Here is a 57,425-nt window from a genome sequence, read left to right as displayed (position 1 = left end):
CCGCCAGTCGATCGCGACCGCCGATCCCGCTGCGCGCCAGCGGATCTTCGATGTGCTCGAACGGCGGTTTCGCGCCGACGTGCCCGCGATCATCCTCTACAACACCCACCGCGTCACCGCGCTGCGCGATCGGGTCACCGGCTATCGCAACTGGCCGGGGCAGACGCAGCGGCTGTGGAACGTTGCGCTGGAGGCGCGCTGATGCTGACCTATATCTTCAAGCGGCTGCTGCTCGCCATTCCGACCCTCTTCCTCGTCGCGCTCGCGGTGTTCCTTCTCGTCCGGCTCATTCCCGGCGATCCCGCGCAGGTGATGCTGGGCGAGGGCGCGTCGCCCGAGGCGATCACATCGCTGCGTACCGAGCTCGGGCTCGATCAGCCGGTTCCGGTGCAATTCGCGACATGGCTCGGCCGCAGCCTCGGCGGCGACCTCGGCAATTCGGCGATCACCGGGGAGCCGGTGGGCGCATTGATCCTGTCGCGCTTTCAGCTGACGGCGGTGGTCGTCCTGATCTCGGTCGGTCTTGCGACCCTGATCGCCGTGACCTTCGGCCTGCTCGCCGCGTGGCGCCAGAACAGTCGCCTCGATCTCGCCGTGCTCGGCGCGGCCAGCTTCGTGCTCGCGGTGCCCAGCTTCTGGCTCGGGCTTGTCCTGCTGCTCGTTTTCGGCGTGATGCTGCAGTGGCTCCCAGTGGTCGGCTATGTCCCCTTCTCGGAGGATGCGCTCGGCGCGGTTCTGTTCCTGATCCTGCCGATCGTGACGCTGACCATTTCCGAAACCGGGGTGCTGACGCGGATGATGCGGTCGAGCACGATCGACGTGTTGCGGCTCGACTATGTCACCCATGCCCGCGCCAAGGGGCTTTCCGAACGCACGGTGCTGATGCGCCACGTCTTTCCCAACGCCTTCGCGCCGACCCTGACGCTGGTCGGGCTGACCCTTGGACGGCTGTTCGGGGGCATCGCGGTGATCGAGACGGTGTTCACCCTGCCCGGGCTCGGGCGGCTGATGGTCGATTCGGTGCTCGCGCGCGATTATCCCGTGGTGCAGGGCTGCCTGCTGTTCACCGCGGCGCTCTATGTTCTCGTCAACCTGCTCGTCGATGTCCTCTATCCGCTCTTCGATCCGCGGGTGACCGTGTCGTGAGGGGGCGGGCGCACCAATATCTCGGCTTCGGGCTCGTCGGGCTGCTGCTGCTGGTCATCCTCACCGGCTTCGTCTGGCTACCCTACGACCCGCTTGCGATCGACCTCGACAATGTGCTCGCGCCGCCGTCGTGGGCGCATTGGCTCGGCACCGACCAGTTCGGCCGCGACGTCGCCGCGCGCGCGATGCTGGGCGCGCGGATCAGCGCCTTCATCGCGCTCCAGACGGTCGCGCTCACCGTGCTCGCCGGGCTCGTCGTCGGGCTCGCCTCGGGTTTCCTGCGCGGCTGGACCGACCGCATATTGATGACCTTCAGCGACGCCCTGCTCGCATTTCCCGGCATCCTGCTCGCGCTGTCGCTGATCGCGGTGCTCGGGCAGAGCCGGCACAGCATCGTCATCGCGCTGTCGATCGCCTACCTTCCCTCGGTCGTCCGCGTCGTGCGCGCCGCCGCGCTCTCGATCCGCGAGCGCGAATATGTCGAGGCATCGCGCGCCGCCGGCGACGGGCCGCTCTATACGGTCTGGCGCTATGTGCTGCCCAACGCGCTGCCGCCGGTGCTCATCATCGCGACCAGCCTGTTCGGCTGGGTCGTGCTGTCCGAAAGCGCGCTGAGCTTCCTCGGCGTCGGCGTGCCCGCGCCCGCGCCCACCTGGGGCAACATGCTGTCGTCGGCGCGCCCCTATATGGCGAGCGCAAGCTGGCTCAGCATCGCGCCCGGCCTGTGCATCGTCGCGACGCTGCTCGGCATCAACATGCTCGGCGACGCCCTGCGCGACCGCCTCGATCCAAGGAATTCGGCATGACCGACGCTCTGCTTCAGGTCTCCGGTCTGCGCATCGAAGCCGACCAGCCGGGCCTCGCGCCGCTGCTCGAAGGGCTCGACTTCGAGGTCGCAGCAGGCGAGCGGCTGGCGATCGTCGGCGAATCGGGCAGCGGCAAGACGATGGCAACGCGGGCGATTCCGGGCCTGCTCGCCGCCGGGGTCCACCGCGCGGGGGGCTCGATCCGCTTCGAGGGACAGGAACTGACCGCGCTGGGAGAGCGCGACCTGCGTGCGATCCGCGGCGCCGGCATCGGCATGGTGTTCCAGGAACCGATGACCTCGCTCAATCCGGCGCTGACGATCGGCAGGCAGCTCGCCGAGGGGTTGAAGCTCCACCGTCGGCTCGACGATGCCGAAATCCGGCGCCGCTGCATCGACATGCTCCAGCGGGTGCAGATCGCCGATCCCGAACGCTGCCTCGCCGCCTATCCCCACGAATTTTCGGGCGGGATGCGCCAGCGCATCATGCTCGCCTCGGTGCTGATGCTCGAACCGCGGCTGTTGATCGCGGACGAGCCGACGACCGCGCTCGACACGCTCAGCCAGCGCGAAGTGCTCGAACTCATGGTCGCATTGACGCGCGAGATGGGAACCGCGCTGCTCCTCATCACTCACGACCTCGGCCTCGTCGCGCAATATACCGACCGCGTGCTGGTGCTCGAAAAGGGTGCGCTGGTCGAAGCCGGCCGGACGCGCGAGGTTCTTAGGGCGCCCAAACATCCCTATACGGCGAAGCTCGTGGGCTCGCTGCCACGGCCCGGCGACGGCGGGGCCACCGGCGGCGGTGACGTGCTGTTGTCGATCGAGCAGGCGGTGGTCGAATATCCGGGCAAGCCCGGACTGTTCGGCGCGAGTGCGCCGAAGCGCGTCATCGACGGCGTCGACATCGTGGTGCGCAACGGAGAGATCGTCGCGCTCGTCGGCGCCAGCGGTTCGGGCAAGACGACGCTCGGCCGCGCCGCGCTCGGGCTCAAGGGGCTCGCCGGGGGCACCGTCCGCTTCGACGGCGTCGACATCGCGGCGATGAACCGGAGGCAGGAGCGCGATTTCCGGCGCGCCGCCCAGATCGTGTTCCAGGATCCTTTCTCGTCGCTCGCACCGCATTTGCGGATCGGCGAGATCGTCGGCGCCGCGCTGCGCCATGTTCCCGGCCTGACCGCGGCCGAGCGCGCCGAACGCGTGACCCGCACGCTCGAGGAAGTCGGGCTGGCAGGCTATGAGCGGCGGCGGCCGCACCAGATGTCGGGCGGCCAGCGCCAACGCGTGGCCATCGCCCGCGCGATCGTCTCGCGGCCGCGGCTCGTCGTGGCGGACGAGCCCGTCTCGGCGCTCGACCTGACGATCCAGAAGCAGGTGATCGAACTGCTGCAGGCGCTGCAGCGCGAGCGCGGCTTCGCCTGCCTGTTCGTCACCCACGACCTCGCCGTCGTCGAACAGGTCGCCGACCGCGTCGTGGTCCTCGAAAAGGGCCGGATCGTCGAGGAAGGCGCGACCGCTGCGGTCTTCGCGGACCCGCGCCACGACTATACCCGGCGCCTGCTGGCCGCGTCGCCGGCCCTCGCCCTCACGGAGGGTGCGGCAAGCTGATTGCCGAAAATGTATTTTTCACTTTACAAAATGCAATCTGACATTATCGTCAGCAACAATACATAAAATAGCGACTCCGCAGGGTGGAACGGACCAGCAAGAAGGGGATGAGAAAATGATTGCCAGACAATGCCGTAATCTATTGCTCGGCACGACCATGATGGGCGGCCTCCTGCTCGCCGCACCGGCCCTGGCCCAGCAATCGGCGCCGGACTCCGGCACCGCGGCCCAGACGGACGAGCAGGGCAATGGCGAAATCATCGTCACTGGCGACCGCGCCAACCGCTTCGGCACCGATACCGTCCAGTCGGGCAGCTTCCGCAACGCCAAGGTGATCGACGTGCCGCTCACCGTTTCGGTGATTCCGTCGGAGGTGCTGAAATCGCAGCAGGCTGTCGACCTGATCGACGCCGTGCGCAACACCGCCGGCGTGTCGACGACCGGCACCGGCCCGGTGGCCTACAACAATCTGACGATCCGTGGCATCGCGGTCGACACACGTTCGAATTTCCGCCTCGACGGCGCACTCAACATGCTGTCGGCTACAGCCTTTCCGCTCGAGAACAAGGATCGCGTCGAAGTGCTCAAGGGCGCATCCGCGCTCTACTACGGCTTTTCCTCGCCTGCGGGCATCGTCAACCTGACCATGAAGCGCCCGACGCCCGATTTCAGCTATTTCGCCAACGCGTTCGGCGACATCAATGGCGGCTATGGTGCGCATCTCGACGTCGCCGACACCACCGGGATATTCGGGTACCGCCTGAACGGGCTGGCCGCGCATCTCGATACCGGCATCGATTATTCGCAGGGCAGCCGCTACATGGCGTCGGGCACGTTCGACCTCAAGCCGACCGATCGGCTGACCATTACGGCGGATATCGAATATTTCGAAAAATCGATTGTCGAACCGGCGCTCTTCCTGCTGACCATCCCCTCGGGTGTGACGTCGGTCGATATTCCCGACGTCAAGCATATCGATCCGCGCGTGAACATTGCCGGCGCGGACTGGGACGCCAATCGGACGAACGAGCTCAACCTGCTCGCGAAGGCGGTCTACAAATTCTCGGACGACTGGGATTTCACGGCCTACTGGGGGCGGTCGCGCATGTCGCGCAAGCGCAACAACCCGCAGTTCCAGCCGGCCAATCTGACGAGTGCCATCGATCCGGCGAGCCCCGATTACGGGTCGGGCCGGGTCCGCTTTTCGGCGCAGCAGGCCGAGTTCGAGAATATCAACTATGCCGCAGAGCTGGCCGGGACCATCCATTTCGGGGGAAATATCAAGAACGAAGTCCTGCTCGGCGCTTCGCGCGCCATCCGGACACTCTCTTCCTCGCCGAACGTTCGCACGACCTTTACCCAGAATTTCGCCGACCCGGTATTCATTCCCGATCCGGGCCTGCAATACACTCCGCTGCCGCCTTCGTCCGAAATCGACGACAAGGGCCTGTATCTGTTCAATCGCCTGAATTTCGCTGATGTGGTGCAGGTGCTCGCCGGCATCCGCAAGAGCGACTATTCGAACGATGGTTCGATCAACAACGTCACGAAGACACCCTATTCGGCGAGCCCGACCTCCTATTCGGCCGGGCTGATGATCAAGCCGGTCGAATGGGTCAGCGTCTATGGCACCTATATCGAGGGGCTGGAGGAAACGCCGGCGGCGCCGTCGACCACCGACAATGCGACCGAAGTCTTTGCCCCGACGAACAGCAAGCAATATGAGGCGGGGATCAAGATCCAGCCGAAGCCCGATCTGCTGATTCAGGCCGCTTATTTCAAGATCGATCGCGGCGCCGCCTATGCCGCCAACATCCCCGGCACGAGCATATTGCACTTCTTCACCGACGGCCGGGAAGTCTATGAAGGCGGCGAGCTCAGCGTGACCGGCTATGTAATGCCCGATCTCGCGCTCTATGCCACGGCGACCATCCTGTCGGCGCATTACCGCGAGCAGCCCGATATCGCGGGTAACCGCGTCGACGGCACTCCGAACCGCACCTGGTCGCTCGCCGGCGAATATCGGCCGTCGTGGCTCGACCCCAATCTGAAGGTCACGGCGGGCGCCTATCATACCGGCACGCAGGCGCTCAATGCCGACAATCTGGCCTTCACGCGCGGCTACACGACGTTCGACCTCGGCGCCTCCTATACGTTCGAGGTCGCCGACCACACCGTCGTGGCGCGCGTCAATGGCCAGAATATCACGGGCAAGCGCTATTGGGCGTCGGTCGGTGGCAATTCGCTGGCTTCGGCGGTGCCGGGTTCGGTGAAATTCTCGTTGAGTGTCCAATACTGAGGGAAGGGCTCCGCGCACCGACCCATCCTGCGGTGGCGTGATACTCATGGGGGCACGGTCGGCACGCGCCGATCGTGCCCTTCCTTTTGGGAGCGATCCCGTCGCCATTGCATCATTGCTACGAAGAGTATAATCTCCTCAACAAGTCCCAAGAGGACGGATTTGTAAAACATATTCAGGAAACTACGACGTCCATGCCCATCGCCGCGGCGCATAAGATCGAGGAAGGCGACGCGCCGCGGGCCAGCCGCCTGCAGGCGGACCTCGCGTCGCGCATCGTCCGGATGCTCAAGGAGCAGGGCGCCGGGCCGGGGCATCATCTGGTCGAACTCGACCTGTGCCGTCAATTCGACGTTTCGCGCACACCGGTTCGCGGCGCGCTGCGTCTGCTGGCCGACCAGGGCGTCGTCGAATCGCGCGCCAATCGCGGCTATGTGCTGCGCGACACCATCAAGGCGCTGCCCGACCTCGATCTCGCCAATCCCGAGGAGGAAGAGGACAAGCGGCTGTTCATCGCGATCGCCGAGGCGCGCAACTCGGGCGCGCTTCCCGATCAGTGCAGCCAGCAGGAAATCCTGCGCATCTTCGATACCAAGCTGCCGACCGCGCTGCGCGTCCTGCGTCAGCTCGCCGACCTGGGCCTCGTTGAGCGAAAGCCCGGCAACGGCTGGTCCTTCGCGCAGCTCATCAACTCGGCCGACGCGCGGACCGACAGCTACGCCTTTCGCAGCATCGTCGAGCCGGCGGGCCTGCTCGAACCGGGCTTCGAGCTCGATCTGGACTGGCTCGATCGCAGCCGCGACGAGCATCTGGCCTTCCGCAAGCTGCGCTGGCGCGACACGATGGCGGTCGAGCTCTATGCGATAAACTCCGATTTCCACGAAGGACTCGCCCGCTGCTCGGGCAATCGCTATCTGCTCGACGCGGTGCAGCGCCAGAACCGTCTGCGCTCCTTCCTCAACATCCAGTGGGTCAACGGCGTGGAGCGGGTCGAGGCCTCGATCGACGAGCATCTCGAAATCATGGACGCGCTGGCCGAAGGCAAGAATTTGCGCGCCCACGCGCTGATGAAGCTTCATCTCGACAGCGCAAGGGACGTCGAGCCCACGATCAGCTGATCATTTTAATCTTGCATTTTTAAACTTAATAATACAATCTCTCTTCCTTGAGCGGACGGAGGGACAAAGCATGGCCGGTCGATCGATTTTGCTGTTCGGCGGCGGCCGTATGGGCTTCGCGATGGCGCGCGGCTGGGTGGCGGCCGGCTTCGATCCCGCAGCGATCGCCATCGTCGAGCCCGCGCCGGGCGCGGCGCTTCTATCCTTCGCGCATTCGTCGGGCTGCCGGCTCAATCCCCCGCTCGCGGCGCGCGAAGGGCAGGCGGTCGTCCTCGCGGTCAAGCCGCAGATGGCGGCCGATCTCGCGGCTTCCGTCGCGGCCGTGGCGCGCGCCGACACGCTCGTCCTGTCGATCATGGCGGGCAAGACGCTGCACGATCTCGGCCGGCTGTTTCGGGACGTTTCCGCTTTCGTTCGCGCCGCCCCCAATCTGCCAGCCGCAGTCGGGCGCGGCATGACCGTCGCCCTTGCCGGCACCGGCTGCTCTCCGACCGAGCGCGAATTCGCCGCCGACCTGCTCTCGGGCACCGGCGCGCTACTGTGGTTCGACGACGAAGCGCTGATGGACGTCGCGACGGCGCTGTCGGGCTCGGGGCCGGGCTATATCTTCTATATCGCCGACTGCCTGACCCAGGCCGGCGTCGCGGCTGGCCTGGCGCAGCCCGTGGCCGAAACGCTCGCGCGCATGACGATCGCAGGTGCGGGCGAGATGCTCCGCGTCAGCGACCGGAGCGCGGCCGATCTCCGCCGCGACGTCACCTCGCCCGCCGGGACGACCGAGGCGGGGCTGCGCGTGCTGATGGCCGACGGCGCGCTACAGGCGCGTCTGACCGCGACCGTCGCCGCCGCGCTCGCCCGCTCGCGCGAGCTGGCCGGCTGATGGCGGACCTGCCGCCGCCGCGGATGATCTCCGCCAGTCAGGTCCGCGCGGCGCTTCCCTTCGCCGCGCTCGTCCCCGCGCTTCGCGAGGCGTTCGCGCGCGGCGCGACGGTGCCGCTCCGCCATCATCACGCCATCGCGCAGCCCGGCGGGAGTGAGGCGACCCTGCTCCTGATGCCCGCATGGCAGGAGCAGGGCTATCTCGGCATCAAGGTGGCGACGATCCATCCGGGCAACGGCCGCCGCAGCCTGCCCGGCGTGTTCGCGACCTATATACTGTGCGACGCGGCGACCGGCCGGCCGCTCGCGGTCGTCGATGGCAGCGAGCTGACGGCGCGGCGCACCGCCGCCATTTCGGCGCTGGGCGCATCCTTCCTCGCGCGACCGGATGCCCGCACCCTGCTCGTCGTGGGAGCGGGGCGCATCGCGTGCCTGCTTCCTGCGGCCTTCGCGGCGGTGCGGCCGATCGCGCGCGTCGCGGTCTGGAGCCGGCGCGCCGACACGGCGGCCGCGCTCGCCGACAGGCTGCGCGGGCAAGGGTTCGACGCCCGGCCCGCGCCGTCGCTGAGTGCGGCGGTGGAGGCGGCGGATATCGTGAGCTGTGCGACCCTCGCCACCGAGCCGTTGATCGAAGGGGCGTGGCTGAGGCCCGGCACCCACCTCGATCTGGTCGGCAGCTTCACGCCCGCGATGCGCGAGGCCGACGACGCCTGCGCCCGGCGCGCCCGCATCCATGTCGACACCCTGGCGGCGCTGGAGGAATCGGGCGATCTTGCCGATCCACTCACCCGCGGCGTGATCCGCAGGGATGCGATCGCCGGAACGCTCGACGATCTGTGCTCAGACGCCATCGAAGGGCGCCGGGAGGCCGAAGAGATCACATTGTTCAAGGCCGTGGGAACCGCGCTCGCGGATCTCGGCGCGGCGGCGCTCGCCCATCGGGCGGTCTGCGAAGCGGAAGGAGATTGATCGGATGTCATCGACAGGAGAGGCGCCGCGGCTGCGCGTGGTGGACATGCACACGGCGGGCGAGCCCGTCCGCATCGTCGAGCAGGGCTATCCCGAACTGGCCGGCGCCACCATCCTCGCGCGGCGCCGCGACGCGCGCGACCGCTTCGATCACCTGCGCCGCATGACGATGCTCGAACCGCGCGGCCATGCCGGCATGTACGGGGTCATCCCGACCGCGCCCAGCCTGCCCGGCGCCGATCTCGCCGTATTGTTCACGCACCAGGAGGGCTACAGCACCATGTGCGGCCACGCGACGATCGCGATCGGACGCTGGGCGGTCGACAGCGGCCGGGTCGCGATGACGGCCGGCCGGGCTGCCTTCGGGCTCGAGACGCCGTGCGGCCTCGTCGCGGTCGAGGTCGAACGGGGCGGGGCGGACGCGCCGCTGGTCTCCTTCGTCAGCGTTCCTTCCTTCGCCAGCCACCTCGACCGGCGCATCGAAGTGCCCGGCTGGGGCGAGGTCGCCTTCGACATCGCGTTCGGCGGCGCCTATTACGCGATCCTGCCCGCCTCGCGGCTCGGCCTGTCGCTGATGGACACCCCGGTCGCGCGGTTGGTCGAGGCGGGGGTGGCGATCACCGACGCGGTTCGCGCCGCCGTGCCGATCGCGCACCCGGCCGAACCCGATCTCGGCTTCCTCTATGGCACGATCCTCACCGACGATGTCGCGCTCGGCGCCGGCGATGGCCGCGCCAGCTATAATCTCTGCATCTTCGCCGAGGGGCAGATCGACCGCTCGCCGACCGGCAGCGGGGTGACCGCCCGCTTCGCGCTCGCCGCGGCGCGGGGAGAGATCGGGCCGGGCGAGTCGTGCGAGATACGCGGGGTGTCGGGCGAGGGTTTCGTCGGGACGCTATGGGCGGCCGACGACGAGGGCGGCCAATGCGTATCGCGGGTGAAGGTCGTCGGCCGCGCTTATTATGTCGGCCGCGCCGAATTCGTCGCCGAGCCGGAAGACCCGTTCGGCCACGGCTTCGAGTTGCCCGCGCGCTTTCGCGACCTTCCGGCGCGTTAGGCGCGGACCGCGGTGAGCAGCGGCCAGGCGCGGTCGCCCGAATTGATGTTGACGAAACGCTCGATCGCCAGCTCGCCGCGCGCATAGCGGAAGCGGAACGTGTCGCGGAAGGCCGATTCGACGAGGTGCAGCACCAGCTCATATTCGTTCGCGGCGATCCAGCGGCCGCCCGCCACCGTCGGCGTGTCCGCCAGGCGATAGCCGTGGTGCAGCGATGCGCCGCGCAGGTCGGTCGTGGTTTCGACCCAGCGCTCGTGCCCTGCGGCGACGCCATGCTCGCCTTCGGCGTCGGTCAGCGACAACCGCATGGTGTCGCCGTCGAATTCCAGCCCGATGGCGGATATGCCCAGCCTGTTGTCGTACACCGACCAGTCGCCGGCCAGCGTCGCCGCGTCGCCGGCGGCGAGCGAGGGCAGGGGCGGCGTCGCCGGCCAGCCGGCGAAGCGGCGGACCAGTGCCTCGTCGTCCGCCGCGCTGCCGCCGCCGGCGAAGGCGGCCGGGAAATGCTTGCGCAGGTGCGGAAGCAGCACGCGGCTTTCGTCCATCGCGCTGTTGAGCGCGATCACCGCATTCGCTTCGGGGAACACGGCGACCATCTGCACGAACACACCGAGCGCTGCATAATAGCCGTCGCCGACCACCCAGTGATAGCCATAGTCGGGAACGCCGCGCGCGCGCGTTGCCGCCTCGACCCACGTGCGCGGTAGAATCTGCCGACCCTGCCAGACTCCCTTCTGGGCGTGCAATATGCCCAGCTTCAACGCGTCCGCGGTGCGCATGCTGATGCCGTTTCCGCCCGGATTGACCCCGTCCGGGCCGACGTCCCACCGCACCTCGGCCATGCCGAGCGGCTCGAACAGGCGCGGGGTCAGATAGGCCTCGATCGTTTCCCCGGTGATGCGGGTGACGATGGCGGAGAGCATATAGCTCGCCGCGCTTGAATAGACATGGCGCGTGCCGGGTTCGAAAACGACCGGAATGCGGAAAAATTCGCGGACCCAGCTCGTCTCGATGCCGCGCCAGATGGACCCCGACACCTCGCTGGCGTGGCCCGACCGCATCGTCAGCAGATCTTCGACCGTCATCCGTGCCTGACGCGTATCGGATGCGATCTCGGCCTCGGGGAAGAAATGCGCGACCCGGTCAGCGAGCGCCAGCCGCCCCTCGTCGACCAACAGCCCGATCGCGCAGGCGGTAAAGCTCTTCGTCATCGAATGGGTCATGCGCAGGCGGTCGGGGCCATAGGGCCAGCGCCATGCTTCGGCGACGACGGCGCCGTCGCGCCAGATCATCAGGTCGTGCAGCTCGAGGCCCGCCGCTTCGACGTCGTCGAGAAAGGCCAGGATTTCGGCTGCATCGACGCCCGCCGCCGACGGCGCGCTGCGGGTGAGGTCATCATCTTCGGCTGGCAAGGGGGCGGATATCGATCCGGACACGGCAAATCCCTGTTCAATGGGTCGTTCATCGTCGACCGCTGTCATGGGGTTCGCCTAGGCTCGCGGCATCGCAACGTCAATCTTTTTGTATTACTGTTGCGAAAAATTCAAAATTGCTCTAGGGCGCGATCGGGAAGGCCGATGGGGCCGGAGAGGGTGAGCCGATGAGCGCGAAGGGTGGGCGGATATGAAGAACAGGCAGGCGTTGCTCACGATTCACCGCTGGTTGGGCCTCGCGCTCGCGCTGTTGCTCGTCATCCAGGGCGGAACCGGTATCGCGATGGTGTTCCGCGACGAGATCGAACCGGTGGTTCACCCCGAACTTCGTGTCGCCTCCGCCTCCGAGCGGCTTTCGATGCAGCATATGTTCGACACGGTGCAGGCCGCGCATCCCGATGCCTCGATCACGCGCGCCGAAATTCCGCAATCCGCCGATCAGGCCGTGCTGTTCAAGCTCAAGCGGCGCGCCGACCAGGCGCCGATCCTGACCGCGATCGACCCCTACCGCGGCGGCATCGTCCGCGACGGCGACCTTTCCGCCTGGCCGGTCGAATGGCTGTTCGTGGTCCACGAACAACTGCTTGCCGGCCCGGTCGGTGAATATGTGATCGGCTTCGAGGGTATCGTCCTGTTCGTGATGTCGGCGACCGGCCTGTGGTTCTGGTGGCCCGGCCGAAAGCGCTTCAAGAGCGGATTCCGCGTGGCGTGGCGCGGAAATACCGATCTCCGGTGGCGGACGCTGCACCGCGCGGCGGGCGCGGCGGCCGGCCCGATCCTCCTCGTCACCGCGCTCACCGGGGTCCTGATGGTGTGGAAGGAGCCGCTGCGCGACCTGATCGGTGCCGCGGGCAAGCCCACCCCGGCGGTCGCCGAGCAGGCGGGGCGACCGCTCGCTCCGCTCGACGATCTCGTTGCGCGCGCGCGCGTCGATTTCGGGGGGACGCCGCTGCGCCAGATCCGCTTCTCGAGCGGCGGCCGCGTGGTCGCGGTCTATCTCGACAGCGATCGCAGCATCCGTCCCGACGGAACCGCCCAATATTATTTCAACGGCTATGACGGCGCCCTGCTCGCCACCTACATCGCCGGCGAGCAATCGACACCGAGCGAACTGATCGACTGGATCTACACCGTCCACACCGGCCTGTGGGGCGGCTGGTTCGGCCGGCTGCTTCTGCTTGCCGGCGGGGTCGTGCTCGTCGGACTGGCGCTGACGGGCCCATGGCTCTGGTACTCGCGGCGTTTGCGGCGGAAACCGTCGCGTGCAAGGCCGGCGCCAGCGCACAAAGCGCCATCGTGAATGAATTTCGTCAGATGATGCAGCGCCGGTACGCCGGAGCCGAAGCAGGACGATGCGAAACAAGATGAGGAACGGACGAAAATATGGCGGCTGAGATGATCGATATTCTGGTTCTCCCCGGCGACGGCATCGGCCCCGAAATTACCGCGGCGACCATCGACGTGCTCCGCGCGGCAGCAGGCGATCGTCTGGCGTTCACCGAGATGGCGATCGGCGAGGCGAGCCTGGCGGCGGAAGGGTCGACGCTGCCCGACGCCGTGATGGCGGCGATCCCGCGCGCCGACGGTGTCGTCCTCGGTCCCGTCTCGCACTACAGCTATCCCGCGGGTCAGCCCAACCCGTCGGCGGCGCTGCGTACCGGGTTCAACCTTTATGCCAATGTCCGCCCGTGCCGGTCGCGTCCGGGGCTCAGCCTGCTGCGCGATCCGATGGACCTCGTCATCGTGCGCGAGAATACCGAGGGTTTCTACGCCGACCGCAGCATGTACATGGGCCCCGGCGAGTTCATGCCCGACCCCGACAGCGCCTTTTCGATCCGCAAGATCACCGCGCCCGCGGTGCGCCGCGTCGCCCGCGCCGCCTGCGAGATCGCGATGACGCGCCGCAAGCGGCTGACCGCGGTGCACAAGGCGAATGTCCTCAAGCTGACCGACGGCCTCTTCCTGCGCGAGGTGCGCGCGGTCGCGGCCAGCTATCCCGATCTTGTCCTCGACGAGGTGATCGTCGATGCCGCCGCGGCGCTGCTGATCCGCGACCCCGGCCGCTTCGACGTGATGGTCACGACCAACATGTTCGGCGATATATTGTCCGACGAGGCGTCTGAACTCAGCGGCAGCCTCGGCCTCGGCGGATCGATCAACGCCGGCGACGACATCTGCGTCGCGCAGGCGCAGCACGGCTCGGCGCCCGACATCGCGGGGCGGGGCATCGCCAATCCGACCTCGCTGATCCTCTCGGCGGCGATGCTGCTCGACTGGCTCGGGCGGCGCCGCGCCGATGCGGCGCTCCGCGAGGCCGCGGCCCGGATCGAAGCGGCGGTGGAAACGATCCTCGCCGACCCGGCGCGGCGCACGCGCGATGTCGGCGGGCCGCTCGGGACGACCGATTTCGCCGCCGCGGTCGTGGGCGAACTCGCATGATCGTCTCGACCAATCCCGCGACGGGTGAGACCGTCGCGCGCTTCGACGCCCACGACGGTTCCGCCCTCGACGCGCGGCTGGCCGCCGCCGAGCGGGCCCAGAAGGATTGGCGCCGGACGCCGCTCGCCGCGCGCACCGATCTTCTCCGCCGTCTCGCCGCGCTGCTGCGAGAGCAGAGCGCGTCGCTCGCCGCGCTGATCACGCAGGAGATGGGCAAGCCCGTCGGCGAGGCGCTGGCCGAAGTCGATAAATGCGCCCGCAACTGCGACTATTATGCCGACGCCGCGCCTGCGATGCTCGCCGATGCACCGGTCGCCGGGGTGCCGGGCACCTTCCTCGCCTATGAGCCGATCGGGGTCGTCCTCGCGATCATGCCGTGGAACTATCCGCTGTGGCAGGTGGTGCGCTTCCTCGCCCCGACGCTCGCGGCGGGTAATGGCGCGATCCTCAAGCACGCCGCGAACGTCCCGCAATGCGCGCTCGCGATCGAGCGGCTCGTCGCCGAGGCGGGCGCGCCCGCGGGCCTTTTCGCCAATATCTTCGTCGAGCCCGACGCAGTGGCTGGCGTCATCGCCGATGCGCGCATCGCGGCGGTCACGCTGACCGGATCGACCCAGGTCGGGATGATCGTCGCCGCCCAGGCGGGCGCCGCGCTCAAGAAGCAGGTGCTCGAACTCGGCGGCTCGGACCCGTTCATCGTCCTCGCCGACGCCGATATCGAGGCGGCGGCGGCGATGGCGATCACCGCGCGCTTCACCAACGCCGGGCAAAGCTGCGTCAACGCCAAGCGCTTCATCGTCGAAGAAGCGGTCGCCGACCGGTTCGCCGCGGCGATGCTGACCGGGGCCGAAGCGCTGCACATGGGCGATCCCGCCGATCCCGCCACCACGCTGGGGCCGCTCGCGCGCGCGAACCTGCGCGCCGCGATCCACGATCAGGTCGAACGCAGCGTCGCGGGCGGCGCCCGCCTGCTGACGGGAGGGCGGCCGGAACCGGGGGCGGGATATTTCTATCCGCCGACATTGCTCGACCATGTCGAGCCGGGGATGGCGGCGTTCGACGAGGAAACCTTCGGTCCCGCCGCCGCGATCGTCCGCGCCGCGGATGCCGAAGCGGCGGTCGCGCTCGCCAACCGCACCACCTTCGGTCTCGGCGCGTCGATCTGGACGACCGATATCGCCCGTGGCACCGCGCTCGCGCGCCGCGTCGATGCCGGGGCGGTGTTCGTCAACGCTGTCGTCGCCTCCGACCCGCGCGTGCCGTTCGGCGGCATCAAGCATTCGGGCTACGGCCGCGAGCTCGGCGAGCTGGGGCTTAGAGAGTTCACCAACGCGAAGACGATCAAGGTCATCGCGCCCGAAGCGGAGAAAGCGGCATGAGCGGCGCCCTGTTCCGGCCCGAGGGGCTTCCCGTCAAGGATCGTGGCGGCGGCATCGTCACGACCCCGCTCGCCACCGCGGCGCGCGGTGCGCGCGCGATGCTCACCGGCATCACCACCATCGCGCCCGGATCGGCGGTGCCGCTCCACACCCATAATTGCGAGGAATCGGTCGTCGTCCTCTCGGGGCGGGGGATCGCGCATATCGACGGCGCCGATCACCCGGTCGCGCCACGCGATACGAGCTGGATTCCCGCCGGTGTTCCCCATTGCTTCCGCAACGAGGCGGGCGACGAACCGCTGGTGATTTTCTGGACCTATGCGTCTATCGACGCGACGCGCACGATCGTCGCCACCGGGGTGACGACGCGCATCGATGAGGAAAAGTGAATGGCGACCGAAATCGCGCGTATCGACGTCGCGCCGGGTGATGCACAGGCTTTCGTCGCGGCGGCCGGGCAGGCGGTGACGCTGTTCCGGGACGCTCCCGGCTGCTCAGCGATGCGATTGCAGCGTTCGCACGAAGTGGAAGGGCGTTTCTGGCTGATCGTCGAATGGCAGGACGTCGCCGCGCACGAAGCGTTCCGCGTGTCGCCCGCCTTCGCGCAGTGGCGTGGCCTCGTCGGCCCCTATTTCGCAGCGCCGCCGGCGGTCGAGCACGGCCTGCCGACGGGCGTGGGATTCTGACCTCTAAACCGAACTTAACAGCAGGCTCGTCTCGCTATTGAGAACGCCGTCGATGCTGCGCACCTCGCGCAGCACACGGTCGAAATCGGCAAGATTGGCGGCCTTGATCTCGGCGACCAGGTCCCAGCCGCCATTGGTCGTGTGCAGCCGCTCGAGCTCGGGCAGGCCCTTGAGCCCGCGGATGACCGCCGCAGTCGATCGTCCCGCCACTTCGATCAGCATCACCGCGCGCACCGTCGCGGGCGTGTCGTCGCGCGCGCGTACCGTGAAACCCAGGATCGTACCGCTGTCGATCATCCGCGCCAGGCGCTTTTCCGCCGTCGCGCGCGCGATGCCCAATTCGCTCGCCAACCGCGACACCGGCTTGCGCGCGTCGATGCGGAGCGCGGCGATGATCTGACGGTCGATCGCGTCGAGAGGCTGCATGGATCAATTTGCCTGGGCGGATGATGCACATTGTATGAATTTTCGCGTGTATAAATGCAATGATGGAATTTCGCGCGACAGGGCGAGGGCGCATCCTCTCCGGACAATCGAGGAGGATGATATGCGTCTGGTCGAAGTCGAACATGTCGTGGCGCTCGTCGCCGAACGCGGGCTCGAAACGGTGCTTGCGGATCTGGTCGGTCACATCGAGGCCGATTTCCGGCGCTGGGACGAATTCGACAAGTCGCCGCGTTTCGCCAGCCATTCGCCGGGCGGGGTGATCGAGCTGATGCCCGCCGCCGACGCCCGCGCTTTCGGCTTCAAATATGTCAACGGCCATCCCGGCAATCAGGCGGCGGGGCTGCAGACGGTTACCGGCTTCGGTGTGCTCGCCGATGTCGCGACCGGCTATCCCTATCTGATCGCCGAGATGACCCTGACGACCGCGATGCGCACCGCGGCGATGTCGGTGCTCGCGGCGCGGCATCTCGCACGGTCCGACTCGCGGTCGATGGCGCTGATCGGGCTCGGCGCCCAGTCCGAATTCCAGGCCGTCGCTTTCCACGCGCTGCTGGGGATCGAGGAACTGGTCGTCTACGACGTCGACCCCGTCGCGACCGACAAGTTCCGCCGCAACCTCGATGCGCGCGATATCCGGGTGCGCGTCGCCGCGTCGGCGCCCGAGGCGGCCGAGGGCGCCGACATCATCACCACCGCGACCGCCGACAAGCGCCACGCGACGATCGTCTCGGCGAACATGGTCGGGGCGGGAGTGCATCTGAACGCGATCGGCGGCGACTGCCCCGGCAAGACCGAACTGCAGCCGGCGATCCTCGACCGCGCGAGCGTCTTCGTCGAATATCTGCCGCAGACGCGGATCGAGGGCGAGATTCAGCAGATGCCCGCCGATTTTCCTGCGACCGAGCTGTGGCGCGTCATCGCGGGCGAGGCGCCCGGCCGCCGCCATCGCGACGAGGTGACCCTGTTCGATTCGGTCGGCTTCGCGATCGAGGATTTCTCGACGCTGCGCTATCTCGCCGAGGCGACCGCGGCGCCGCATCTGCACCGCGAGATCGATTTGCTCGCGCAGCCCGCCGACCCGCGCGACCTGTTCGGCGTCCTCGGCCGGCTGCCCGTCGCGAACCACGCCTGACCACTTCTCTGCGCGAAAAGGGGGTTGCCAAAGCGCGGTTTCAGATTGTACTATCAAAAGGAAATATACAAAATCGGCACCGCCCGGTCTTCCCGGTGCGAGCTCGCCGGTCGAGGGGAGAATCCTTTTGAGCAGCCGCAACGCCCAGCGTCTCGACCGTTCCGCCGGCGCGCGCGTTTTCGGCGCGGATATCGCCGGCTATGAGGCGGTGCGCATGGGCTATCCGCCCGCGCTCTACGACGCGATCCGCGCGCGTCTCGGCGGCGATGCGGGCGCGGTGCTCGAAGTCGGGCCGGGAACGGGTCTCGCGACGCGCGATATCCTGGCGCGCCTGCACCCGTCGCGCCTCGTCGCGGTCGAGGCCGACGCCCGGCTCGCCGCCCATCTCGAAACGCGGCTGGGCGATCCCCGCGTTGCGGTGATCGCCGACGGTTTCGTCGAGGCATCGCTCGCCGGCCCCTTCGACCTCGCCTGCTCGGCGGCGGCCTTCCACTGGCTCGATCCCGTCCCCGCCTTCGCGAAGCTGCGGTGCCTGCTGCGTCCTGGTGCGACGCTGGCGCTGTGGTGGAACAGCTATCGCCAGCCCGGCGAGGACGATCTCGCCGATGCGATCGTGCCGCTGCTCGCCGACGTGCCGCTCGCGCCGTCGGAGGGGGCGGCGGGGCATTATTCGCTCGACGTCGACCTCCACCGCGCGGCGATGACCGGGGCGGGCTTCGACCGGTTCGAGCCGTTCCGCTTCCGCCGCGAGCGGGAACTGGACGCGGCCGGCGCCCGCGCCCTCTACGCCAGCTATTCCTATGTGCGCGCGCTCCCCGCCGCGCGCCGCGCGCGTCTGCTCGACGTCGTCGCCGACCTCGTCGACACGCGCTTCGGCGGCCGCGCGCGCAACGTCGTGCTGACCGCCCTCTATCTCGCGACCGCGCCCGGCGCGGTGCAGGGCTGACGCCGCGATGCTGTCCTTCCTCGCCTTCGCCATGGTCGCGACCTTCATGACGCTGATCATGACCAAGCGGCTGTCGGCCATCGTCGCGCTGATCCTCGTCCCGCTGATCTTCGCGCTGATCGCCGGCGCGCTCGCGGGCGTCGACCTCGGCGATCTCGGCGGCATGATGATGCAGGGCGTCGCCGATCTCGCGCCGACGGGCGTCATGCTCGTCTTCGGCATCCTCTTTTTCGGGCTGATGATCGACGTCGGCCTGTTCGATCCGCTGATCGCCGCGATCGTGCGGCTGGTCCACGGCGACCCGGTGCGCATCCTCGTCGGCACGGCCGTGCTCGCGCTGACGGTGTCGCTCGATGGCGACGGGACCACGACCTACATGATCACCACCGCCGCGATGCTGCCGCTCTATCGCCGGATGAAGCTCGACATGCGGATGCTCGCCTGCATCGTCATCATGGCGGGGGCGGTGATGAACGTGCTGCCGTGGGGCGGCCCGACCGCGCGCGTGATGAGTTCGCTCAAGCTCGAGGCGCACGACGTCTTCGTGCCGCTGATCCCGGCGATGATCGTCACGGCGCTGTGGGTGATCCTGGTCGCCTGGTATTTCGGACTCAAGGAGCGCGCCCGGCTCGGCCGGCTCGCGGCCGAACGGATCGGCACGCCGCCGCCGGGCGACGATCCGCAGATCGAGGGCGCCGCCGATCCGGGGAAGCGCAAATATTTCTGGGTCAATCTCGCGATCACAGCCGCGCTGATGGCGGCCCTGCTGACCGCCTTGCTGCCGCTCGCGGTTCTCTTCATGCTCGCCTACGCCGTCGCCGCGACGATCAACTATCCGTCGATCCAGGCGCAGCGCAAGCAGCTCGCGGCGCATGCGGGCAACGCGCTATCGGTCGCCGGCCTTGTCTTCGCTGCGGGCATCTTCATGGGCATATTGTCGGGCACGAAGATGGTCGACGCCATGTCGGCGACGGTCATCGCCGCCATTCCGCCGGCCTGGGGCCCCTATATGGCGCCGATCACCGCAGTGATCAGCGCGCCCTTCACCTTCTTCATCTCGAATGACGCCTTCTATTTCGGCGTTCTGCCGATCCTCGCCGAGACCGGAGCCGCCTATGGGGTGAGCCCGGCAGAGATCGGGCGGGCGTCGCTCGTCGGTCAGCAGGTTCATCTGCTCAGCCCGCTCGTCGCCTCGACCTATCTGCTCGTCGGCTTCGTCGGCATCGAATTCGGCGAGCATCAGCGGTTCACTCTGAAATGGGCGCTCGGCTCCTTCCTGATCTTCTTCGCGGCGTCGCTCCTGTTCGGCATTTTTCCCTTTGCGGTATAAATGTACTATTGACTCCAAAAGAACTATCATGGCAGGGGAGCCTCGGGGGGACGGGAGCCTCCCGGCCGGGGGAGAGTGATCGATGACCCGCTTCGGAATCGGACTTCTATCGGTGGCGACCCTTCTGGGTTCCGCGGCGCCGGCGAGCGGATCGGAGGGTGGGGTCGTTCCGACCCGCGCACCCGTCCCGCCTTTCGAATGCAAGGCCTATGTCGCCTATGACCGCGACATGGAATTGCCGGGATACCGGATTGCGACATCGGCGGGCGACGGGACCTGCATCCCCTTCACCTCGGCGCTGAACCAGCCGCCGGAGGGGTATCGCGGCGACTATTATGTCGACGAATTCACCGATGCGAAACTGCGCGAGGACTGGGAGCGCTGCAAGCGTGACGCGGCGTGCCACGACCGCGTGTTCGACCAGGTTCTGAAGCGACGCCCGCCCAACCGCGAATATGGGCTGACCGACCCCCACGGGCGCTTCCTGCTCGGCAAGGTGGACGAGAAGGGGGCCGATACCGACCTGTCGACCGTTCGCCGCCCCGGCTTCTTCGCCCGCGCGCCCTATCGCGAACCGATCGCGGCGGCCGACAGCGACACGTTCGTCGTCGAATTTTCCGCCCCCGCGGAGGCTTATGAGCGGCTGCATGGCAAGGCGGACGGTCCGGTCCGAATCCGCGGCTGGTATATCCGCGGCGCCGGCATCGACGACGGCAAGGGCGGACGGAAGCGGGCGCTGGTCATCCATAGCGGCGGCGGCGGCGACCGGGTCGCGGCGATCGACGATCCGGTGGACGTGGCTTATGTGATCGACCCCGCGACCGGCGTGACCATTCCCAATGACGACTGGCCGAACGCCACGACGGGGGTGCAGGGCCAGCGCCGCTGGCGGCGGGTCTGGGCCGATCTCCATGCTGCCGGATTCGACGTGCTGGCGATCGACCGCCGGGGCGTCGGCATGTCCGGCGGCTTCAGCGATACCAATACGCTGCAGCAGGGCCGCGACCTGCTCGATATCGTCGCCAGCCTGCGAACGGGGGAGGGGATGCGCGCGCTCTCGCCCACGGGCGTGCTCTCGACCGGCGCCGATGCCGCGGCGGCCGTCCGCGGGCCCGGTGCCACGGCGGCGCTTCCGACGCTGCTCATGGGCAGTTCGCGCGGGTCGATGGCGACCGGCTGGGCGATGACGGCCAATTTCGACAAGGACTGCGACTACGATCTGGCGGAGATAGGGTGCGCGCCGCCGCGGCGCGATCCGGCAATCAAGGGCGCCCTGCTGGTGGCCGAATTTTCGAGCGGCGTCGGCTATCTGCCGGCGCAGACGACGCCCAAGGACGACGGCCGCGGGCCCGGGCGCGACCGCGGGCTCTTCATCGGCGGGATCGAGGCCGAGCATAATATCGTCTTCTTCCCCAGCTCGGCCATTCTGGCGGGCATGTCGAAATGGCCCGCCGCTTTCTTCGCGCGCGGCCTCTGGTGCTACGCCGACGCGCTCGAAGGCTCGATGGACGCCTATGGCCGCGTGCCCGGCGTCAAGGAGATGGTCGTCGTGCGCGGTCCGCATGCCTTCACCACCTGGCCGGATACCGAGCGAAAGCGCGTGGCGAACCGGATGATCGCCTTCGGCCGGGCGGCGGTGCTGGGCGTGCCGCTCGAGGGCGGCCGGCCCTGGTCGGACATGAAGCAACTCGTCGCGACGACCAGCGACGTCTGGGAACCGTCGACCCGGCCCACCGTGGGCGACTGATTGGGAAATCGTTGCGGGGCGCGGCTTGCCCCGCGGTGGAACGGTCGGGCGATTGCGGCCCGAACCGGATGCTTGAAGGGAGATTTGTCTTGAAACTGCGAATGCTGCTGCCGCTGTCGCTTGCCCTCGCCCCGCTTTGGGGCCTTGCGCCCGTCACCGATGCGATGGCGCAGGAAGAGCTGCAGCAAGGGCCGAACACGCTCGTCATCCACTATCGCGCCACACGCGGCGACCGGGCCGCGTTCCGCACCTATCTGCAAAAGGACTTCGCCGCGAAATTGCAGGCGATGAAGGCGAAGGGCGAACTCGCCGATTTCCGGATCTTCTACAGCTGGTATCGCCAGCCCGAGGTGTGGGACGGCATGGCGGTACTCCGCTTTCCCTCGCACGCCGCCGTGCTGCGTTGGAATGCGCTCGAACGCACCGCGCCGGGCGGGCTCGACGCCGCAGGCCTCGCCCTCGCCGATCCCTATGCGACCTATGCGGCCGACCTGTCCTGGTCGCGCAATCCCGACACGCTGAAGGTCGGCGAAGTCTATTATGTCATTCCCTATGAATATAAGGATGCGGGGCAGTATCGCGATTATGTGCAGGGCTATATCCTGCCGCAATTCGACGGCTGGATGAAGAATGGCGCGCTGGCGGGGTACGAAATGTACATGAACCGCTATCCCGTCGGGACGCCCTGGGACGCGCTGTTCATCCAGCATTACCGTGACATGGAGGCTTTCGGCCAGCGGCAGAAGGTGACCGAGGAGACCCGGGCCGGGCTCCGCAGCAATCCCGCATGGATGGCGTGGAGCGAAAAGAAGATGGGAATCCGCACCGAAACCGAAAACACGATCGCCGAACTGATCGCACACTGAAGGCGAAGAGGGGGCGGCGGTGGACGCGATTCCGGCCGCTGCCCTTTCCTTGCGGGTCCGTCGGCTCGGTCCTGCCGCCACTTTCCCCGATCGGGGGTTGTCATCGACTGTATGTTTTTATAAGATTGAAAATGCAATTCTTGGAGAGAAGGACGATCGCGCCTTGTCCCGTTACAGGTCTTTCCCATGGTCTTGGAGCCGCGCCCGGCCGCGGCGTCCCGTGCCATGCGCCGGCGGAAGCATCCGATGAGGCTGCTGCTTGTCGAGGATGATCCCGATCTGGGCGGCGACCTGTGTGACGCGCTGACCCGCGAAGGCTTCGTCGTCGATCTCGTGGCCGACGGGCTCGACGCCTGGTTCCTCGGCGGGACCGAGGATTTCGCGCTCGCGATCCTCGACCTCGGCCTGCCCCGGCTCGACGGGCTGAGCATTCTGAAACGCTGGCGCGAGGAAGGACGGAATTTCCCGGTCCTCGTCCTGACCGCGCGCGGCGACTGGACCGAAAAGGTCGAAGGCATCGAGGCGGGGGCGGACGACTATGTCGCCAAGCCCTTTGCGATGCGCGAACTTGTCGCCCGCATCCGCGCGCTGTTGCGCCGCGCCGCGGGATACAGCACGCCGGTCCTCCGGTCGGGACCGCTGCGGCTCGACACCGCCCGCATGCTCGCCACGGTGCATGATCGCCCGGTGCGGCTTTCGCCCCTCGAATATCGCCTGCTCGACATCTTGGCGCATCAGGGCGGGCGGGTGCTGTCCGCAGGTCAGATTTCCGAGCATCTCCACGGGACGTCCGATGCCGCCGATTCCAACGCGATCGAGGCGCTGGTGCTTCGCCTGCGGCGCAAGGTTGGCCCCGGAATCATCGAGAATCGGCGGGGTTTCGGCTATCGGCTCGCCGAAGCTTGAGGCGGCGGCGGCCCGTGTTCCGGCCGCCGCCCGCCTTTCCTGACATCTTCCTGACGCTTTCCGCACGGCGCGTGTCAGCCACCCTCCGCTAGGGCGTCCGGCATCGGCTCGCGCCGTACCGGAAACAGGAGGATTCATTGACTCATCGCGTCTCGATCATGCTGCGCTGCGCGCTTTCCCTGTCGGCTCTGGCTATGGCGTCGCCTCTCTATGCGCAGACCTCGGACGGCGCCGGGACTACCAGTTACGCCGCAGACTTCTTCAGCCGGTCACAGCCGACAACCGCCTATGACATGGTCGTGCTGCTCCCCGGCTTCCGCCTGCAGGAGGGCAATGCGGAAGTGCGCGGCTATTCGGGGTCGGGCGGCAATGTCCTGATCGACGGCACCCGCCCCGCGAGCAAGGAGGAAACGCTCGAAACCATCCTCAAGCGCATTCCGGCACGGCTGGTCGATCATATCGAACTCGTCCGCAACAGCGCCGCGGGCTATGACATGCAGGGCTATGCCCTGCTCGCCAATGTCGTGCGCAAGCAGGAGGCGCGGCTCTCGGGGCGGCTCGAGGGCGAATATGCGGTCTTCCGCCACGGCTATTCGTCGCCGCGCGTCGCCGGGACGCTCAGCTACCGGTCGGGCGACCGGCTGATCGAGCTTCAGGCCGCCCGCTATCGCGAGATCGACGACGAGCATGGCTTCGGCAGCCGCAACCGCTTCGCCCCCGACGGCTCCCCGCTGCGGCTCGTCGATTACGAGCAGCCCGAGGGAACCAGCTACACCGAATTGTCGGGCAGCTATCGCCAGCCGCTGTTCGGCGGCACCTTTCATGCCAACGGGCTGTTCAAGAGCAGCCAGATGTTCGCCGACGTGCGCCACGACATCTATTACCCCGCCCAGGCGCTCATCCTCGCGACCGAACGCAACAACACACGGGCGACCGAGGCGCAGGTGGAATATGATCACGGCATCGGCGCGAGCAGCCGGCTCGAATTGCTCGCGATCCGCCGCGACAACCGCCTGCACGGCGTCGACACTTCCAGCGAGGACGGGTTGAGCGAGGTCAACGCCACCGATACCACCGCCAGCGAGACGATCCTGCGCGGCGTGCTGCGCCGCAGCGGCAAGCTGCTCTCCATCGACCTTGGCGCAGAGGGCGCGCTCAACGTGCTCGACAGCCATGTCGCGCTGACCGAAAACGGCGTCGAGGTGCCGCTCCCCGCCGACGATGTGCGGGTCGAGGAGAATCGCGCCGAATTCTTCCTGACCGGAACCTGGCGTCCCGCCGCGGGTCTCTCGATCGAGACCGGGCTGCGCTACGAGATATCGCGCCTGTCGCAGACCGGCGACAGCGAACTCAGCAAGTCGCTTTCCTATTTCAAGCCGCGCCTGCTGGTTTCCTGGGCGGCCTCGCCGCGCGACCGGCTGCGGCTGCAGGTCGAGCGCGAGGTGGGGCAGCTTGATTTCGAGGATTTCGTGAGCTCGCCCTCGCTGACCAGCGGCACCGTGACCGCGGGCAACAAGGATCTCGAGCCCGACAGCCTTGTCCGCTACGAGGCGGCGTGGGAACGCCGGATCGGCGATGGGTCGCTGGTCGTCGCGGCACGGCACGAATCGATCAGCAACCTGGTCGACCGCGTCGTCGTGGTCTCCGACGATGGCGTCTTCGATTCGGCGGGCAATATCGGCCACGCCACCCGCGACGAGGTGGAAGCGAACCTCAATCTTCCGCTCGATCCCCTGGGCCTGCGCGGCCTGACGGTGAAGGGGAACGCGCTTTTCCGGCGCAGCCGCGTTCGCGACCCGCTGACCGGCGCCAGGCGCCGTATCTCGGGCGATGCGCCGGTGGAGGCCGATGTCTCCTTGACCTACGACATGCCCCACCACGGGCTGCGCATGGGGATCAACTATATCGTGAAGAAGACCGAAATCGAGTTCAAGGTCGACGAGATCGAACGCGACATCGTGTCCGACCGGGTCGATGCCTTCGTCGAATACAAGCCGTCCGCGCACTGGACGCTGCGCGCCTTCGCCAAGAATCTGACCGACAGCCCGACGATCCGCGACCGCGACGTCTATTCGGCGTTGCGGGGAACGAGCGGAGTCGATTTCCACGAAATCCGCACGCTGCGCAGCGGCCGTTATTTCGGAGTCAATGTGCAATGGGCCTTCGGCAGTTGAGGTCGAAGGCCGCGTGGCGCCTCATCAGAATTGTATTTTTAATTTAATAACTACAAAACGCCCGTAGAATACCCTTCCTTGTTGACTCTTTGAATTCAAAAATACAAAAATCCCTTGGCTCGAATACGAGCCGGGGATTGGCTTGAGTTGGGAGGATGCGATGAGGCAAGGCGTTTCGGGTCTGTCGATTCTGGTAGGGGCGACGATGCTGGCGGGGACGGCATCGGCGCAGGAAACGGGGACGGTGCCGCCGATCCCCCCCTTCGAATGCGAGGCGATGGTCCATTATGATCGCGAGATGAAGCTGCCCGGTTATATCCTGCCGACCTCCGCCGGCCCGCGGACCTGTATCCCCTTCACCTCCACTCTGCACCGGCCGCCCGAAGGCTATCAGGGCGATTATTATGTCGCCGAATTCACCGACGAGAAGGTGCGTGCACGCTGGACGGCCTGCGAACAGGACAAGGCGTGCCGCAAGCGCGTCTTCGACCAGGTGCACAAGCGGCGCCCTCCGAACCGGGAGTTCCGCAACAACGACCCCCGCGACCGTTTCCTGCTGGGCAAGGTGCAGGAGCGCGGCGCCTCCACCGACCTGACGCAGATCCGCCGTCCCGCCTTTTTCGCCCGTCAGCCCTATGCCGAGCCCTTCGCATTGGTCGACGGCGACACGTCGGTCGTCGAATTCACGGTGCCGGTCGAGGCCTATGAACGGCTCCATCTCGGGATGGACGGGACATGGCGGATCCGCGGCTGGTATATCCGCGGCAAGGGCATCGAGGGTCCCGATGGTACCCGGCGGCGGGCACTGGTCATTTCCAGCGGTGGCGGTGGCGACCGCATTGCCGCGATCGACGATCCGCGCGACATCCACTACACCGTTTCCAAGGACGGGACGACGCATCCCAACGACGACTGGCCGAGCGAGCACACGGGCTTCCAGGGCATGCGCCACTGGCGCGAGCTTTGGCGCGAGCTGCACGAGGCGGGCTATGACGTACTCGCGCTCGATCGCCGCGGCATCGGCATATCGGGCGGCTACAGCGACACCAACACGCTGCAGCAGGGACGCGACCTGCTGACGATCGTCGAAAGCCTGCGGACCGGCGAAGGGATGCGCGCCCTGGCCGCGGACGGCCGGTTGACGACGGGCTCGGCGGCCGCGGAATCGCTGCGGGGCGTCCCGACCGGCGAAGGTCTGCCGGTGCTTTTCCTGGGCAGCTCGCGCGGAACCATGGCGAGCGGCTGGGCGATGGCGATGAACTTCGACCGGTCATGCACCTATGACGAACCCGAGATCACCTGCCGGGAGGCGAAGGGCGACCCCTCGATCAAGGGAGCCATGCTGTTGGCCGAATATACGAGCGGCGCGGGCTATGTTCCCAAGGAAACCACGCCCAAGGACGATGGCCGCGGCCCCGGACGCGATCGCGACCTGTTCGTCGGCGGGATCGAGCAGGAGCATAATATCGTCTTCTTCCCCAGCTCGGCGATCCTCGCCAGCATGCCGCGCTGGCCGAGCGTGTTCCTAGCGCGCGGGCTCTGGTGCTATGCCGACTCGCTGGAAGGCTCGATGGCGTCCTACAGCCGCGTCGATGGCCCGAAGGAGCTGGTGGTAGTGCGTGGGCCGCACGCCTTTTCGGTCTGGCCCGAGGCGGAAAAGGATCGCGTGATCGAGCGCATGATCGCCTATGGCAAGGCGGCGGTGTTCGGATATCGCGACATCCCCGGCGCGCGGCGATGGTCCGACATGAAGGAACTGGTCGCCACCGCGAGCGATGTCTGGGAACCGTCGACCAAGCCGACGCAGGTCAAATAGCCCGAAAGGTCCGCGTCAGCTGCGGCTGTCTTCGGCCCCGGTCCAGCACAGCTCGGCGGCGAGTCCGCCGAGCGGCGAACGGCCGAGGTGGAAGCGCGTTTCGGTCGCTTCGGCCAGATCGCGCACGATGGCGAGGCCGAAGCCGTGGCCGCTGCCGGTCTCGTCGATTCGCACACCGCGCTGCGTTGCGCGGGCGATAGCCGCTTCGGTCATTCCCGGACCGTCGTCCTCGACGGTGAGGACGATGTCCTCCCCGCGTCGGCCGCCGGCGATGCGGACCTGGCGCCTGGCGTGGCGTCCCGCATTCTCGGCAAGGGCGCCGAGCATCTCGGCCAGATCGCTCTCCTCTACTGGCAGCCGAAGCGCGGGGTCGATGTCGACCGTGAAGATGATCCTCTCGCCATGCTCGGTTCGCTCGATTACCGCGACGAGCCCTTCGGCCACCTGCTGAGGGTTCGATTCGCCACTCGCGCCGCGCGCCGCCGCGGCGCGCGAGCGGGCAAGTTCGGCCTCCAACGCCGCGCCGGCGGCTTCGACGGCGCGGTCGATGCCGTCAGCTGCGGCGTCGGCGCCGGCGTCGCGCGCGCGGCGGCTCTGCGCCGCGACGACTGCGAGCGGCGTCTTCAGACTGTGGGCCAGGTCGGCGGCGCGGCGGCGCGCCCGTCCCAGATCGGCTTCGCGAGCGGCCGCCATTGCGTTGATCGCCTCGGTCAGAGGCAGGATTTCCTGCGGATGCCGGCCCGAAAGCCGCGCCGCGGGGCTGCGCCGCAGGCGATCGAGCTCGTGCCGCAGCCGGTCGAGCGGTCGCAGGCCCAGGCTGACCTGAGCATAGGCGGCAAGCGAGAGCACGAACCACAGCAGGCCGAGCGACAGCGCCAGCCTTGTGTCGAATTCGCGTAGGGCTTCGCGCATCTCCTCATCGTTCGCGCCGACGCGAACAATGGCATCGACCGCGCGCACGTCGGGCTGCACGCGGCGGCTGACGAGGGTGAGCTGCTTGCCGAACGGGCCGGCCACGGTGGCGTTCGACCACCCGCCGGTCTGTGCGGGCCTGTCGGGCAGGCTCTGATCCCAAAGCGACGGCGATTGCGCAGTGCCGCCGGGACCGGCCACCTGCCAATAGACGCCGCTGGCGAGCGACTGGAACGCAGGGTCTGCCGGCGCGGGCTCGACCGTCGGCCGGCCTGCGCTATCGATGGCCAGGCCTGCCACGACCTGCTCGGCCAATGCCGTGAGCTGGGCCACTTCGCGCCGCTCGATATAATCGTGAATCAGCAGCGAGATGCCCGCCCAAGCGAGCGCGAGGGCCGCGAAGATCGCCACAGCCGCGCCGAGCAGCAGGCGCAGCCGAAGCGAGGTTCGCGTCATTCCACCTGTCCAGTCAGCATATAGCCGAACCCGCGCTGCGTCTCGATGATCTGGTTGCCGAGCTTGCGCCGCAGGCGGGCGATGATCGCTTCGACCGCGTTGGCGTCGTGGCCGTCGCTCGCGCCATAGAGGTGTTCGGCGATCTCGCCGGCCGGAACGCGCCGGTTCTGATGGTGACCGAGGAAGTTGAGCAGGCGATATTCGAGCTGCGACAGCTGTACCTCGCGCCCTCCCAGCGCCGCCGTCATCCGCGCGGTGTCGATGGTCAGCTGACCCGCGACGACGAGCGGAGAGGAATGGCCCGCGGCGCGGCGCACGAGCGCCCGCGCGCGCGCGATCAATTCGCCGACCGCAAAGGGCTTGGCCATATAATCGTCGGCGCCTGCGTTGATCCCCTCGACCTTTTCGGCCCAGTCGCCGCGTGCGGTCAGGATCAGCACCGGCATCGTCCGCCCGGCGCCGCGCCAGCGCTTGAGGACGCTGAGCCCGTCGAGGCGCGGCAGGCCGAGGTCGAGGATCGCGAGTGCATAATCCTCGACATCGCCCTGGAACCAGGCGTCTTCGCCATTGCCGCAGCGATCGACGACGAAGCCCGCCGCGGTCAGCGCCCGCGCGACATCCTCCGCGAGGTCGGGATCATCCTCGACGAGCAGCGCGCGCATCAATCATCTTCGATCTTGATCACGCTGCCGGTGCGGGCGTTGATCTCGACCTCGCGGACCCGCCCCGATGGAGTCAGGATCTTGACCTCATATTTGATTCCCCAGCTTTCATATTCGAGCTCGACCTTGACCACCTCGCCGGGCACCTTGGCCTGCGCGATGGCCAGCACGCGCGGCAGCGGCAGCAGTTCGCCGCGCTGAACGGCCCGGCGGATGGCATCCTGTTCGGCGCGCTTGCGTTCGGCCTTGGTCGGCCCGCTTTCATGGGTCTTTTCGAAGCCCTGCGCGATCGAGGGAGCCGCGGCGTAGCCGAGCGGCAACGCGGCGGCGGCAAGCAGGGTGAGGGTGTGAGAGAAGCGCATCTTGGAGTCCTTTATCCATGTCCTGCCCCTTTTTACGAGTCGCTTGCTGATACGAGCCTGATAGAGAGTTTCGGGAGGCCGGCTTCAGAACCCCGCGAAACTGTGCGCCGCCTCGAAACGGAGGCCGAGGACGAAAGCGTCGGCCAGGGCGGGGTCGGCGGAAGGACGGCGGATATAATGCGCGCTGGGCTGGATCGACAGCCAGGGGGTCAGCCGGGCGCGATAGCTGGCTTCGACCGCGATCTCGGCTGCGCCGGCGCCGGTCGCGCGTCGCCAGCTGCCGGACGTGAAGGCGGCGGCGAGGGCGATGCCGAATTCATCCTCTTCGCGGCCCGGAACCCAACCGCCGAACTTGAGGCCGCCGCCCGCGAAGCGATCGAACATGTTAAAGCGGTCGCTCGCCGAGCCGAACCGCGCAAAGCCGTCGATGCGGCGATGGTCGCGGATGAGGAGAGGAGTCTCGGCGCGGACATAGGTGCCGGCGTTGCCCTGCGCGCGGCCGCTGCCGTCGTTGCGGTCGAATCTCGCGGTATACCGCCAATGGCCGAGGAGGAGCTTGCCCTTGCCGAGCGGCGCTTCGATCTCTCCGACGGCGAGCGCGCCATCGCCATGACCGAGCTTGATCGCGGTGCGCGCCGGATGGCCGGGATTGCCGGGGACGCCGTCGAGCAGCGCGGCGCGCACCGTCCATCCTTCGGCCGGCGCGATCGCAACGCGTGCGGCGAGCGATGTGGACGGGAAGATCGAGGGGCCGTTGTGCCCGCTTTGCGCGAAGTCGGTACCGATACCGTTCGGGCTGCTGACGAAGAAGCCCGCGGCGTCGAGGGCGTCGAATTCGGAGTTGAGGTCATAGAGCCCGAGCTTGATCGAGGCGGCATCGCCGATCTTCTGGTCGATCCACGCCTCGTAGAGCCGCAGCGCCCGAACGCCGGTCTCGATATTGCTGACCGCCTGCGTGTCGCCGGCAAGGTTGCTGATCGAGCGGCCATTGTTGTAGAGGCCATAGACGTGAAGCTGCGCGCCGGTCCAGCCGGCGATCCGCTCGAGATCGGCCTCGAACACGAGGTCGAGATTGTCGAGATAGCGCGCCCCGCGCCGCCGCCCGCCGGCGACATTGGCCATCACCTCACCGGTATAGGCGATCTGCAGCAGCAGCGGTCCGTGCGCCTCCTCGATCTCGCCCGGCGCATGGATGTGGCTGTGCGGCTGGTCGGCGGGGCCCGCGGGTTCGGCCGGCGCCGCGTCCGCCGGCGGGGCGGCGAGGCCGAGCGCCGCGGCGGCGAGCAGCATCAGAAACTCAGCATGAAGGCAAGCCGGACGCGGTCGAGCCATTCGGTGGGGGAGAGGCCTCCGGCATAAAGGGGATCGAGCGGCCGGTAGTGGTACCAGAGCAGGTCGAGTTGCAGGTTGCGCGCCGGAACGTGCGAGAGGCCGAGGCCGTGGAGGCGGTAGTTGGTCGACAGGTCGATATTGTCGTGGCTGAAGGCCGCGAGCACCGAATCGACCTCGACCTCCGAATAATTATAGGAAAGACGCCAGTCGCCGGGCTCGGTCGTACGCCCGGCCGCCAGCTCGAGGTTGAAAGCGGTGTCGCCGGGCACGGCGGCGCCGAGATTCTTCACATAGTCGGCGGTGAAGCTGACGGGCCAGCGCGGCGAAACGCCCGACCAGCCGAAGGTGCCGATGCCCTCGACCAGGTGGAAATCGGAAAGGTAGCGGCCGGCAGCGATCAGATTGCCGCGAAAATCGCCGGCGTCGGCGCCTGCGACCGACCCAAGCCGGTAGTGATAATAGCTGCCGGTCAGCCCTGCTTTGAAGTCGGATGAGAAGGGCGCAGAAAGGGCGATCTGGCCGCCGAGCATATCGCTGTCGCGCGCGACGGCCGCCTCGTCGATCACGAAATAGAGGCCGCGCGCATCGAGCTTCGCGCCGCCAAGATCGGCGCCATAGGACAGCGCGGCGCCCTGCGGCGAGACGTCGCCGTCCCACAGCATGTCGGTGCGCTGGAAGGGCTGGGGGAATTTGCCGGCATAGGCGGTGAAGCCGCCATTCTTGTAGCGCACCCATGCCTGGTCGAGCGACACTGCGAAATCATCGACGAAGCTGCCGAGAGTGACGTCGGTCGAATTGGGGTCGTCGGGGTCGCCGGTGGCGATCTGCGCGCCGGCCGAGAAATGATCGTCAATCGCATAGCTCGCGCGCAGCCGGGCGCGAACCGCCGAGCGCGACCGGTCGCGGCCCGGTACGAAATTCCACTCCTGCCGCACCCGCACGTCGCCGCTGACGTCGAGGCCGGGTATGCCGAAACTGCCATCCGCTGCCGACGACGCGCTGGCGAGCCGGGCGGGGGCAGAGATGGGGGCAGCCCCCGGCGCCGGGGGCGAGCCCGGTGCGGCCGTTGCGACGCTTGCCGAAGGGATTGGGGAGGGAGCCGGCGCTTTTTGCTGCACTTCCGATTGTTTCGCGACCATCGCTTCGAGCTGTTCGATCCGCACCTGCTGCTCGGCAATCCGGCGTTCGAGCGCATCGAGACGATCCTCCTGCGCATGACCCGCCGGCACGAAGCTCAGCGCCGTCGCTGCAAGAAGAAGAAAACGGATAGGCATAGGCTCGACCCCTGTTTGCGGGTGAGTGGCATCTGCGGAAACGTCCGGCCCCTCACCGTCGCGCTATCCTATCGGTCTTCGCTGACGAGATGCTGACGGCCGCCCGCCCGGGAGATTCTGGTGCCTGGCCATGCGCACCCGCATGGGGATCATTAGCAAAGTCCTTTCTTCCCATGTTCGCACGCGCTGCATCCATTGGCGCGCCTCGTGCCGTCCAGTCCATGATCGGCCTCTGCCGGTCCTGGCGGCGATTTCGCGCGGCGATATTTCCGGCACCCCGATAGGCCCGAATCGCTGCCTTGCCGGGAATCGCCGCCTGTGGTTTCACCATGCCGGTGTGGCATGAAGGAGAATGACGATGATGAGCCTGCTTGCCGCGACCGCCGCCACGGCGGCGCCTGCCGCCCCTCCCGCTGCCGCGCCGGTGGCGCTGCCGCCCCAGCCGGTCAGCGCCGCCGATGTCGCGGCCTATATCGACCCGCGCGACATCGCCGCCTATGTTCCGGCGCCGCCGCCGACCACCGAACTGGTCGCGGTCAGCGACGGCTTCTTCCGCCTGCTCGAGAACATCACCATGGTCGCGCTGTTCGTCGTCGGCTTCTTCCTGCTCGCGCGGCTGCTCCACGCGTGGATGCTCCATCGCTCGATCCGCCGCGCGATCGAGGCCAAGTCCGACGCGGTCGGCTCGATGATCGACAAGCTCAACAAGCCCTATGAGCATCTCGGGACGCGCGGCGACGCTCCCGGCGACGACCGCAACGGGCTGGTGCTGCTCGCGATCGGCCTTGCGATGGCGGGTTTCGGCCTGATCCAGGGGCATGAAGAGGTGATCCGCGTGTCGGCGGGCGCCGCGCTCTTCCCCGCCTTCGTCGGCATCGCCCTCCTCGTGCGCCGCCGCCTCGTGCGCGCCGAGGCTGTCGGGGAGCGCGCCGCTGCGTGACGATGGCCACGCCGATGAGGATTGGGTGCTCAACCGGCGCGTCGCGGATGGGGATCGCGCGGCCTTCCAGCTCCTCGTGCTGCGGCACGAGGGGCGGCTGCGCGCCTTCCTGGCGCGCGCGGCGGGGAGCGATGCCGACGATCTGGCGCAGGAAGCCTTCGTCCGCGCGTGGCAGCGCGCCGGCGATTATCGGGGGCAAGGAAGTTACGCGGCCTGGGTCATGGGGATCGGCTGGCGGCTGTTCCTCGACCAGCGGCGCACCGCACGGCGGCGCGAGGGGCTCGTGGCGCGGGACGAGGCGCCCGAAGCGAATGCGCCGCACGGCGCGAGCGATGCGGCGATCGACGCCGACCGGCTGCTCGCCGGCCTGTCGCCGCAGGAGCGTGCCGCGCTCACTCTGTGCTTCGGCCACGGCTGGTCGCACGGCGAGGCGGCGGAGATCATGGGCATCCCGCTCGGCACGCTCAAGTCGCTGGTCTTGCGCGGGCGCGCGAAAGCGCAGAAACTGATCGCCGAAGGAGCCGGGTCATGAACGGATCGCGCGAAACCGATGGGGATGCGATGCTGGCATCGCTGCTCGCTCCGCCCGCGCGCGGCGGCGACCGGGGCTTCGTGGCCGAGGTCGAGCGGGCGATCGACGCCGAAGCCGCTTATGCGGGCGCGCGGCGGCGCTTTTGGCGCAGCTTCGCCTTCGAGGCGCTGGCGGTGACGGCGCTGCTTGCGGCGCTGTGGCTGCTGTCCGCTACGCCGCTGCTCGCGCCTTTCGCCGGCCCCGCGCAATGGGGGGTCGCATCGCCGCTGCTGCTCGTGCTGCTGCTGTGGTTCGGGACACAGCGCTGGCGCCAGGCCTGATCGAACGGCGGATCAGGCGGGCTTGCCCGGCCCGTCCTCGACTTCCAGCCCCTCATATTTGAGCTGGAGATAGCGTTCGCGCGTCGCGAGCTTGTCGAGTTCGCCCGCGGCGAGATTGCGCGCCGCCTCGCCGATCTCGCGTTCGAGCATCCTGAGCCCGCCGACCAGCGTCTCGTCGGGGGTGCGCCCCGCGTGCGCCTCGCCGCGCAGCCCGGCGGGGATGCGCTGATAGCCCGCGACGAGTTCAGGCAGATCCTCGCCGACCAGCTTGCGGATGTTCGCCGCGGCGGGTTCGGCCGGATCGAGCGTCTGGAGCTGCGGCGCGAGCAGGTCGAGCTGGACGCCGATGCCGTCGACGAGCGTGCGCGCGGGCGCCGGCAGCGCCGGGCGCTGCGCCTCGAGCCAGATTTCGGTGCGCCCCGCGAGCTGCTTCAGATCGGCCTTGGGCAGGTCGCCCTGCCGCGGTTCGGGAAAGGGCGGCCATTTGCCGAACAGTATCGCGACGCCGATCAGCAGCAGCGTGACCGCCATCACCCCCGCGAAACCGAGCGGCTGGATCAGCATGCCGAACAGCGCCGCCGCGATCAGCACCGCACCGCCCGCCATGCAGATGCGGCCGATCTTCCTGAACAGATGCTGGCGGCGCAGCGCCAGGCTCTTGGTCCCGATCGGTCGGCGGCGCTCGCGTGACCGTTCGATCGCGGCGTTGCCGGCCAGGACGGTGCGATCGACCTCGCTCATCGTCATCGCGCCCTCACGCCTCCAGCGCGGCGAGGGGGCTGTCGGCGCCGCCGACGCTCGCCTGCGCCTGGCTCGCGCCCTCGGCGCGCGCGATATAGCCCTTCGACTTGGCGACCTCGCCCTCCAGCGCGGTCACGGTCGTCTTCATCGTGTCGAGCGCCTTGAGCTTGAAGGTGTCGATCGCGTCCATCGTGTCGTAGATGTTCTGGAAGGCGCGGCTGAGCGTTTCCATCGGGATCGTGCTCGACGCCGCTTGCTCGTGGATGCGCGCGGTATTGTCCTTCAGCATCTTCGACGTGCCGTCGATGATGTTCGCGGTCGTGGTGTTGAGCGCGGTGATCTGTTCGAGGACCAGCTTCTGGTTGGTCATCGCCTGCGCGACGGTGATCGCGGTCTTGAGCGCGCCGACCGTGGTGGTCGACGCGCGGTCGACGCCCTTCACCAGTTCGACATTGTTCTTCTTGACCAGATCGAGCGCGAGATAGCCCTGCACCGTCACCGCCATCTGCGTCAGCAGGTCCTGCGTGCGCTGGCGCGCATAGAAAAGCGCGTTCTCGCGGATGATCTTCGCCTTGGCGGGGTCGGTGCCGTCGAGTTCGGTCGCCTTCGCCTCGAGCCGCTGGTCGAGCGTGCCCGCGATGTGGATCATCTGCTCGAGCTTGCCCATCGATTCCCACATCTTGCGGCGCTCGACGTCGATCGCGGCATTGTCCATCAACAGCTCGTCCTTGCCGTTGGCGAGCGCGGTCAGGATGCCCGAGATATGCGTCTGGGCGCTGCGGTACTGCGCGAAATAATTGGTGATCTTGCTGCCGAAGATCTTGTCGAGGAAACCGCGCTTCGACAGCAATTTGCCGTTCGCCGACGGGTCGAGCCGCTCGACCGTGCTCCTCAGCTCGATCAGATTCTGGCCGATGTCGGTGTCGCGGTCCATCGCCTTGATCGGGCGATCGAGGAAGCGGTTCGAATGGTTCGCCGCCTCCAGCATCTCCTTGCGGCCCATATTGGTGATCTGGTCGATCCGCTTGCCGAATTCGGGCGAATTCTCGTCCTGCGCGACGAGATCGTCGATGAAGCCGTCGACGCGCTCCTCGAGCTTCGACTTCTGCTCGGTCGACAGCGGCACGAGCCCCGCCGCCTTTTCGGGCGCCAGCGGGGGCAGCGGTTCGGGCGGGGTCAGCTTCAGCTCGTCGGTCGCGGTCGCCGTTGCGGTGTTGTCGCTCATTCCTTTTCCTTCCACCCCGATGCCGCCCGCCTATATGGCATGCGGTCCTGTGTTATTCAAGCACTACACCGTTTCCGGGCGGTTGAGCCAGGGCGCAATCCACGCGGACAGGATCAGCTGCGCCATATGATAGACGAGGATCGGGACGAGCACCATGCCGGCGGTAGCGGGCGGGAACAGCGCCGCGGCGAGCGGCGCGCCGACCGCGATGCTCTTTTGCGCCCCGGCGAAGAGCAGGGTGACGCGGTCCGGTCTGCGCAGCCGCAGGAGACTGCCGAGCAGCCACGCGCCGGTGAAGGAAAGCGCGAGCATCGCCGCGACGGCGGCGAAGGCGATGCCGAGCTCGCGCCCGTCGAGCAGGCGCCAGATGCCGCCGACGACCGCGGCGGAGAAGGCGACATAGACCGCGATCGCGATCGAGGTGCGGTCCATGAAGGTCGCCGCGCCGCGATGCGCGAGCACCCACGGGCGCAGCCAGCGCTGCGCCACCTGGCCGGCGAGGAAGGGGAGGAGTAGGATCAGCGCGATGCGCAACGCCGCCGCGCCGTGAATCTCGCCCGCGCTGCCGGCGAGCGCGGCGAACAGCAGCGGCGAGGCGATCACCCCGACGAGGTTGAGCAGCGCCGCCGCGACGACGCTCGCGGCGACATTGCCGCCCGCCATGCTGCTCGCGGCGGTCGCCGACTGGACCGTCGAGGGCAGGACGCCGAGGAACAGGAAGCCGAGCGCGAGCGTCGCGGGCAGCAGCGGCGCGGTCGCGGCCTGCGCGGCGAGGCCGAGCAGCGGCATGAGGGCGAAGCAGAAGGCCAGATTTCCCCCCTGCAGCTTCCAGTTGCGGATGCCGTGCAGCACTTCGTCCCGCGGCAGCCGCACGCCGTTGAGGAAGAAGAGCAGCACGATCGCCGCGGTCGACACGCCCTCGGCGACGGGCACCGCGCCGCCGCGCACCGGCAGCAGGCTCGCGAGGCCGATCGTCGCGAGCAGCACGGGAACGAAGCGGTCGGGAAAGAGGCGGGATAGCATGGGCGCGAGCGATGGCCGACTGCGTCGAGCTTGGCAACCGTCCGGGACAGAGCCGTCGTAGAAGGAAAGCGAGGAGCATCGACGCGGCGCATCATGACGGGCCTGTCATGGCCGCATATGTGGGAAAGGGCGACGACGATAGGGTGGGGAGCCGACGTTGCGTTACCCTCACCTTCGTCATCCCGGACTTGATCCGGGATCCACCTACAGCGCCGAAGTCGTGGATCCCGGATCAAGTCCGGGATGACGATGAAAGAAGGGCCGCTTCCGGTCGTTTTCTGCCCTTCGCCATTCCGACCCCTTCGCGAAACCCTTCGCGTCCGGCGTGACGGTCGCTAAGAGAGCGCCATGGCTCGTCTATTGATCCTCGCCGCGCTTCCCGAAGAAAGCGATGCGCTGTTTCCCGGCCAAGGAATGGCCGCCGGCGGACTCTTCGGCGCGCGCCGCCTGGCCGCGCATGGGCATGAGCTCATCATCGCGACCTCGGGCCTCGGCAAGGTCCATGCGGCGCTTTGCGCCGGGATGCTCGGCGACGAGGCCGACGTGCTGCTGATGAGCGGAACGTGCGGCTCGCTCGGCGCTGCGCCGGGGGCCTATTGGCTCGCCGAGGCGGTGCAGCATGATTATGGCGCGACGCACCCGGGCCTTTTTCGCCGCTACCGCGCGGGCGAGTGGCCGATCGGCGAGGCGGTGGAGGCGCATTTCTCGGCGATGGCGGACCCCGGCCTCGGCCTTCCGCACGCGCGGATTGCGAGCGGCGACAGTTTCGTTGCCTGCGCGCAAGCCGCCGCTGATCTCAAGAACAATCTCGGCGCGACGCTCGTCGACATGGAGGTCGGCGCCGTCGCGCAGGTCGCGGCGCGGCTCGAAAAACCATGGGCCGCGATCAAGGCGGTCACCGATACCGCCGACGAGGGAAGCGGCCGCGATTTCCACGCGAACCTCCTTCGCGCCGCCCGCGTCGCGGCGGTTGAAATGGAGCGACTCGTCGCGCGGATTTCGTTATAAGCGCTCCGGCAATTTTGTTGCGCCGCAGCAGGAAATTCGCTACGCGCGCGGCCAAATCGCGGCACGGCGCCGCGCTGCTCCCATAAGGTATTTTTGATGTCCCTGCGCAATATCGCCATCATCGCGCACGTCGATCATGGCAAGACCACTCTCGTCGATCAGCTTTTCCGCCAGTCGGGGACGTTTCGCGACAATCAGCGCGTCGAGGAACGCGCGATGGACTCGAACGATCTCGAAAAGGAACGCGGGATCACCATCCTCGCCAAATGCACCTCGGTCGAATGGGGCGAGGGCGAGAATGCGACGCGGATCAACATCGTCGACACGCCGGGCCACGCCGACTTCGGCGGCGAGGTCGAGCGCATCCTCAGCATGGTCGACGGCGTCATCCTGCTCGTCGACGCGGCCGAGGGGCCGATGCCGCAGACCAAGTTCGTGACCGGCAAGGCGCTCGCATTGGGCCTCAAGCCCATCGTCGTCGTCAACAAGATCGACCGCAGCGACGCGCGCGCCGCCGAGGTGCTCGACGAGGTGTTCGAACTGTTCCTGACCCTCGAAGCCAATGACGAGCAGCTCGACTTCCCGATCCTCTACGCCTCGGGCCGCGGCGGCTTCGCCTCGGACAGCCCCGACGCGCGCGAGGGCACGCTCGAGCCCTTGTTCCAGACGATTGTGAGCCACGTCCCCGCGCCGGGGCTCGACGAGGACGGCCCCTTCACCTTCCTCGCGACGCTGCTCGACCGCGACAATTTCATCGGCCGCATCCTCACCGGCCGCGTCCAGTCGGGCACGGTCAAGGTCAACCAGCCGATCCACGCCCTGGACGCCGAGGGCAAGGTCATCGAGACCGGCCGCGCGTCGAAGCTGCTCGCCTTCCGCGGGCTCGACCGCGTGCCGGTCGACGAAGCGCGCGCGGGCGACATCGTCGCGATCGCAGGGCTGACCAATGCGACCGTCGCGAACACCATCGCCGACACCAGCGTCAGCGAACCGATCGCCGCGCAGCCGATCGACCCGCCGACGCTGTCGATGCGCTTCGCGGTCAACGATTCGCCGATGGCGGGCCGCGAGGGCAGCAAGGTGACGAGCCGCATGATCCGCGACCGCCTGTTTCGCGAAGCCGAAACCAATGTCGCGATCCGCATCACCGAAAGCGCCGACAAGGACAGTTTCGAGGTCGCGGGCCGCGGCGAGCTTCAGCTCGGCGTGCTGATCGAGACGATGCGCCGCGAAGGCTTCGAGCTCGGCATCAGCCGCCCGCGCGTCCTCTATCAGACCGACGAGAATGGCGCGCGCACCGAGCCCTATGAAAGCGTCGTGATCGACGTCGACGACGAACATAGCGGCACGGTCGTCGAGAAGATGCAGATCCGCAAGGCCGAACTTACCGACATGCGCCCCAGTGGCGGCGGCAAGACGCGCATCACCTTCAGCGGCCCGTCGCGCGGCCTGATCGGCTATCACGGCGAGTTCCTGTCCGACACCCGCGGCACCGGCATCATGAACCGGTTGTTCGAGAAATACGGCCCCTACAAGGGCGCGATCGCGGGCCGCCAGAACGGCGTCCTGATCTCGAACGGAAATGGCGAGGCGGTCGCTTACGCGCTTGGCCCGCTCGAAGAGCGCGGCATCCTGTTCGTCTCGCCCGGCGAGGCGCTCTACGAAGGGATGATCATCGGCGAGAACGCGAAGCCCGAGGACCTCGAGGTCAACCCGATGAAGTCGAAGCAGCTCACCAACTTCCGCTCGACGGGCAAGGACGACGCGATCCGCCTGACCCCGCCCAAGCGCATGACGCTCGAACAGGCGATCGCCTATATCGACGAGGACGAGATGGTCGAGGTGACCCCCGCGAACATCCGCCTGCGCAAGGCGCTGCTCGACCCGCACGAGCGCAAGAAAGCGTCGCGCAAGAAGGAAGCGGCGTAACCGCGGTGGCCGACGCGAAGCCGGACCTGCCCGACATCTATGCGCGGCACCGGCTTGCGGCGGCCAAGGGCTTCGGCGACCTGAAGGTCGGCGACCTCTATCCGCTGCCATCGCGGACGATCGGCGACGGCAATTTCGCGGCCTTTCAGGCGGTCAGCCTCGACAATCATCCGATCCATTACGACGCCGAATATTGCCGGGCTCTTGGATATCCGGGGCCGCTCGCGCACGGGTTGCAAGTCCTCTGCTTCACCGCGGCGGGTGCGGGAACCTTTCCGCATGAGATCGGCACCGCGCTGATCGGCATGATCGAGGTGCGCGCGCGCATCCTGAAGAGCGTCTTTCCCGGCGACACCCTCTATCCGCTCCTCGAAATCACCGCGCTCACGCCGCAGCGCACGACCGGAATCGTGACGATGCGCGCGAGCGTGACCAACCAGCACGGCGAGACGGTGCTCGACGGCGAGCACGTTTATCTGCTGCGGCTGGAAAAAGCGGACTAGCCGGCGAGCGTGGCGGGCAGAGGTTCGAGCGGACGGGTGATCCTGTTCAACAAACCCTATGGGGTGCTGTCGCAATTCACCGATCGCGGCACGCCCGAGGCGCGCGCGACGCTGTCCGACTATATCGACGTGCCGGGGGTCTATCCCGCCGGGCGGCTCGATCGCGACAGCGAGGGCCTGCTGATCCTGACCGACGACGGCGCGCTGCAGGCGCGGATTTCGTCGCCGAAGCACAAGATGCCCAAAACCTATCTGGCGCAGGTCGAGGGCGAGCCCGACGAAGCCTCGCTGGGCGCGCTCCGCCGCGGCGTCACGCTGAACGACGGCCCAACGCGTCCCGCGACCGTCCGTCGCATCGACCCGCCGACGCTCTGGGACCGCGATCCGCCGGTACGATACCGCAAGAGCGTCCCCGACTCATGGCTCGAACTGACGATCACCGAAGGCCGCAACCGCCAGGTGCGGCGGATGACGGCGGCGGTCGGGTTTCCGACGCTGCGGCTGGTACGGTGGCGGATCGGGGGGTGGGAGATTGGGGATTTGGCGTTGGGGGAGTGGCGCGAGTTGGAATGAACCTGCCTGGTGGATGGCCGGCAGCGGATCGGCGACTTTAGGCCGGGAACAGGGAAGTTGCGAACCTTCGATATCAATCGGGCCGCGATGACCCGAACTAGCGGCATCGTCCGAAACTTCGGCCTTGGGCACAAGAAGAGGACGCCACTTCACCCCGCATCGTCAACTTGAACCGGAACAATTCGCGCGTAATCGCGACTGGTTTTCGATTGTATTCGGGGTAATTTCTATCTAGCGACGACAGCGAGATGGGGGGCTGTCGTGAACGTTACTCTTTTGAAAAAAATACTTTTATCCGCCTCGATCACCGCAATGGTTTCGGGTTGCGGCGGTGGCGGAAGCTCGGGCGGTGGAAATACCGTGACCGTACCCCCTACGCCTACCCCTACACCCACGCCGACACCCACACCGCCCTCTCCGTCCTATGCGACCGCGTTCGATTTCAGCACCGACCGCTCCTTCAAGTCTCCGATGGCGAAGGTCTATTATGTTGAGCGCTACACGAGCGATGTTCCGCCATATTATAGTCTGGAATCTTCGGGTGGAGAAATTTTCGGGCGGGATTTTCAGCATTCAGACTTCAACTATACGAAAGCGTCTGAAACTTTTTCAGTATCCCACGAAGGGGTGACCTCTACATTCGAACCTTCCGATTTGTACCGTGAAGACGAAAAATCGATCAATTTTCTGCGGAGATCCGCCGATTCGCCAGAGAGCGACCAACTGTCCCTGTATGACCTTACGCCCATGAAATTTATTGCGCTGGGGATTCAGGAAACAAGAGCTACGGCCCGCGCTCCGGGACAAGCAAATGGCGTATTGCTGACGAGGCGCCATTTTCTGTTCGGGGCGCCGACCGTGGCCGGCGACATTCCGAAATCAGGCAATTTCACCTATCGGCCCCAACTTGTGACCTCCCTACCTTATGAAAGAGATGGTGGAGGAGTCTTTGAGTCCACCTCGGGGGATATCCAGGTCAGCCAGGGAATGGCGAGAATAACGGGAGCGCTCGACATCGCCCAAGTGTCATGGGTAACGGGCATGGAGCAGGAGAAGGGAAGGATCAGCTTTTCGGGCACGATCACAACCGATGCAAACGAGATTTCCGGAAGCATCTCCGGATCCACCTTGCTATACAGATTTACCGGCGAATTCGCCGGACATCTCTATGGGCCGCAGGGATCAGAACTTGGGCTGGTCTTCATTCTGAGGCGTGAACTCCTGCGGGATGGGAGCGTCGGGACGCCGATCATCGGTATCCTCTTGGGACAGCGATGATCATGAACATAACACGCCCGATCCCCTTACTCCATTTGTGCTAATCGGCGGCATCCAACCGGGGCGGCGAATCGCATCGAAGCAGCCCTTCTCCGGATCGCGCCAGAGGTCAAAAATGTCGAAACTCGGCGCTTTATTAGGCGATCATCGGCAAATCATCAGTTCCTCATCCTGTCGTCCGGGCGCCAATGGCGCGATCCTCCGGTGGTCGATGCGATCCCGCTTCGGCGACATGGGAAGGATTTTCGATGATCAGAACCGCTATCGCGGCTGCCGCGCTCGTCGGCATGACCGCTTCAACCACCACGTCAGCGCAAACAACCGAAGGCGCCCCGACCGTGCACGTTCGTTATACCGATCTCGATCTGTCGCAGCCCGACGGCATGAAGGTGCTGCGTCATCGAGTGGCGATGGCCGTGAATACCATTTGTCCTATGCCGGTGGGCGGCAGCATGGACGATATGCTGGTGAACATGCGCTGCCGAAAGCATGCAACCAAGGGCGCCAACCAGCAAATTGCCGCACTTGTCGCAACGCCAGCCTATGCTCAAGCGGACACGAGGCGCGCGAGCATCAAGCCGTGATTGCCGCCGCGGCGGAAGCATGGGCGGACTGCCAGCCGTAACCAGCGGCCAAGCGGACGGCCATCAATAGCGTCACGCCTACTGGAGCGGCGGGAATCGGTCGCGTTCCTGCCGCGAACCAGCACCCAATCCACACCGACAGCGTTCGCCCAACATTGCCGTTCCGGCAGGACGGCGGCGTTTCCGATCTGAGCGGCAGCTCTGCCCGGGGCCGGCTAGGAGATTGAACGTCTTGGTCTGGTGGATGTGCGGCGGCCGCCTCTCGCGGCGGGTTGGTGTTAACCGCGTCAATTCGGCAATTGTCGCCGAAAGAGGTCGACCGGGTAGGATGACGCCCGCTGACGAGATGAATGAGGGACGATTTTGGGCTGACGATACGACAATTACATCGATTCCCGGTCGTCGCGCGGCTATGGTAAGGCGGTGCCGAAGGGGGATCGCCGCATGGCGACGATGCGCATCGATCTGGGTCTGACCGCGCCGGTTCGGCTGGGCCGGCTCGTGCTCAACCCCGCGCTGCGCGAAATCCGGCGCGACGACGGTGCCGAGGAGATTATCGAGCCGCGCATGATGCAGGTGCTGCTCGCGCTGGCGGAAGCGCGAAGCGAGATCGTTCGCCGCGAAGACCTGACCGAACGCTGCTGGGAAGGGCGCATCGTCGGAGAAGATGCGATCAATCGCGTGCTTTCCCGCTTGCGCCGCATTGCGGAAGGCATCGGCGAAGATTCGTTCCGGATCGAGACGATCACCAAAATTGGCTATCGGCTCGTCGAACTGGGCGATCATGCCGGCGGGGTCCCGGGCCCGTCCTCTTCAAATTCGCCATCTCCCCAGGCCGGGCCGCTGCAACCCAAGTCTTCGGATGATTCGCGCCGCGCCAGGCTTTTGGCCGCAGCCGCGCTGCTTTTCCTTATGATCGGCACCTTGGGCTGGTGGTTCCTGCGGCCAACCCCCACTCACAGCATGATGGTGCGACTAGCCGGATTTCGGTCTTTGTCGGCAGGCCTGCCCCCAACCCTGCGCGAGGCCGTCGATGCTGAGATCACCGCTGCGTTCAACGCCGACGGCGTTATCGGCGTTTCCACTGCGTCCGCGCCGCCGCCCGGTAAGGCGCCGGCCTACGCTCTGGGCGGAACGATCTATCGCGTGGGAAACTCCGTCCGCGTCATTACGCGATTCACCAATGAGCACACCGGCGCGATTCTATGGTCCGACAGTGTCGACTACGCCGCCGATCAGGCCTCGAAAATTCCCCACAAAATCGCCGTCGACTCCGGTATCGTTATCCGCTGCGGATTGTTCGGCGCCTCGACCTATCACAAATCGCTGCCAGACCCCGTCCTCGCCAATTACTTACAATATTGCCAGGAATATTGGGACTATGGAGGGAGTAAAACCCTTCGATTCGCGCAACTGGTCGTCGCTTCGGTTCCCGACTTCTCCTGGGGATGGTCTGCCGTTGGGAACGGCTTCATGCAGGTAGCGCAGGTGGAACCCGATAGTCGGCGCGCTCAGGAACTGCGCGCGGCCGGGCGACGAGCGGAGGACAGGGCACTGGCCCTCGACCGCACCAACAGCGAGGCCTTGGGCCACAAGGCCTTTCTGATTGATCGGTACGATTGGGTCGGCCAGGAGGCGCTGTTCAAAAGCGCCATTGCGGCCAAGCCGCTCGATTGCGGCTGCGAACATTACGGTTACGGCTGGAAGCTGGTGAGCGTGGGACGTCTTGATGACGCAGTCCAACAATTTCTTGCCGCCACGGACATGCTTGCCCTTTGGTCGGACTCCCAGTTCGCCTTGGCTGACGCGCTTGTCGCAACGGGCCGGGTCGAAGAGGCGAAGCCGCACTTCGCTGCAGCTATAGATATCAGTAAAGATCCGAATTTCGACAAATGGATCGCCGTTACCGAGGGCACCGAAAGCGGCGACTACGCGGCTGCCATGTCCGCCCTTCGCAGCCCACAATTTCGGGTGCCCGAAGAGGCACGCGCCGGCCTGTTGTCGGGATATCAGGCTCTGGCATCGAGCAACGCCCAAGCGAAGGCAAAAGCTATTCAAACGCTGATCGCGCTGCCCAAGGATGAGCAGGGCGATCCGGTCGCGACGATGCTGGCAGCGCTGGGAGCAAACCGGGAGGCGTTGGAGGCCGCGAGCGAAAGACCGTGGCTGTTCTGGCGTCGAAGCATGCGCGGGGTGCTGAGCGAACCGGGCTTTCCAGCGATCGCGAACAAACTCGGTCTCATGGCCTATTGGAAAACAACACGAACCAAACCCGACATCTGCTCCACCGAAAGCCCGCCGCCCTTTTGCGGGATGATATAGTCGCGGTAGATTGCGGAGCCGCTTTCGAACCCTGATTTGTGAATCGTGAAGAGCTGAAGTCCGGAGCTGCCCGCAGCGGGCGTTTACACCCGTGGGACGAGGAGCGGAGCGATCCCCGGCGAAAGCCGGGATCCGTGCCATGCAGCGCGCGCCATCTGGACCCCGGCTTTCGCCGGGGATCGCTCGCCTGTCCGAAAGGGATAACCGCCCCCGCTCTGGGCCCCGCCTTCGCGGGAGTGCGGGTCTTTCAACCAGAGATGCACCCTCCAGCCCTGTGGCCGTCAGAACTTCACGCTCAATCCCGCGGTGATGCGGCGGTCGGTGAGACCCTGGAAGCAGAGCAGCGCCTTGTCGTTGACGCAATATTGGTTCTGGTCGCCGCGCAGCAGGTTGATCCCCTCGACCCCGACATTGATGTGGTCGTTGATGTCGTAGTTGATGCTGGCGTTGAGCTGGCCGCGGGCGCCGTTGATCAGCGGCAGCCCGAAGAAGAAGGGGTCGTTCGACACGTAGCTCGACCGCCACGTATAGCGCAGCCGCGCGTTGAGCCCGTATTTGTCGTAGAACAATGTCGTATTGTACGAATATTTCGACAGGTTCGCGAGGGTGATCAGATCCTGCGAACCGGGGTGGCCGAGCTGGGTGAAGACGGTGCGCGGTCCGTCGGCGGCGCGATATTCGTGCGCCGAGCCGCCGGTCTTCTGATAGGTGAAATTGCCGATGAAGCCGAAGCCCGAGGCGAAGCCGAGCACGTCCTCCCACGCCGACAGATCGTGCTGGAAGGCGATTTCGATGCCGGTCTGCGTCGTGGTGCCGGGGACGTTGAAGGTCGAGCTGCGCGGGACGCAGATGCCGACGCCCTGGATGGGATTGTTGATGTTGCGGTTGGCGATCGGGTTGTAGATGCCGCCGCCGGGGCAGGCGGGGTCGATCGAGATGTGGAGATTGCCGTCGGCGTCGAGATTGGGGGCGGGGTCCTCCTGGCGCTGCGCGAACAAATTGGTGCGGCTCTTGTGGAAGACGCCGATGCTGATCAGGCTCGACGGCGCGAAATAATATTCGCCCGACAGGTCGAACGACCACACCGCTTCGGGAACGAGGTCGGGGTTGCCGACTGCGACGGGGGTGTTGGCGCCGGTGCCGAAGGAATAGGAGGTCGACAGCGTGTCGAAGTTCGGACGGCGGATGTCGCGCGAGATGCCGGCGCGGACAAGGAACTTGTCGGCGGGCTCGAGGACGAGGCTGAGCCGCGGCAGCAGGAAATTATAGTTGCTCTTCGCGATGATCTGGCCCGTGACCTGCCCGTTGGCGATATTGTTGCCGACCGAGGAGAGGTTGGTCCGGAGCCAGCGGACGCCGATATTGCCGCGCAGCGGCATGCCCGCGATATCGCCCTCCATATTGGCCTGGAAATAGGCGGCGTTCGTCGTTTCCTTGATGCGGAAGAAGCCGGCGAAGGATTCGGTCGGCGTCTCGAGCGAGGCGACCGGCGGGCCCTGGGTGGCGGCGGCGTTGCTTGCGGCGATCGCGGAATTGAGCGCGTCGAGCACGCTCGCCGGGTCGCGGAACGCCAGCCCGCCGTCGATGAGGAGGAAATCGCCGAAATAGAGGTCGCGCCCGTCGGCGGCGTTGAAATTGCTCGGCCCCGGTATCAGAATGTCGGAAAACAGGTCGCCCGACGGCCGGTTCCACGCGCTGATGGTGTTGGTCAGGCTGACGTTCCGCGAAAATTCGTTATTCTCGGCCGAAGTCCGGTTCCAGCGATAGCCGACGTCGATCGAGGTCACGAACGGGTTGAGGTCGCTCGTGTCATAGTGGAGGTCGAGCCGCGCCGCCCGTTCCTGATTGTCGGTGGTGTTGGCGCCCTGCGCCACCTGCTGCAGCTGGTAATTGGCGGGGTCGAGCAATTGCTCGGTCGTCGGAGCAAAGGGGCTCGACTGGTCGATGCCGAACTGCAGCGTGCCGTTCCGAAGGTCGAACGCCAGCGGCACGCCATTGTCGATGCTCCGCCCGATCGCTGGCTGCGGCCCGTTCGGGTTGATGAAATCGAGCGTGGTCGAGAAGTTCGGGAATTTGGATTTCGAGGTCGACAGCGACACCTCCGCGCGCACGGTCAGCTTGTCGGTCGCATCCCACTGGGTGCCGAAATCGAACACCCGGCTCTTGGTCACGCGCGCGCCGGTGTCGCTCGACGTCCGCATATTGGGGTCGATCACGGTGCCGGTCGAGCCGCCGATCCCGATCGTGCCCGCGACCGTCGCCTGAACCTCGCCGAGGTCGATCGGGCCGTCGGGCCCGTCGAGCGTCCCGAAATCGACCGTCTCGAAGGCGGTGTTGTCGGTGGCGTCGACGACCGACGGGGTCGCGGTGCCCGATATCTGCACCCGGTGGCTTTGCTGCCCGCGGGTCTGGTTGTTGAGTGTCGCGTCGAAATAGAGCTTCAGATTGTCGCTCGGCTTCCATTCGAGCGCGGCGGTGCCGTTGTAGGTTTCATATTCGTAATTCTCGAGCCCCTGCTGAAAGAACTGGATGCGCAGGAAGGGAAAGGCCTCGGCGCTGGGCCCCGAGCCGGGGAGGACCACGGCGTCGCGGTCGACGCGCGGCTTGAAGGCGGCGACGTCCTGCCGGGCGTAGCTGCCGCTCAGCACGATGCCGATCTCGCCGATGCCGGTGTCCCAATTGTTGCCGATGGTGGCGGACAGCCGCGGCAGGGTCGATTTCGCGAGGTCGCTGTTCTCCATCTGCGCCCGCGCCGCGATCAGCGGTCCCTGCAGGTCGAGCGGGCGGATCGTCCGGAGATTGATCGTGCCGCCGACCGATCCCTCGATCGTCTGCGCGGTCGGCACCTTGACCACCTCGACCGAGGCGATCAGCGAGGCCGGCAGGTCCTCGAAGCTGATCCCCGAGCGCCCCGCGCCCGACCCCACGGTCGACACGCCGTTGATCTCGACCCGGTTGGCGTCGGTGCCGCGGATCTGCACGGCGTTGCCGACACCGGCCTGGCGGGTGATCTGGACCCCGGTGACGTTTTCGAGGACTTCGGCCAGATTCTGGTCGGGCAGCTTGCCGATATCCTCGGCCTGGATCACCTCGACCAGATTGTTCGCGTCGCGCTTTTCGACCAGCGCATTCTGCAGCGAACTGCGGATCCCGGTGACGACAATCGCGTCGCCGTCGCCTTCTCCAGCCGGGGTTTCCTGCGCCTGCAGGGGCGCGGCGATCAGGACCGCGGCGGTGCTCGCGAGCAACATGGCGAGCGAACGCCCGCGCGAACGTGCTCCGGTTTCGGTTGTCCCCACCCGTGTCATCGACTCTCTCCCTGTCCATTTTGGTTATGGGACGGGACGCTGGATTGGTCTGCATTAAATGTCAACCAATGATGCAGACCAAGAAATATTATAACACGTAAATATTGGTATGACACTATGTCCTACCAATTTAAGGGGGAGAGGGGTTGCAAGGGGATGGGCGGGACCGATCGCGGGTCAAACCCGCACGGCTGAACGGGTCGGAGACGGGGCGAGCGCGCCGGTCAGAAATCGGGCAGCGCCTGCCGCGCGAAGCCCCAGCCCTTGAGCTCGGCGCCCGCGGCGCGGTCGAGCAGGTCCTGGGCGTCGGCGATGCTCCAGCGGCGCGGGCTTTCGACATCGGCGAGCGCGTCCCAGCCGATCGGTGCGGCGACGGGCGCGCCCTCGCGTGCACGCGCCGACCAGGGCATGATCGCGGTGCTGCCGCGCTGGTTGCGCAGCCAGTCGATGAAGATCTTGCCCTTGCGCTTCGCCTTGCTCATCGTCGCGACATAGCGGTCGGGTTCGGCGAGGCTCAATGCTTCGGCGAAGCGTTTCGAGAAATCCTTGTGCGCGTCCCAGCTGTGCCCCGGATCGAGCGGCACGACGACATGCACCCCCTTGCCGCCCGAGAGCATCGCGAAGCTGACCAGCCCGATGTCGGCGAGCTGGCGGCGCAGGTCGGCGGCCGCCTTCTTCACATCGGCGAAATCGAGCCCTTCGTCGGGGTCGAGGTCGAACACCATGCGGTCGGGCTTTTCCAGCGCATCGACATGGCTGTCCCAGCCGTGAAACTCGATCGTCCCCATCTGGACGCAGGCGAGGATGCCGTCCGCGTCCTCGACATAGAGATAATCCTCGTGCCCCCCGTCCTTTTCGCGGATCGGGACATGATGGACATGGTCGCCGAAGCTGCCCGAATCATGCTTCTGGAAAAAGCATTTCTTCGCGCGTCCCTGCGGGCAGCGGACGAGGCTGACCGGGCGGCGCGCCATGTGCGCGAGCATGATGGGCGCGACCGCGGCATAATAGTCGGCGAGATCGCCCTTGGTCGCCTTCGCCTCGGGGAAGATCACGCGGTCGCGGCTGGTGATGACGACATCGCTATCGGGTGCGGGGGCGGGTTGCCGCGTTTCGGGGGTCACGTCGCTTGCCTCCTTGTCGCTGCGCAGGCCGAGGAAGCTCGCGTGGCGCACCGATCCGCTCGCCGTATATTCGGCGAAGGCGATTTCGGCGACGAGTTCGGGCTTCAGCCAGCGGACCTTGCGCGCGGTGGCCTTGTCGACGGCGAGCGGCGCGGTCTTGCGTTCGCGGCTCGCGAACCTGTTCGCGAGGTCGGCCATGGTCGCGGCGTCGAAGCCGGTGCCGACATGGCCCTTGTAGACGAGCTCGCCGCCCTCGCGCTGCGCGAGGAGCAGCGAGGAAAAGGGGCGCGCCTTCGCCGACGAGGGCTTCCAGCCGACAAGGATGAATTCCTGCCGCCGGGTGCATTTGACCTTGACCCAGTTCTTCGTGCGGCGGCCGGCATAAGCGGCGTCGGCGCGCTTCGAGATGATGCCTTCCTGCCCCGCGCGGCACATCGCGCCATAGAGCGTCTCGCCGGCGCCGATGACATGATCGGCGACCGCGATGGGGGTTCTGGCATCGCGGAGCAGCGCCTCGAGCCGCTCCTTGCGTTCGAGATTGCCGAGCTTCGCGAGCGACTTTCCGCCCTCTTCTAGGAGGTCGAAGGCGAAGAAGAGGAGTTCGGTGCCTTCGTCCTGCGCGCCGTGGCCGCGCTTGAGCACCGCCTGCAGCGACGAGAAATCGGGGTTGCCGTCCGTGCCATGGGCGACGATCTCGCCGTCGATCAGGCAGGGCGGCAGGTCGAGCGCCGCGACATGCTTGACGAGCGGGGCGAACTTGTCGGTCCAGTCGAGGCCGTTCCGGGTATAGACACGCACCTCGCTTCCCGCCGCGGCGATCTCGGCGCGGTAGCCGTCATATTTGATCTCGTGGAACCAGCCATTGCCCGCCGGCACCGCGTCAACGAGCGTCGCGAGCTGGAGCGGGCGGAAGTCGGGGGGCTTTCCCTTCGCCTTCGGCTTTGCGACCTTTTTGTTATGCGCGGCGGCGGCCTGCATCTTCTTCGCGAACGCCGCGCCCTTCGCCCCTTTCAGCGATTGCTCGCCGCCCGCGTCGCCCGCGATCTCGGCCATGGTGCGGCCGGTCAGCACGCTGGTGAGGCGGCGGCCGGTCAGTTCGTCGCTGCCGCCGGCCTCGGCGTCGTTCACCTTGCGCAGCAGCCAGTTCTCGCGCTTCTCGCCCGGCCGCGGCTTCATGCGGACGAGCAGCCATTCGCCCTTCATCCGTGTCCCGTCGAGGATGAAGTGAAGATGGCCCTTTTCGATGTCCTTCGCGCTCTTGCCTTCGACCGGCGCCCAGCTGCCGCGATCCCACAGCATCACCGTGCCGCCGCCATATTCGCCCTTGGGAATCACCCCCTCGAACTCGGCATAGGCCATCGGATGGTCTTCGGTGCGCACGGCGAGGCGCTTGTCGGCGGGATCGGCGCTCGGGCCCCTGGTCACCGCCCAGCTCTTGAGCACGCCGTCCGCTTCGAGCCGGAAGTCGTAGTGGAGCCGCGTCGCGTCGTGCTTCTGGACGATGAAACGGTGGCCTTCGCCCTCGGCGACCTTGCCCGCGGGCTCGGGGGTCAGCGCGAAGTCGCGCTTGGCGTTATATCGGGCGAGGGGGTCGGTGCGGGCCATGTCATGCCCGCTTGCGCGCCGGCGCCTTCTTTGCCGGCGCTTTCCTGCGGGCTTCGGCGGGCGGTTTCTTCCTCCCCTCGACCGAGGCCTTGAGGGCCGCCATCAGGTCGATGACGTTCGACCCGCGATCGATGCCCGCGGGTTCCTCGACATCCTCCAGCACCTTCTTGCCCTTCGCCTTCGCCTTCTTGGCGATCACGCGCTTCAGCGCGTCGACATAGTGGTTGTGATAGTCCGACGCGTCGAACTTGCCGCTTTTCTTGTCGATCAGCGTTTCGGCGAGGTCGAGGAGGTCGGGGTCGGGCTTCGCATTGCCGACGTCGCGGAAATAATTGGCGGCCTTGTTCACCTCGTCGGCGTAGCGCAGCACTTCGAGCACGAGGCCCTTGCCGCAGGGACGCAGTCCCACGAGCTGTTCCTGCCCGCGCACCGAAAGCTGGCCGAGCCCGATCTTCTTCGAGCGCCGCAGCGCCTCGCGCAGCACGATATAGGCCTCTTCGGCGAGTTCGTCGGCGGGGACGACATAATAGGGCTTGGCATAATAGAGGATGTCGATGTCGCCCGCGTCGACGAACTGGACGAGTTCGAGCGTCCGCTTGCTCTCGAGCCTGACCGCCTCGATCTCCTCGTCCTCGAGCAGGACGTATTGGCCCTTCGATGTCTCATAGCCCTTGATGATGTCGTCGGTGTCGATCGCGCCGATGCCCGGCACGATCTTTTCATAGCGGATCGGCTTGCCGCTCGGCTCATGGATCTGGCGGAAGCTGATGCTCGCGCCCGATCTGGTCGCGGGATAGATTTCGACGGGGATCGACACCAGCGCGAGCCGGATTTGCCCCTTCCAATAGGCGCGGGCGGCCATCGAGAGTCCTTTCGCTACTCCCCCACCAAATGATCGGCAGGGCCCGCGGGTTCCGCGGCGCGCGCCCGCGCGGGTTTTACCCTCTTTTCATGCTCGCCGATTAAAGCGAAGATGGGGCCGTTCGCATCGAGGGAAACCTATGCCCTTCGTCCACGAAATGCGCCGCCTGCGCGCCGAGCATGCCGAACTGGCGCGGCTGTCGCGCCAGCTGGCGGATTTGCTCGAGGCGCCCGCCGCTCCGCCATCGACCGAGATCGAGCCGATTCGCGCGCAGCTCCGCGACACGCTGACGCGTCATCTGAAATGCGAGGATTGGGCGCTCTATCCGCGTTTGCGGGCGGCCGGCGAGACCGACGCGGCGCGGCTCGCGCGCGACTTCGCCGATGCGATGGGTCATGTCGCCGACGATTATGACGCCTATGACCGGCGCTGGCCGCCCGCGCGCGTCGCGGCCGAATGGCCGGCATTCCGGGCCGAAAGCCGGGCGATGCTGGCCGCCCTCGACGAGCGGATGGAGCGCGAGAACCGCGAGCTTTATCCGCTCGTCGACCGGCTGGCTGAGCAGGGTCTTCAGACATCGAAATGAAAGGCGGGTTTGCGCGCGGGCTCCTGCCGCGGTGCGCAGCACCCCTTGATTTGCGCGTCCCGCTCGCCTAGCCGCGCCGCAGAAGCTGGAGATTTTCAAATGACCGACACCCCGCCCGATCACCTGTCGACCAACCCGCGGTCGCCCCATTTCGACATGGAGGTGCTCCAGCGCGGCATCGGCATCCGCTTTAAGGGCAAGGAACGCACCGACGTCGAGGAATATTCGATCTCGGAAGGCTGGATCCGCGTCGCCGCGGGCAAGTCGAAGGACCGCTTCGGCCAGCCGATGACGATCAAGCTGTCGGGCGAGGTCGAAGCCTGGTTCGAGGATGCGGCCGCAGATAGCGGCGACGAAGAATGATTGCTTCCCCTCCCGCCTGCGGGAGGGGCCGGGGGTGGGCCAGCAGCGGTGCGGTCAGCCCACCCCGCTGCGGCTAGCGAACAAGTGCGCAAGCCTCGCTGCCCCTCCCGCCTGCGGGAAGGGAAATCAGCTTCAATCGTGGCTCAGTTGCCCAGCGACGCAGCGACCAGTTCAAGGCCGTTGCCCGGCTTCCAGTCGTTCTTTGCCCACACCGGCGCGTCGAAGCCGCTGCGCGGATTATCGCCCGCGCCGGCGTTCGGATAGATGAAACCCTGCACCGGATTGGCGCGCAGGCCGAGGTCGCCGATCGGTGCATACCAGACGCGCACGAGGCTCCAGTCGCCGGCGTCGCTGACGTCGATGACGCGGACGTTGCGCTCGATCTGGCCGCGGCGGCCGTTGATCGGCGACCAGTTGGCGTGGCTGATCAGGATTTCGCGGTCGCTGACGACCTTCTCGACCACCGCGACATGGCCGAGCGGCATGCTGCGCGTGCCGGCGAACGCCATGACCGCGCCCTTGCGGGGTTCCTGGCCGCGGTCGTAGTCGCCCGCCGCCTGCGCCCACCAAGTCTTCGCATTGCCGTGAATTTCGACGCCCGATTCGCTGCGGGCGAAAGGAACGCATTGAAGATAGTCGCGCGCAGCGGCCGGGGCGCTGGTGATCAGGCCGGCGAGCAGCATCAGGGATGCGACGGCGGCACCGAAAAAGCGGCGAACAGGCATGAGATGCGACCCCCCATTGGCTTGTCTTCAAGCGTGGAGGCTGTGTGCGCGAAGCCGGCGAAGGCCACCAGCATCGCGCGACGAAATGCGGGATCGCTGCGGTGGGCTGCGGAACCTTTTGGTAAGGTTTGCAATTCGTCGCGCGGGTCCGTCGGTTCGTCGCTGCAGGGCGGTTTTCAGGCCGCGGCGCTGGGCAGCGATTCGGGCGCGCGGAACAGCGTGAGGACGTCGCTCGCGGGCATCGGGCGGCCGTAATAATAGCCCTGGATGTTGCTGCAGCCGAGCCCCCGGATCGTCTCGACCTCGCGTTCGGTTTCGGCGCCCTCGGCGGTGGTCGCCATGCCGAGACTGTCGGCGAGCGCGACGACGGCGCGGATGATCGCGATCGATTCGGTGTGCCCCTTGGCCGCGCCCACCACGAAGGTCCGGTCGACCTTGATCGTCGAGAACTGCGTTTTCCTCAGATAGCCGAGCGACGAATAGCCGGTGCCGAAATCGTCGAGGCTGAGGCGGATGCCGAGCGCGATGAGCTGGTCGAGCAACTGTGCCGCGCCGCCGCCGTCGCGCAGGAACACGCTTTCGGTCACCTCGATCTCCAGCCTCTGGGGCGGAAGCCCGCTCTGTGCGAGCGCCGAGACGACGAGCGAGGCGAAATTGGGGTCGGTGAGCTGTTCGGCCGAGACGTTGATCGCGACCTTGAGGTTCGATGGCCAGCGCATCGCCTCGGCGCAGGCGTTGCGCAGCACCCATTCGCCGATCGGCGCGATCAGCCGGCTGTCCTCTGCAAGCGGGATGAAGCGGCCCGGCGAGACGTTGCCGAGCTTCTGGCTGTTCCAGCGGATCAGCGCCTCGAAGCCGTTGAGCGTGCCGTCGTCGGCGGTGACGACGGGCTGATAGTAGAGCTCGAACTCGCGGCGTTCGAGCGCGCCGCGCAGTTCCTGTTCCATCACGCGCCGCTCCTCGGCCTGCGCGTGGAGCGAGGCCACGTAAGGCGCGACGACATTGCCGCCCTTGTCCTTCGACTTGTAGAGCGCGAGGTCGGCGTTGCGGGTCAGCGTTTCGACCGTCGCGCCGTCCTGCGGCCCCATCGCATAGCCGATGCTGGCGCCAACGAAGAGCTGGTGGTTGTCGACGACATAGGGGCGGCTCAGGGCCGCGATTATCCGGTGCGCGATCGTCTCGGCCTCGGCCGCCGAGGCGACGTCGTGGAGCACCACCGCGAACTCGTCGCCGCCGAGCCGGCCGCAGGTCATCCCGCCGCTCATCAGGCTCTTGAGCCGCGTCGCGACCTGCGCGAGCAACTGGTCGCCCACGGGATGGCCGAGCGTGTCGTTGACCGCCTTGAAGCGGTCGAGGTCGAGCATCATCAGCGCGCAGCGCGCCTTGGCGCCCTGCGCATGCGCGAGCGCGCGGCCGAGGTCCTCGTGCAGGCTCAGGCGATTGGGGAGGCCGGTGAGATTGTCGAAACGCGCCATGCGGGCGATCTGTTCGGCCGAAGCGCGCTGTTCGGTGACGTCCGACCCGACCCCGCGAAAGCCGAGGAACTTGCCCTGATCGTCGAGCCGCGGCGAGGCCGAGAGCTCCCACCAGCGCGGCTTGCCGCCGATCGTGACGGGAACGATCAGGGTCGAGAAGCTCTCGCGCCGCTTCATGCGCTCGGCCATGTCGTGCAGGCTCTTGGGGAAATCGCCGGTTTCCCAGGCATCGCCCGCAAGCGCCTGGAGCAGCGGCGCGCCTTCGAGCGCATCCGGCGTGGCGCCGAGCGCGAAGGCGAGGCGCGGCGAGACATGGACGAGGCGGCGGCTGTTGTCGGTCTGCCACAACCAGTCGGCCGAGGTCTCCTCGAACTCGCGCAGCAGCAGGCTGACCGTCTCGGTCTTTTCGTGCAACGTCTCCTCGGCGCGGCGGAAACGGACGTGGTTCTGCGCGAAGCGGATGCAGAAGCCGCAGAGGAGCAGCCCGGCGACGAGCGCGATCGCCGCGAGTTGCGGCGCGCCGGCGAAGAGGAGCCCGGCGGCCGCCGACAGGCTGACCGGCACGATGAACAGCGCGCAGGCGAGCGGAAGGCTGTGCGCGACCATCGCGAGGGTGAGCATCATCAGGAGCGCGATCGGCCAGAGCGACAACACATGCTCGAGTGTCGGCGGCAGGCCCTCGAACCAGAAAGGAACCGACCACAGCATCGCCGAATAAAAGGCGTGGCGGTGGCACAGCCGGAAGATCGAGGCGCTCGAAAGCGTCGGGTCGCCGAGTGGCAGAACAGCGAAGGAGCGGTAGGACCAGAGGCTGAACAGCAGCGCGGTGGTCAGCCAGCCGCCCGCGATCTCCCACGGCAGGCGGGTGACGAGGGTGAAGGCGGCGACGAGTGCCATGCCGATGCCCATCCACAGCCGCAGCGCCCCCTTGCCGCGAAGCGGCGCGAGCTGAAGCTGGCGGAGGTCGCCGATATCCTCGCGCCGCGACCCCAGCCCCATCAGGGTGCGCGCGGAAACGTCGTCGGCCGGTCTATGGTCGGTCAGCAGGCTTGTCACGAAGCCCGTCATAACGGCGCAGGGTTACCCGATGGTAACCGTGCCCGGCGCTGCCGGGGTGCGAGATTGTGCCGCGACGGGACGCAAATGGGGGACGGGAAATCGTGCGCCGCTTGGGAGGTCGAAGCCGATCCCCTATACCTCGTCACCCTGAACTTGTTTCTGGGTCCATGGTCTGCCCGCGAACGAGACGCGGCGCAGAAGGAGAGACCGGGCCATGGATGCTGAAACAAGTTCAGCATGACGAAGGAAGAGGTCGTGGCTCCGAGCCGCTACGCCGCCATCGCGAAGGGCTGGATTTCGCCCGCCAGATACTGCGCGCGCGCTTTCGAGCGGCTCAATTTGCCTGAGCTGGTGCGCGGCAGGGTGCGCGGCGGGATCAGCTCGACCAGGCAGTTCATGCCGGTGATCGCGCGGACGCGGTCGCGGATCGTCTCGCGCAGCGCGATGCGTTCGGCCTCGTCGCTGGTGCGGCACTGGACGAGCACCGCGGGGGTCTCCTCGCCGCCGGGCGCGGTGATCGCGAAGGCGGCGATGTCGCCCGACTTGAAGCCGGGAAGCTGCTCGACCGCCCATTCGATATCCTGCGGCCAGTGGTTCTTGCCGTTGATGATGATCATGTCCTTGGCGCGGCCGACGACATAGATGTAGCCGTCCGACAGATAACCCATGTCGCCGGTGTCGAGCCAGCCGTCGGCCATGCAGGCGGCGGTCGCCTCGGGATCGCGGTAATAGCCGGTCATCAGCGACGGGCCGGTGCACCAGACCTTGCCGACCGTCTGGTCGGGGAGGATGTTGCCGGCCTCGTCGCGCACCTCGATCGTCATGTCCTTGACGGCCTTGCCGCAGTTGACGATCGCGCGGTAGCGCGTCGGCCGGCCGGCGTCGCCGGCGCCGCCCGACAATTCGGTTTCCTCGACCAGTTCGACGACGATCCCTTCGCCCGGCGGCATGATGCTGACCGCGAGCGTCGCTTCGGCGAGGCCGTAGCTCGGCAGGAAGGCGCTCGCCTTGAAGCCCGCTTCGCCAAAGGCATCCACGAAGCTCTGCATCACGTCGGGGCGGATCATGTCGGCGCCGTTGCCCGCGACGCGCCAGCGCGACAGGTCGAAACGCTCGGCGACATTGGTCTGGCTGGAGATGCGGCGCGCGCAGATGTCATA

General features: G+C 66.9%; 50 protein-coding genes (2 of these 50 running past the window's edge). 34 read left to right on the top strand and 16 right to left on the bottom strand.

The features are described from left to right. From ACOTSS_RS15105 to ACOTSS_RS15065, 9 genes are all read left to right on the top strand, one after another. A protein-coding gene (locus tag ACOTSS_RS15105; RefSeq protein WP_448688929.1) for an ABC transporter substrate-binding protein crosses the window boundary here: on the top strand, positions 1–202 show its end. The gene continues 1,334 nt to the left of window position 1, outside the view; the window shows 202 of its 1,536 coding nt (coding positions 1,335–1,536); the start codon falls outside the window, past its left edge; the stop codon is at positions 200–202. After that, positions 202–1,146 carry an ABC transporter permease gene (locus tag ACOTSS_RS15100; RefSeq protein WP_448688928.1) on the top strand — a complete coding sequence of 315 codons (945 nt, stop codon included), beginning with the start codon at positions 202–204 and terminating at the stop codon, positions 1,144–1,146. Before ACOTSS_RS15105 ends, ACOTSS_RS15100 begins: the two co-directional genes overlap by 1 nt. Then, positions 1,143–1,952, top strand: a complete 810-nt coding sequence (locus ACOTSS_RS15095; protein ID WP_448688927.1) for an ABC transporter permease — start codon at positions 1,143–1,145, stop codon at positions 1,950–1,952. Before ACOTSS_RS15100 ends, ACOTSS_RS15095 begins: the two co-directional genes overlap by 4 nt. Next, complete coding sequence (locus tag ACOTSS_RS15090) at positions 1,949–3,559, top strand: dipeptide ABC transporter ATP-binding protein (RefSeq protein WP_448688926.1); 1,611 nt, start codon at positions 1,949–1,951, stop codon at positions 3,557–3,559. The genes ACOTSS_RS15095 and ACOTSS_RS15090 overlap by 4 nt, the downstream gene beginning before the upstream one ends. Before the next feature lie 157 nt (positions 3,560–3,716). Further along, positions 3,717–5,858 carry a TonB-dependent siderophore receptor gene (locus ACOTSS_RS15085; RefSeq protein ID WP_448688925.1) on the top strand — a complete coding sequence of 714 codons (2,142 nt, stop codon included), beginning with the start codon at positions 3,717–3,719 and terminating at the stop codon, positions 5,856–5,858. A 194-nt stretch (positions 5,859–6,052) separates the two neighbouring features. Further along, positions 6,053–6,976, top strand: a complete 924-nt coding sequence (locus ACOTSS_RS15080; RefSeq protein ID WP_448688924.1) for a GntR family transcriptional regulator — start codon at positions 6,053–6,055, stop codon at positions 6,974–6,976. A 70-nt stretch (positions 6,977–7,046) separates the two neighbouring features. Further along, positions 7,047–7,856 (top strand): pyrroline-5-carboxylate reductase, encoded by an 810-nt coding sequence (gene proC / locus ACOTSS_RS15075; protein WP_448688923.1) that lies wholly within the window; start codon positions 7,047–7,049, stop codon positions 7,854–7,856. Continuing rightward, positions 7,856–8,824: an ornithine cyclodeaminase family protein gene (locus tag ACOTSS_RS15070; RefSeq protein WP_448688922.1), complete on the top strand. Its 969-nt coding sequence runs from the start codon at positions 7,856–7,858 to the stop codon at positions 8,822–8,824. Before proC ends, ACOTSS_RS15070 begins: the two co-directional genes overlap by 1 nt. A gap of 4 nt (positions 8,825–8,828) precedes the next feature. After that, on the top strand, positions 8,829–9,881 hold the full coding sequence (locus ACOTSS_RS15065) for a proline racemase family protein (RefSeq protein ID WP_448688921.1): 1,053 nt from the start codon (positions 8,829–8,831) through the stop codon (positions 9,879–9,881). Here ACOTSS_RS15065 and ACOTSS_RS15060 read toward each other — a convergent pair. Beyond that, on the bottom strand, positions 9,878–11,293 hold the full coding sequence (locus ACOTSS_RS15060) for a serine hydrolase domain-containing protein (protein ID WP_448688920.1): 1,416 nt from the start codon (positions 11,291–11,293) through the stop codon (positions 9,878–9,880). The two genes, ACOTSS_RS15065 and ACOTSS_RS15060, sit on opposite strands and share 4 nt — an antisense overlap. Before the next feature lie 211 nt (positions 11,294–11,504). Here ACOTSS_RS15060 and ACOTSS_RS15055 point away from each other — a divergent pair, with 211 nt between their 5' ends. The 5 genes from ACOTSS_RS15055 (at position 11,505) to ACOTSS_RS15035 (ending at position 15,818) form a co-directional block, all read left to right on the top strand. Continuing rightward, the gene (locus tag ACOTSS_RS15055; protein ID WP_448688919.1) at positions 11,505–12,614 is read left to right on the top strand and encodes a PepSY-associated TM helix domain-containing protein; all 1,110 of its coding nucleotides are present in this window, start codon (positions 11,505–11,507) and stop codon (positions 12,612–12,614) included. A 95-nt stretch (positions 12,615–12,709) separates the two neighbouring features. Beyond that, on the top strand, positions 12,710–13,753 hold the full coding sequence (locus ACOTSS_RS15050; RefSeq protein WP_448688918.1) for an isocitrate/isopropylmalate dehydrogenase family protein: 1,044 nt from the start codon (positions 12,710–12,712) through the stop codon (positions 13,751–13,753). Beyond that, positions 13,750–15,132, top strand: coding sequence for an aldehyde dehydrogenase family protein (locus tag ACOTSS_RS15045; protein ID WP_448688917.1), 1,383 nt, complete (start codon positions 13,750–13,752; stop codon positions 15,130–15,132). The genes ACOTSS_RS15050 and ACOTSS_RS15045 overlap by 4 nt, the downstream gene beginning before the upstream one ends. Continuing rightward, the gene (locus ACOTSS_RS15040) at positions 15,129–15,521 is read left to right on the top strand and encodes a cupin domain-containing protein (protein ID WP_448688916.1); all 393 of its coding nucleotides are present in this window, start codon (positions 15,129–15,131) and stop codon (positions 15,519–15,521) included. The genes ACOTSS_RS15045 and ACOTSS_RS15040 overlap by 4 nt, the downstream gene beginning before the upstream one ends. Next, positions 15,522–15,818, top strand: coding sequence for a putative quinol monooxygenase (locus ACOTSS_RS15035; RefSeq protein WP_448688915.1), 297 nt, complete (start codon positions 15,522–15,524; stop codon positions 15,816–15,818). It abuts the gene before it with no gap. Positions 15,819–15,821: 3 nt separating this feature from the next. Here the strand turns inward: ACOTSS_RS15035 and ACOTSS_RS15030 are convergent, their stop codons facing one another. After that, positions 15,822–16,244 carry an Lrp/AsnC family transcriptional regulator gene (locus ACOTSS_RS15030; RefSeq protein WP_184096318.1) on the bottom strand — a complete coding sequence of 141 codons (423 nt, stop codon included), beginning with the start codon at positions 16,242–16,244 and terminating at the stop codon, positions 15,822–15,824. Positions 16,245–16,365: 121 nt separating this feature from the next. Here ACOTSS_RS15030 and ACOTSS_RS15025 point away from each other — a divergent pair, with 121 nt between their 5' ends. From ACOTSS_RS15025 to ACOTSS_RS14990, 8 genes are all read left to right on the top strand, one after another. Continuing rightward, positions 16,366–17,397: an ornithine cyclodeaminase gene (locus ACOTSS_RS15025; protein ID WP_448688914.1), complete on the top strand. Its 1,032-nt coding sequence runs from the start codon at positions 16,366–16,368 to the stop codon at positions 17,395–17,397. Between the two features lie 127 nt (positions 17,398–17,524). Further along, the gene (locus tag ACOTSS_RS15020) at positions 17,525–18,343 is read left to right on the top strand and encodes a class I SAM-dependent methyltransferase (RefSeq protein ID WP_448688913.1); all 819 of its coding nucleotides are present in this window, start codon (positions 17,525–17,527) and stop codon (positions 18,341–18,343) included. Positions 18,344–18,350: 7 nt separating this feature from the next. Continuing rightward, complete coding sequence (locus ACOTSS_RS15015) at positions 18,351–19,673, top strand: CitMHS family transporter (protein WP_448688912.1); 1,323 nt, start codon at positions 18,351–18,353, stop codon at positions 19,671–19,673. Between the two features lie 82 nt (positions 19,674–19,755). Beyond that, complete coding sequence (locus ACOTSS_RS15010; RefSeq protein WP_448688911.1) at positions 19,756–21,420, top strand: hypothetical protein; 1,665 nt, start codon at positions 19,756–19,758, stop codon at positions 21,418–21,420. Positions 21,421–21,509: 89 nt separating this feature from the next. Then, positions 21,510–22,286: a hypothetical protein gene (locus ACOTSS_RS15005; protein WP_448688910.1), complete on the top strand. Its 777-nt coding sequence runs from the start codon at positions 21,510–21,512 to the stop codon at positions 22,284–22,286. 246 nt (positions 22,287–22,532) lie between these two features. Next, positions 22,533–23,192 carry a response regulator transcription factor gene (locus ACOTSS_RS15000; RefSeq protein ID WP_448688909.1) on the top strand — a complete coding sequence of 220 codons (660 nt, stop codon included), beginning with the start codon at positions 22,533–22,535 and terminating at the stop codon, positions 23,190–23,192. A 137-nt stretch (positions 23,193–23,329) separates the two neighbouring features. After that, positions 23,330–25,366, top strand: a complete 2,037-nt coding sequence (locus ACOTSS_RS14995) for a TonB-dependent receptor domain-containing protein (protein WP_448688908.1) — start codon at positions 23,330–23,332, stop codon at positions 25,364–25,366. Between the two features lie 160 nt (positions 25,367–25,526). Continuing rightward, a complete protein-coding gene (locus ACOTSS_RS14990) occupies positions 25,527–27,182 on the top strand; it encodes a hypothetical protein (RefSeq protein WP_448688907.1) in 1,656 nt (551 codons plus the stop codon). A 15-nt stretch (positions 27,183–27,197) separates the two neighbouring features. Here ACOTSS_RS14990 and ACOTSS_RS14985 read toward each other — a convergent pair whose 3' ends face one another. The 5 genes from ACOTSS_RS14985 to ACOTSS_RS14965 all read right to left on the bottom strand — a co-directional run bounded on the left by ACOTSS_RS14985 (position 27,198) and on the right by ACOTSS_RS14965 (position 32,180). Further along, a complete protein-coding gene (locus tag ACOTSS_RS14985; protein WP_448688906.1) occupies positions 27,198–28,550 on the bottom strand; it encodes an ATP-binding protein in 1,353 nt (450 codons plus the stop codon). Next, positions 28,547–29,212: a response regulator transcription factor gene (locus tag ACOTSS_RS14980; RefSeq protein WP_448688905.1), complete on the bottom strand. Its 666-nt coding sequence runs from the start codon at positions 29,210–29,212 to the stop codon at positions 28,547–28,549. Before ACOTSS_RS14980 ends, ACOTSS_RS14985 begins: the two co-directional genes overlap by 4 nt. After that, complete coding sequence (locus tag ACOTSS_RS14975; RefSeq protein WP_448688904.1) at positions 29,212–29,574, bottom strand: PepSY domain-containing protein; 363 nt, start codon at positions 29,572–29,574, stop codon at positions 29,212–29,214. The genes ACOTSS_RS14980 and ACOTSS_RS14975 overlap by 1 nt, the downstream gene beginning before the upstream one ends. A gap of 84 nt (positions 29,575–29,658) precedes the next feature. Further along, positions 29,659–30,864, bottom strand: coding sequence for a carbohydrate porin (locus tag ACOTSS_RS14970; RefSeq protein ID WP_448688903.1), 1,206 nt, complete (start codon positions 30,862–30,864; stop codon positions 29,659–29,661). Continuing rightward, a complete protein-coding gene (locus tag ACOTSS_RS14965; RefSeq protein ID WP_448688902.1) occupies positions 30,864–32,180 on the bottom strand; it encodes a putative porin in 1,317 nt (438 codons plus the stop codon). The genes ACOTSS_RS14970 and ACOTSS_RS14965 overlap by 1 nt, the downstream gene beginning before the upstream one ends. A gap of 358 nt (positions 32,181–32,538) precedes the next feature. Between ACOTSS_RS14965 and ACOTSS_RS14960 the strand changes: the two genes are divergently transcribed. The 3 genes from ACOTSS_RS14960 to ACOTSS_RS14950 are packed head-to-tail and all read left to right on the top strand — an operon-like array spanning position 32,539 to position 33,972. Further along, on the top strand, positions 32,539–33,120 hold the full coding sequence (locus ACOTSS_RS14960; RefSeq protein WP_448688901.1) for a hypothetical protein: 582 nt from the start codon (positions 32,539–32,541) through the stop codon (positions 33,118–33,120). A 25-nt stretch (positions 33,121–33,145) separates the two neighbouring features. After that, positions 33,146–33,652: an RNA polymerase sigma factor gene (locus ACOTSS_RS14955; RefSeq protein ID WP_448688900.1), complete on the top strand. Its 507-nt coding sequence runs from the start codon at positions 33,146–33,148 to the stop codon at positions 33,650–33,652. Continuing rightward, positions 33,649–33,972, top strand: a complete 324-nt coding sequence (locus ACOTSS_RS14950; protein WP_448688899.1) for a hypothetical protein — start codon at positions 33,649–33,651, stop codon at positions 33,970–33,972. Before ACOTSS_RS14955 ends, ACOTSS_RS14950 begins: the two co-directional genes overlap by 4 nt. A 12-nt stretch (positions 33,973–33,984) precedes the next feature. Here ACOTSS_RS14950 and ACOTSS_RS14945 read toward each other — a convergent pair whose 3' ends face one another. The 3 genes from ACOTSS_RS14945 to ACOTSS_RS14935 form a co-directional block, all read right to left on the bottom strand. Then, positions 33,985–34,713, bottom strand: coding sequence for a hypothetical protein (locus ACOTSS_RS14945; RefSeq protein WP_448688898.1), 729 nt, complete (start codon positions 34,711–34,713; stop codon positions 33,985–33,987). A 13-nt stretch (positions 34,714–34,726) separates the two neighbouring features. Then, positions 34,727–35,938 carry a toxic anion resistance protein gene (locus ACOTSS_RS14940; protein WP_448688897.1) on the bottom strand — a complete coding sequence of 404 codons (1,212 nt, stop codon included), beginning with the start codon at positions 35,936–35,938 and terminating at the stop codon, positions 34,727–34,729. Between the two features lie 63 nt (positions 35,939–36,001). After that, positions 36,002–36,961: a bile acid:sodium symporter family protein gene (locus ACOTSS_RS14935; RefSeq protein WP_448688896.1), complete on the bottom strand. Its 960-nt coding sequence runs from the start codon at positions 36,959–36,961 to the stop codon at positions 36,002–36,004. 348 nt (positions 36,962–37,309) lie between these two features. Here ACOTSS_RS14935 and ACOTSS_RS14930 point away from each other — a divergent pair, with 348 nt between their 5' ends. From ACOTSS_RS14930 to ACOTSS_RS14900, 7 genes are all read left to right on the top strand, one after another. Continuing rightward, entirely contained in the window at positions 37,310–37,969 is a 660-nt protein-coding gene (locus tag ACOTSS_RS14930) for a 5'-methylthioadenosine/S-adenosylhomocysteine nucleosidase family protein (RefSeq protein WP_448688895.1), read from the top strand. Positions 37,970–38,065: 96 nt separating this feature from the next. After that, positions 38,066–39,898 carry a translational GTPase TypA gene (typA, locus tag ACOTSS_RS14925; RefSeq protein ID WP_448688894.1) on the top strand — a complete coding sequence of 611 codons (1,833 nt, stop codon included), beginning with the start codon at positions 38,066–38,068 and terminating at the stop codon, positions 39,896–39,898. A gap of 5 nt (positions 39,899–39,903) precedes the next feature. Next, entirely contained in the window at positions 39,904–40,401 is a 498-nt protein-coding gene (locus tag ACOTSS_RS14920; RefSeq protein ID WP_448688893.1) for a MaoC family dehydratase, read from the top strand. 9 nt (positions 40,402–40,410) lie between these two features. After that, positions 40,411–40,974, top strand: coding sequence for an rRNA large subunit pseudouridine synthase E (locus ACOTSS_RS14915; RefSeq protein ID WP_448688892.1), 564 nt, complete (start codon positions 40,411–40,413; stop codon positions 40,972–40,974). Between the two features lie 261 nt (positions 40,975–41,235). Further along, entirely contained in the window at positions 41,236–42,252 is a 1,017-nt protein-coding gene (locus tag ACOTSS_RS14910; protein ID WP_448688891.1) for a hypothetical protein, read from the top strand. A 248-nt stretch (positions 42,253–42,500) separates the two neighbouring features. After that, positions 42,501–42,836, top strand: coding sequence for a UrcA family protein (locus ACOTSS_RS14905; protein WP_448688890.1), 336 nt, complete (start codon positions 42,501–42,503; stop codon positions 42,834–42,836). Between the two features lie 444 nt (positions 42,837–43,280). Continuing rightward, entirely contained in the window at positions 43,281–45,158 is a 1,878-nt protein-coding gene (locus ACOTSS_RS14900; RefSeq protein ID WP_448688889.1) for a winged helix-turn-helix domain-containing protein, read from the top strand. A 281-nt stretch (positions 45,159–45,439) separates the two neighbouring features. Here the strand turns inward: ACOTSS_RS14900 and ACOTSS_RS14895 are convergent, their stop codons facing one another. From ACOTSS_RS14895 to ku, 3 genes are all read right to left on the bottom strand, one after another. After that, positions 45,440–48,466, bottom strand: a complete 3,027-nt coding sequence (locus ACOTSS_RS14895; protein WP_448688888.1) for a TonB-dependent receptor — start codon at positions 48,464–48,466, stop codon at positions 45,440–45,442. Positions 48,467–48,690: 224 nt separating this feature from the next. After that, positions 48,691–51,195, bottom strand: coding sequence for a DNA ligase D (gene ligD / locus ACOTSS_RS14890; RefSeq protein ID WP_448688887.1), 2,505 nt, complete (start codon positions 51,193–51,195; stop codon positions 48,691–48,693). 1 nt (position 51,196) lies between these two features. Then, positions 51,197–52,057 carry a non-homologous end joining protein Ku gene (gene ku / locus ACOTSS_RS14885; RefSeq protein ID WP_448688886.1) on the bottom strand — a complete coding sequence of 287 codons (861 nt, stop codon included), beginning with the start codon at positions 52,055–52,057 and terminating at the stop codon, positions 51,197–51,199. Positions 52,058–52,196: 139 nt separating this feature from the next. Between ku and ACOTSS_RS14880 the strand changes: the two genes are divergently transcribed. Together ACOTSS_RS14880 and ACOTSS_RS14875 are read left to right on the top strand one after the other, a co-directional pair. Continuing rightward, the gene (locus tag ACOTSS_RS14880; protein ID WP_448688885.1) at positions 52,197–52,643 is read left to right on the top strand and encodes a hemerythrin domain-containing protein; all 447 of its coding nucleotides are present in this window, start codon (positions 52,197–52,199) and stop codon (positions 52,641–52,643) included. Between the two features lie 99 nt (positions 52,644–52,742). Further along, positions 52,743–53,006, top strand: coding sequence for a DUF3297 family protein (locus tag ACOTSS_RS14875; RefSeq protein WP_448688884.1), 264 nt, complete (start codon positions 52,743–52,745; stop codon positions 53,004–53,006). A 143-nt stretch (positions 53,007–53,149) separates the two neighbouring features. Here ACOTSS_RS14875 and ACOTSS_RS14870 read toward each other — a convergent pair whose 3' ends face one another. The 3 genes from ACOTSS_RS14870 to ACOTSS_RS14860 form a co-directional block, all read right to left on the bottom strand. Further along, positions 53,150–53,731: a CHAP domain-containing protein gene (locus ACOTSS_RS14870; protein WP_448688883.1), complete on the bottom strand. Its 582-nt coding sequence runs from the start codon at positions 53,729–53,731 to the stop codon at positions 53,150–53,152. 176 nt (positions 53,732–53,907) lie between these two features. After that, positions 53,908–56,262 (bottom strand): putative bifunctional diguanylate cyclase/phosphodiesterase, encoded by a 2,355-nt coding sequence (locus tag ACOTSS_RS14865; protein WP_448688882.1) that lies wholly within the window; start codon positions 56,260–56,262, stop codon positions 53,908–53,910. Between the two features lie 272 nt (positions 56,263–56,534). Beyond that, positions 56,535–57,425, bottom strand: partial view of a fatty acyl-AMP ligase gene (locus tag ACOTSS_RS14860; protein WP_448688881.1) — the 3' portion only. The gene runs 861 nt beyond the window's last position; the window shows 891 of its 1,752 coding nt (coding positions 862–1,752); the start codon falls outside the window, past its right edge — the gene reads right to left on this strand; it ends in the stop codon at positions 56,535–56,537.

The sequence above is a fragment of the Sphingopyxis sp. NJF-3 genome, from assembly GCF_053514865.1.
The sequence above is the reverse complement of the archived record's forward strand: the minus strand, read 5'-3'. Positions and strand labels throughout refer to the sequence as shown.

What these genes read in the sequence shown, in the direction of transcription:
- ACOTSS_RS15100 (WP_448688928.1), top strand. Translation starts at nt 202, where the DNA reads ATGCTGACCTATATCTTCAAGCGGCTGCTGCTCGCCATTCCGACCCTC.
- ACOTSS_RS15090 (WP_448688926.1), top strand. Translation starts at nt 1,949, where the DNA reads ATGACCGACGCTCTGCTTCAGGTCTCCGGTCTGCGCATCGAAGCCGAC.
- ACOTSS_RS15085 (WP_448688925.1), top strand. Translation starts at nt 3,717, where the DNA reads ATGATGGGCGGCCTCCTGCTCGCCGCACCGGCCCTGGCCCAGCAATCG.
- ACOTSS_RS15080 (WP_448688924.1), top strand. Translation starts at nt 6,053, where the DNA reads ATGCCCATCGCCGCGGCGCATAAGATCGAGGAAGGCGACGCGCCGCGG.
- proC (WP_448688923.1), top strand. Translation starts at nt 7,047, where the DNA reads ATGGCCGGTCGATCGATTTTGCTGTTCGGCGGCGGCCGTATGGGCTTC.
- ACOTSS_RS15070 (WP_448688922.1), top strand. Translation starts at nt 7,856, where the DNA reads ATGGCGGACCTGCCGCCGCCGCGGATGATCTCCGCCAGTCAGGTCCGC.
- ACOTSS_RS15065 (WP_448688921.1), top strand. Translation starts at nt 8,829, where the DNA reads ATGTCATCGACAGGAGAGGCGCCGCGGCTGCGCGTGGTGGACATGCAC.
- ACOTSS_RS15055 (WP_448688919.1), top strand. Translation starts at nt 11,505, where the DNA reads ATGAAGAACAGGCAGGCGTTGCTCACGATTCACCGCTGGTTGGGCCTC.
- ACOTSS_RS15050 (WP_448688918.1), top strand. Translation starts at nt 12,710, where the DNA reads ATGATCGATATTCTGGTTCTCCCCGGCGACGGCATCGGCCCCGAAATT.
- ACOTSS_RS15045 (WP_448688917.1), top strand. Translation starts at nt 13,750, where the DNA reads ATGATCGTCTCGACCAATCCCGCGACGGGTGAGACCGTCGCGCGCTTC.
- ACOTSS_RS15040 (WP_448688916.1), top strand. Translation starts at nt 15,129, where the DNA reads ATGAGCGGCGCCCTGTTCCGGCCCGAGGGGCTTCCCGTCAAGGATCGT.
- ACOTSS_RS15035 (WP_448688915.1), top strand. Translation starts at nt 15,522, where the DNA reads ATGGCGACCGAAATCGCGCGTATCGACGTCGCGCCGGGTGATGCACAG.
- ACOTSS_RS15030 (WP_184096318.1), bottom strand. Translation starts at nt 16,244, where the DNA reads ATGCAGCCTCTCGACGCGATCGACCGTCAGATCATCGCCGCGCTCCGC.
- ACOTSS_RS15025 (WP_448688914.1), top strand. Translation starts at nt 16,366, where the DNA reads ATGCGTCTGGTCGAAGTCGAACATGTCGTGGCGCTCGTCGCCGAACGC.
- ACOTSS_RS15015 (WP_448688912.1), top strand. Translation starts at nt 18,351, where the DNA reads ATGCTGTCCTTCCTCGCCTTCGCCATGGTCGCGACCTTCATGACGCTG.
- ACOTSS_RS15010 (WP_448688911.1), top strand. Translation starts at nt 19,756, where the DNA reads ATGACCCGCTTCGGAATCGGACTTCTATCGGTGGCGACCCTTCTGGGT.
- ACOTSS_RS15000 (WP_448688909.1), top strand. Translation starts at nt 22,533, where the DNA reads ATGAGGCTGCTGCTTGTCGAGGATGATCCCGATCTGGGCGGCGACCTG.
- ACOTSS_RS14990 (WP_448688907.1), top strand. Translation starts at nt 25,527, where the DNA reads ATGAGGCAAGGCGTTTCGGGTCTGTCGATTCTGGTAGGGGCGACGATG.
- ACOTSS_RS14985 (WP_448688906.1), bottom strand. Translation starts at nt 28,550, where the DNA reads ATGACGCGAACCTCGCTTCGGCTGCGCCTGCTGCTCGGCGCGGCTGTG.
- ACOTSS_RS14980 (WP_448688905.1), bottom strand. Translation starts at nt 29,212, where the DNA reads ATGCGCGCGCTGCTCGTCGAGGATGATCCCGACCTCGCGGAGGATGTC.
- ACOTSS_RS14975 (WP_448688904.1), bottom strand. Translation starts at nt 29,574, where the DNA reads ATGCGCTTCTCTCACACCCTCACCCTGCTTGCCGCCGCCGCGTTGCCG.
- ACOTSS_RS14970 (WP_448688903.1), bottom strand. Translation starts at nt 30,864, where the DNA reads ATGCTGCTCGCCGCCGCGGCGCTCGGCCTCGCCGCCCCGCCGGCGGAC.
- ACOTSS_RS14965 (WP_448688902.1), bottom strand. Translation starts at nt 32,180, where the DNA reads ATGCCTATCCGTTTTCTTCTTCTTGCAGCGACGGCGCTGAGCTTCGTG.
- ACOTSS_RS14960 (WP_448688901.1), top strand. Translation starts at nt 32,539, where the DNA reads ATGATGAGCCTGCTTGCCGCGACCGCCGCCACGGCGGCGCCTGCCGCC.
- ACOTSS_RS14950 (WP_448688899.1), top strand. Translation starts at nt 33,649, where the DNA reads ATGAACGGATCGCGCGAAACCGATGGGGATGCGATGCTGGCATCGCTG.
- ACOTSS_RS14945 (WP_448688898.1), bottom strand. Translation starts at nt 34,713, where the DNA reads ATGAGCGAGGTCGATCGCACCGTCCTGGCCGGCAACGCCGCGATCGAA.
- ACOTSS_RS14940 (WP_448688897.1), bottom strand. Translation starts at nt 35,938, where the DNA reads ATGAGCGACAACACCGCAACGGCGACCGCGACCGACGAGCTGAAGCTG.
- ACOTSS_RS14935 (WP_448688896.1), bottom strand. Translation starts at nt 36,961, where the DNA reads ATGCTATCCCGCCTCTTTCCCGACCGCTTCGTTCCCGTGCTGCTCGCG.
- ACOTSS_RS14930 (WP_448688895.1), top strand. Translation starts at nt 37,310, where the DNA reads ATGGCTCGTCTATTGATCCTCGCCGCGCTTCCCGAAGAAAGCGATGCG.
- typA (WP_448688894.1), top strand. Translation starts at nt 38,066, where the DNA reads ATGTCCCTGCGCAATATCGCCATCATCGCGCACGTCGATCATGGCAAG.
- ACOTSS_RS14905 (WP_448688890.1), top strand. Translation starts at nt 42,501, where the DNA reads ATGATCAGAACCGCTATCGCGGCTGCCGCGCTCGTCGGCATGACCGCT.
- ACOTSS_RS14900 (WP_448688889.1), top strand. Translation starts at nt 43,281, where the DNA reads ATGGCGACGATGCGCATCGATCTGGGTCTGACCGCGCCGGTTCGGCTG.
- ACOTSS_RS14895 (WP_448688888.1), bottom strand. Translation starts at nt 48,466, where the DNA reads ATGACACGGGTGGGGACAACCGAAACCGGAGCACGTTCGCGCGGGCGT.
- ligD (WP_448688887.1), bottom strand. Translation starts at nt 51,195, where the DNA reads ATGGCCCGCACCGACCCCCTCGCCCGATATAACGCCAAGCGCGACTTC.
- ku (WP_448688886.1), bottom strand. Translation starts at nt 52,057, where the DNA reads ATGGCCGCCCGCGCCTATTGGAAGGGGCAAATCCGGCTCGCGCTGGTG.
- ACOTSS_RS14880 (WP_448688885.1), top strand. Translation starts at nt 52,197, where the DNA reads ATGCCCTTCGTCCACGAAATGCGCCGCCTGCGCGCCGAGCATGCCGAA.
- ACOTSS_RS14875 (WP_448688884.1), top strand. Translation starts at nt 52,743, where the DNA reads ATGACCGACACCCCGCCCGATCACCTGTCGACCAACCCGCGGTCGCCC.
- ACOTSS_RS14870 (WP_448688883.1), bottom strand. Translation starts at nt 53,731, where the DNA reads ATGCCTGTTCGCCGCTTTTTCGGTGCCGCCGTCGCATCCCTGATGCTG.